General features: G+C 67.9%; 52 protein-coding genes (1 of these 52 only partly in view). 39 read left to right on the top strand and 13 right to left on the bottom strand.

Features of this window, described 5'->3' with window-relative positions; all coding sequences use genetic code 11:
- Window positions 1-732 carry the 5' portion of a thymidylate synthase gene (locus QZZ29_RS10035; RefSeq protein WP_291382927.1) on the bottom strand. It extends 72 nt beyond the left edge of the window, so the window shows 732 of its 804 coding nt (coding positions 1-732); the start codon lies at window positions 730-732; its stop codon lies beyond the left edge, outside the window.
- Between the two features lie 114 nt (window positions 733-846).
- Here QZZ29_RS10035 and QZZ29_RS10030 point away from each other — a divergent pair, with 114 nt between their 5' ends.
- From QZZ29_RS10030 to QZZ29_RS10010, 5 genes are all read left to right on the top strand, one after another.
- Window positions 847-1,176, top strand: coding sequence for a cupin domain-containing protein (locus QZZ29_RS10030; protein WP_291382926.1), 330 nt, complete (start codon window positions 847-849; stop codon window positions 1,174-1,176).
- 78 nt (window positions 1,177-1,254) lie between these two features.
- Window positions 1,255-2,139: a 4-hydroxy-tetrahydrodipicolinate synthase gene (gene dapA, locus QZZ29_RS10025; RefSeq protein WP_291382924.1), complete on the top strand. Its 885-nt coding sequence runs from the start codon at window positions 1,255-1,257 to the stop codon at window positions 2,137-2,139.
- Window positions 2,136-3,818 carry a ribonuclease J gene (locus QZZ29_RS10020; protein WP_291382922.1) on the top strand — a complete coding sequence of 561 codons (1,683 nt, stop codon included), beginning with the start codon at window positions 2,136-2,138 and terminating at the stop codon, window positions 3,816-3,818. The genes dapA and QZZ29_RS10020 overlap by 4 nt, the downstream gene beginning before the upstream one ends.
- A gap of 47 nt (window positions 3,819-3,865) precedes the next feature.
- Window positions 3,866-4,828, top strand: coding sequence for an aldo/keto reductase (locus QZZ29_RS10015; protein WP_291382952.1), 963 nt, complete (start codon window positions 3,866-3,868; stop codon window positions 4,826-4,828).
- Between the two features lie 97 nt (window positions 4,829-4,925).
- Window positions 4,926-5,231 carry a hypothetical protein gene (locus tag QZZ29_RS10010; protein WP_291382921.1) on the top strand — a complete coding sequence of 102 codons (306 nt, stop codon included), beginning with the start codon at window positions 4,926-4,928 and terminating at the stop codon, window positions 5,229-5,231.
- A 160-nt stretch (window positions 5,232-5,391) separates the two neighbouring features.
- Here the strand turns inward: QZZ29_RS10010 and QZZ29_RS10005 are convergent, their stop codons facing one another.
- Both QZZ29_RS10005 and QZZ29_RS10000 read right to left on the bottom strand, forming a co-directional pair.
- Complete coding sequence (locus QZZ29_RS10005; RefSeq protein WP_291382919.1) at window positions 5,392-6,423, bottom strand: aldo/keto reductase; 1,032 nt, start codon at window positions 6,421-6,423, stop codon at window positions 5,392-5,394.
- A 597-nt stretch (window positions 6,424-7,020) separates the two neighbouring features.
- Window positions 7,021-7,176 (bottom strand): hypothetical protein, encoded by a 156-nt coding sequence (locus tag QZZ29_RS10000; protein ID WP_291382918.1) that lies wholly within the window; start codon window positions 7,174-7,176, stop codon window positions 7,021-7,023.
- Between the two features lie 202 nt (window positions 7,177-7,378).
- On the opposite strand from QZZ29_RS10000, the gene QZZ29_RS09995 reads away from it, so the two are divergent.
- Window positions 7,379-7,984 carry a dihydrofolate reductase family protein gene (locus QZZ29_RS09995; RefSeq protein WP_291382917.1) on the top strand — a complete coding sequence of 202 codons (606 nt, stop codon included), beginning with the start codon at window positions 7,379-7,381 and terminating at the stop codon, window positions 7,982-7,984.
- 34 nt (window positions 7,985-8,018) lie between these two features.
- Here the strand turns inward: QZZ29_RS09995 and QZZ29_RS09990 are convergent, their stop codons facing one another.
- The gene (locus QZZ29_RS09990; RefSeq protein ID WP_291382915.1) at window positions 8,019-8,318 is read right to left on the bottom strand and encodes a hypothetical protein; all 300 of its coding nucleotides are present in this window, start codon (window positions 8,316-8,318) and stop codon (window positions 8,019-8,021) included.
- Window positions 8,319-8,447: 129 nt separating this feature from the next.
- On the opposite strand from QZZ29_RS09990, the gene QZZ29_RS09985 reads away from it, so the two are divergent.
- The 3 genes from QZZ29_RS09985 to QZZ29_RS09975 are packed head-to-tail and all read left to right on the top strand — an operon-like array spanning window position 8,448 to window position 13,819.
- A complete protein-coding gene (locus QZZ29_RS09985; protein ID WP_291382914.1) occupies window positions 8,448-8,816 on the top strand; it encodes a metallopeptidase family protein in 369 nt (122 codons plus the stop codon).
- A gap of 60 nt (window positions 8,817-8,876) precedes the next feature.
- Window positions 8,877-11,552: a DNA translocase FtsK gene (locus QZZ29_RS09980; protein ID WP_291382912.1), complete on the top strand. Its 2,676-nt coding sequence runs from the start codon at window positions 8,877-8,879 to the stop codon at window positions 11,550-11,552.
- The gene (locus tag QZZ29_RS09975) at window positions 11,537-13,819 is read left to right on the top strand and encodes an EAL domain-containing protein (RefSeq protein ID WP_291382910.1); all 2,283 of its coding nucleotides are present in this window, start codon (window positions 11,537-11,539) and stop codon (window positions 13,817-13,819) included. Before QZZ29_RS09980 ends, QZZ29_RS09975 begins: the two co-directional genes overlap by 16 nt.
- Here QZZ29_RS09975 and QZZ29_RS09970 read toward each other — a convergent pair.
- Entirely contained in the window at window positions 13,816-15,168 is a 1,353-nt protein-coding gene (locus tag QZZ29_RS09970) for a CapA family protein (RefSeq protein ID WP_291382908.1), read from the bottom strand. The two genes, QZZ29_RS09975 and QZZ29_RS09970, sit on opposite strands and share 4 nt — an antisense overlap.
- A gap of 85 nt (window positions 15,169-15,253) precedes the next feature.
- On the opposite strand from QZZ29_RS09970, the gene pgsA reads away from it, so the two are divergent.
- From pgsA to dapF, 10 genes are all read left to right on the top strand, one after another.
- Window positions 15,254-15,865: a CDP-diacylglycerol--glycerol-3-phosphate 3-phosphatidyltransferase gene (gene pgsA / locus QZZ29_RS09965; RefSeq protein WP_291382907.1), complete on the top strand. Its 612-nt coding sequence runs from the start codon at window positions 15,254-15,256 to the stop codon at window positions 15,863-15,865.
- Complete coding sequence (locus QZZ29_RS09960; protein ID WP_291382905.1) at window positions 15,855-16,337, top strand: CinA family protein; 483 nt, start codon at window positions 15,855-15,857, stop codon at window positions 16,335-16,337. Before pgsA ends, QZZ29_RS09960 begins: the two co-directional genes overlap by 11 nt.
- Before the next feature lie 85 nt (window positions 16,338-16,422).
- On the top strand, window positions 16,423-16,749 hold the full coding sequence (locus QZZ29_RS09955) for a helix-turn-helix transcriptional regulator (RefSeq protein WP_291382904.1): 327 nt from the start codon (window positions 16,423-16,425) through the stop codon (window positions 16,747-16,749).
- 6 nt (window positions 16,750-16,755) lie between these two features.
- Window positions 16,756-16,989: a DUF3046 domain-containing protein gene (locus tag QZZ29_RS09950; protein WP_291382902.1), complete on the top strand. Its 234-nt coding sequence runs from the start codon at window positions 16,756-16,758 to the stop codon at window positions 16,987-16,989.
- Window positions 16,990-17,184: 195 nt separating this feature from the next.
- Window positions 17,185-18,270 carry a recombinase RecA gene (gene recA, locus QZZ29_RS09945; RefSeq protein WP_291382901.1) on the top strand — a complete coding sequence of 362 codons (1,086 nt, stop codon included), beginning with the start codon at window positions 17,185-17,187 and terminating at the stop codon, window positions 18,268-18,270.
- A gap of 24 nt (window positions 18,271-18,294) precedes the next feature.
- Complete coding sequence (locus tag QZZ29_RS09940) at window positions 18,295-18,810, top strand: regulatory protein RecX (RefSeq protein WP_291382900.1); 516 nt, start codon at window positions 18,295-18,297, stop codon at window positions 18,808-18,810.
- Between the two features lie 14 nt (window positions 18,811-18,824).
- Complete coding sequence (locus tag QZZ29_RS09935) at window positions 18,825-20,288, top strand: Rnase Y domain-containing protein (protein ID WP_291382899.1); 1,464 nt, start codon at window positions 18,825-18,827, stop codon at window positions 20,286-20,288.
- Complete coding sequence (miaB, locus tag QZZ29_RS09930; protein ID WP_291382897.1) at window positions 20,285-21,787, top strand: tRNA (N6-isopentenyl adenosine(37)-C2)-methylthiotransferase MiaB; 1,503 nt, start codon at window positions 20,285-20,287, stop codon at window positions 21,785-21,787. Before QZZ29_RS09935 ends, miaB begins: the two co-directional genes overlap by 4 nt.
- Entirely contained in the window at window positions 21,784-22,725 is a 942-nt protein-coding gene (gene miaA, locus QZZ29_RS09925) for a tRNA (adenosine(37)-N6)-dimethylallyltransferase MiaA (protein WP_291382896.1), read from the top strand. Before miaB ends, miaA begins: the two co-directional genes overlap by 4 nt.
- Window positions 22,722-23,618 carry a diaminopimelate epimerase gene (dapF, locus tag QZZ29_RS09920; RefSeq protein WP_291382895.1) on the top strand — a complete coding sequence of 299 codons (897 nt, stop codon included), beginning with the start codon at window positions 22,722-22,724 and terminating at the stop codon, window positions 23,616-23,618. Before miaA ends, dapF begins: the two co-directional genes overlap by 4 nt.
- Window positions 23,619-23,657: 39 nt before the next feature.
- Here dapF and QZZ29_RS09915 read toward each other — a convergent pair whose 3' ends face one another.
- A complete protein-coding gene (locus QZZ29_RS09915; protein WP_291382893.1) occupies window positions 23,658-24,290 on the bottom strand; it encodes a methyltransferase in 633 nt (210 codons plus the stop codon).
- 59 nt (window positions 24,291-24,349) lie between these two features.
- On the opposite strand from QZZ29_RS09915, the gene hflX reads away from it, so the two are divergent.
- Genes hflX through QZZ29_RS09900 form a run of 3 tightly spaced genes read left to right on the top strand, consistent with a single transcriptional unit; the run spans window position 24,350 to window position 28,088 of the window.
- Window positions 24,350-25,849 (top strand): GTPase HflX, encoded by a 1,500-nt coding sequence (gene hflX, locus QZZ29_RS09910; protein WP_291382892.1) that lies wholly within the window; start codon window positions 24,350-24,352, stop codon window positions 25,847-25,849.
- Entirely contained in the window at window positions 25,846-27,837 is a 1,992-nt protein-coding gene (locus tag QZZ29_RS09905; RefSeq protein ID WP_291382890.1) for an ATP-dependent DNA helicase, read from the top strand. The genes hflX and QZZ29_RS09905 overlap by 4 nt, the downstream gene beginning before the upstream one ends.
- Complete coding sequence (locus QZZ29_RS09900; RefSeq protein ID WP_291382888.1) at window positions 27,834-28,088, top strand: hypothetical protein; 255 nt, start codon at window positions 27,834-27,836, stop codon at window positions 28,086-28,088. The genes QZZ29_RS09905 and QZZ29_RS09900 overlap by 4 nt, the downstream gene beginning before the upstream one ends.
- 84 nt (window positions 28,089-28,172) lie before the next feature.
- Here the strand turns inward: QZZ29_RS09900 and lexA are convergent, their stop codons facing one another.
- Entirely contained in the window at window positions 28,173-28,865 is a 693-nt protein-coding gene (gene lexA / locus QZZ29_RS09895) for a transcriptional repressor LexA (RefSeq protein WP_291382886.1), read from the bottom strand.
- Between the two features lie 191 nt (window positions 28,866-29,056).
- Here lexA and QZZ29_RS09890 point away from each other — a divergent pair, with 191 nt between their 5' ends.
- The gene (locus QZZ29_RS09890; protein ID WP_291382884.1) at window positions 29,057-29,356 is read left to right on the top strand and encodes a LysM peptidoglycan-binding domain-containing protein; all 300 of its coding nucleotides are present in this window, start codon (window positions 29,057-29,059) and stop codon (window positions 29,354-29,356) included.
- Window positions 29,357-29,408: 52 nt separating this feature from the next.
- Window positions 29,409-29,900: a transcriptional regulator NrdR gene (nrdR, locus tag QZZ29_RS09885; protein ID WP_291382883.1), complete on the top strand. Its 492-nt coding sequence runs from the start codon at window positions 29,409-29,411 to the stop codon at window positions 29,898-29,900.
- A gap of 34 nt (window positions 29,901-29,934) precedes the next feature.
- Here the strand turns inward: nrdR and QZZ29_RS09880 are convergent, their stop codons facing one another.
- The 3 genes from QZZ29_RS09880 to QZZ29_RS09870 form a co-directional block, all read right to left on the bottom strand.
- Window positions 29,935-31,908, bottom strand: a complete 1,974-nt coding sequence (locus tag QZZ29_RS09880) for a DEAD/DEAH box helicase (RefSeq protein WP_291382949.1) — start codon at window positions 31,906-31,908, stop codon at window positions 29,935-29,937.
- Between the two features lie 89 nt (window positions 31,909-31,997).
- On the bottom strand, window positions 31,998-33,203 hold the full coding sequence (gene serA / locus QZZ29_RS09875) for a phosphoglycerate dehydrogenase (RefSeq protein WP_291382882.1): 1,206 nt from the start codon (window positions 33,201-33,203) through the stop codon (window positions 31,998-32,000).
- Window positions 33,204-33,349: 146 nt separating this feature from the next.
- The gene (locus tag QZZ29_RS09870) at window positions 33,350-35,536 is read right to left on the bottom strand and encodes an AAA family ATPase (RefSeq protein ID WP_291382881.1); all 2,187 of its coding nucleotides are present in this window, start codon (window positions 35,534-35,536) and stop codon (window positions 33,350-33,352) included.
- Window positions 35,537-35,674: 138 nt separating this feature from the next.
- Here QZZ29_RS09870 and QZZ29_RS09865 point away from each other — a divergent pair, with 138 nt between their 5' ends.
- The 3 genes from QZZ29_RS09865 to QZZ29_RS09855 all read left to right on the top strand — a co-directional run bounded on the left by QZZ29_RS09865 (window position 35,675) and on the right by QZZ29_RS09855 (window position 37,507).
- On the top strand, window positions 35,675-36,589 hold the full coding sequence (locus tag QZZ29_RS09865; protein ID WP_291382880.1) for a PAC2 family protein: 915 nt from the start codon (window positions 35,675-35,677) through the stop codon (window positions 36,587-36,589).
- Between the two features lie 143 nt (window positions 36,590-36,732).
- A complete protein-coding gene (locus QZZ29_RS09860; protein WP_291382879.1) occupies window positions 36,733-36,936 on the top strand; it encodes a cold-shock protein in 204 nt (67 codons plus the stop codon).
- A 193-nt stretch (window positions 36,937-37,129) separates the two neighbouring features.
- Window positions 37,130-37,507, top strand: a complete 378-nt coding sequence (locus tag QZZ29_RS09855; RefSeq protein WP_291382878.1) for a DUF3040 domain-containing protein — start codon at window positions 37,130-37,132, stop codon at window positions 37,505-37,507.
- Here QZZ29_RS09855 and QZZ29_RS09850 read toward each other — a convergent pair.
- Genes QZZ29_RS09850 through QZZ29_RS09840 form a run of 3 tightly spaced genes read right to left on the bottom strand, consistent with a single transcriptional unit; the run spans window position 37,452 to window position 41,970 of the window.
- The gene (locus tag QZZ29_RS09850) at window positions 37,452-39,665 is read right to left on the bottom strand and encodes a DUF3488 and transglutaminase-like domain-containing protein (protein ID WP_291382877.1); all 2,214 of its coding nucleotides are present in this window, start codon (window positions 39,663-39,665) and stop codon (window positions 37,452-37,454) included. The genes QZZ29_RS09855 and QZZ29_RS09850 overlap by 56 nt on opposite strands.
- Window positions 39,662-40,936, bottom strand: coding sequence for a DUF58 domain-containing protein (locus QZZ29_RS09845; RefSeq protein ID WP_291382876.1), 1,275 nt, complete (start codon window positions 40,934-40,936; stop codon window positions 39,662-39,664). Before QZZ29_RS09845 ends, QZZ29_RS09850 begins: the two co-directional genes overlap by 4 nt.
- 2 nt (window positions 40,937-40,938) lie before the next feature.
- Complete coding sequence (locus QZZ29_RS09840) at window positions 40,939-41,970, bottom strand: AAA family ATPase (RefSeq protein WP_291382875.1); 1,032 nt, start codon at window positions 41,968-41,970, stop codon at window positions 40,939-40,941.
- 194 nt (window positions 41,971-42,164) lie between these two features.
- Here QZZ29_RS09840 and mraZ point away from each other — a divergent pair, with 194 nt between their 5' ends.
- The 12 genes from mraZ to QZZ29_RS09780 all read left to right on the top strand — a co-directional run bounded on the left by mraZ (window position 42,165) and on the right by QZZ29_RS09780 (window position 55,989).
- On the top strand, window positions 42,165-42,629 hold the full coding sequence (gene mraZ / locus QZZ29_RS09835) for a division/cell wall cluster transcriptional repressor MraZ (RefSeq protein WP_291382947.1): 465 nt from the start codon (window positions 42,165-42,167) through the stop codon (window positions 42,627-42,629).
- A 102-nt stretch (window positions 42,630-42,731) separates the two neighbouring features.
- Entirely contained in the window at window positions 42,732-43,703 is a 972-nt protein-coding gene (rsmH, locus tag QZZ29_RS09830; protein ID WP_291382874.1) for a 16S rRNA (cytosine(1402)-N(4))-methyltransferase RsmH, read from the top strand.
- Complete coding sequence (locus tag QZZ29_RS09825) at window positions 43,700-44,095, top strand: hypothetical protein (protein ID WP_291382873.1); 396 nt, start codon at window positions 43,700-43,702, stop codon at window positions 44,093-44,095. The genes rsmH and QZZ29_RS09825 overlap by 4 nt, the downstream gene beginning before the upstream one ends.
- 122 nt (window positions 44,096-44,217) lie before the next feature.
- Entirely contained in the window at window positions 44,218-45,984 is a 1,767-nt protein-coding gene (locus QZZ29_RS09820; RefSeq protein WP_291382872.1) for a penicillin-binding protein 2, read from the top strand.
- A 1-nt stretch (window position 45,985) separates the two neighbouring features.
- The gene (locus QZZ29_RS09815) at window positions 45,986-47,545 is read left to right on the top strand and encodes a UDP-N-acetylmuramoyl-L-alanyl-D-glutamate--2,6-diaminopimelate ligase (RefSeq protein ID WP_291382871.1); all 1,560 of its coding nucleotides are present in this window, start codon (window positions 45,986-45,988) and stop codon (window positions 47,543-47,545) included.
- On the top strand, window positions 47,542-48,897 hold the full coding sequence (murF, locus tag QZZ29_RS09810; RefSeq protein WP_291382870.1) for a UDP-N-acetylmuramoyl-tripeptide--D-alanyl-D-alanine ligase: 1,356 nt from the start codon (window positions 47,542-47,544) through the stop codon (window positions 48,895-48,897). Before QZZ29_RS09815 ends, murF begins: the two co-directional genes overlap by 4 nt.
- Entirely contained in the window at window positions 48,894-49,994 is a 1,101-nt protein-coding gene (mraY, locus tag QZZ29_RS09805; protein ID WP_291382869.1) for a phospho-N-acetylmuramoyl-pentapeptide-transferase, read from the top strand. The genes murF and mraY overlap by 4 nt, the downstream gene beginning before the upstream one ends.
- Window positions 49,994-51,400, top strand: coding sequence for a UDP-N-acetylmuramoyl-L-alanine--D-glutamate ligase (gene murD, locus QZZ29_RS09800; RefSeq protein WP_291382868.1), 1,407 nt, complete (start codon window positions 49,994-49,996; stop codon window positions 51,398-51,400). Before mraY ends, murD begins: the two co-directional genes overlap by 1 nt.
- 1 nt (window position 51,401) lies before the next feature.
- Complete coding sequence (locus QZZ29_RS09795) at window positions 51,402-52,607, top strand: putative peptidoglycan glycosyltransferase FtsW (RefSeq protein ID WP_291382867.1); 1,206 nt, start codon at window positions 51,402-51,404, stop codon at window positions 52,605-52,607.
- Window positions 52,600-53,718, top strand: a complete 1,119-nt coding sequence (gene murG / locus QZZ29_RS09790) for an undecaprenyldiphospho-muramoylpentapeptide beta-N-acetylglucosaminyltransferase (protein ID WP_291382866.1) — start codon at window positions 52,600-52,602, stop codon at window positions 53,716-53,718. Before QZZ29_RS09795 ends, murG begins: the two co-directional genes overlap by 8 nt.
- Window positions 53,715-55,079, top strand: coding sequence for a UDP-N-acetylmuramate--L-alanine ligase (gene murC, locus QZZ29_RS09785; protein WP_291382865.1), 1,365 nt, complete (start codon window positions 53,715-53,717; stop codon window positions 55,077-55,079). Before murG ends, murC begins: the two co-directional genes overlap by 4 nt.
- Entirely contained in the window at window positions 55,072-55,989 is a 918-nt protein-coding gene (locus QZZ29_RS09780; protein WP_291382864.1) for a cell division protein FtsQ/DivIB, read from the top strand. The genes murC and QZZ29_RS09780 overlap by 8 nt, the downstream gene beginning before the upstream one ends.
- Window positions 55,990-56,130: the final 141 nt, after the last annotated feature.

The following is a 56,130-nucleotide window of genomic DNA, read 5'->3' as shown; positions in this document are numbered from 1 at the left end:
CTCCATCAGGGACGGCCGGTCGGCGAGGCGCAGGGTGGGGTAGGGATACGGGTCGCGGCTGAGTTGCAGGTGGACCTGGTCCAGGTGGTTGGAGTAGATGTGGCAATCGCCGCCGGTCCACACAAAGTCGCCCACCTCGAGGCCGGTCTGCGCGGCGATCATGTGGGTGAGCAGGGCGTACGACGCGATGTTGAACGGCACCCCCAGGAACAGGTCCGCGCTGCGCTGGTACAGCTGGCAGCTGAGCTTGCCGTCCGCCACATAGAACTGGAACAGCGCGTGGCACGGGGGCAGCGCCATCTCGTCGATCAGCGCGGGATTCCACGCTGACACCATGTGGCGGCGCGAATCGGGATTGGTCTTGATCGACTCGATCACCTTCGCAATCTGGTCGATGTGGCGCCCGTCGGGCGCCGGCCATGAGCGCCACTGGTAGCCGTAGACGGGACCCAACTCGCCGTCGCCGTCCGCCCACTCGTTCCAGATGGTGATGCCGCGCTCCTGCAGCCAGCGCACGTTGGTGTCGCCGCGCAGGAACCACAGCAACTCCCCCACGATGGAGCGAACATGCACCCGCTTGGTGGTGAGCAGCGGGAAGCCCTGGCTGAGGTCGTAGCGAATCTGGCGGCCGAACGTGGACAGGGTGCCGGTGCCGGTGCGGTCGCCCTTGACGGTGCCGGTGGCGAGGACGTCGCGCAGCAGATCCTCGTACGGGGTGGGAATCGCGGTCACGTGCCACAGACTACGCCGACGGCTTGCCACGCGGAGTGCGACGCGGCGACACGCCCGGCTGGCGCGAGTAGCGTGGAAAGGGTCCGCACCGCCGCCACCATCACAAGGAGTGCCATGGAACCCCTCGATCTGACCGCGCTGGCCGCCGAGCACCTCGCCGAGGCGCGCGCCGCATCCAATGGCCGCAGTTCCGTCAAGCTTGTAGGCGATCACAGCGCACTGCTCCGCGAAAACCTCATTGCGCTCAAGGCTGGCGCTGCGCTCCAGGATCACGAGAGTCCGGGGGAGGCGACGCTCCTGGTGCTCGAGGGCCAGATCGAGTTTCACGCGGGCGACGAGACGGTGATGCTCGATGCGGGCCACCTGATCGAGATTCCGCCGACGCGGCACGGCCTGACCGCGCTCACCGACGCGGTGGTGATCCTCGCGGTCGCGAAGGCGTAGCGGCGGGGCGTGGCTGTCGCGGATGGCCGGGCACGCAGACACACCGATGCGACACGCCGACGCGGTAGGTTAGTGGCTATGAGGAAGCCCTTTGGCACCGTGCTGACAGCCATGGTGACGCCGATGCACGAAGGCGGTGCCATCGATCTCGCCTCCTCGCAGGCGTTGGCCACGTACCTGGTGTCGCGCGGTTGCGATGGGTTGGTGCTGTCCGGAACCACGGGAGAGGCGCCCACCACGCACGCGCCCGAGAAGGTCGACCTGTTGCGCGCCGTGCGCGAGGCGGTGGGCCCCGACGTTGTGATTCTCACGGGCGCGGGTTCCAACGACACCGCCCACGCCGTGCGCATGGCCGAACAGGGCGAGGAGAACGGCGCCGACGGCATCCTCGCCTTGACGCCGTACTACTCGAAGCCCAGTCAGGCTGGGGTGGTCGCGCACTTCCGTGCCATCCTCGGCGCGACGGGCCTGCCCGTGATGATCTACGACATCCCCGGCCGCACGGCCTTGGCGATGTCGGACTGGGCGCTTGACGAACTCGCCGCTCACTCGCGCATCGTCGCTGTGAAGGACGCGACAGGCGACGTCGCGCAGGCGGCCGAGCGCATCGGCCGCACGGGTCTTGCCTGGTATTCGGGCGACGACCCGCTCACACTCGATTTCCTGCGAGTCGGCGCCGTGGGCGTCGTCTCCGTTTCCTCGCACATCGCTTCACGCGAGATCGCGGCCATGATCGCCGCCCACGAAAAGGGCGACGATGCTGAGGCCACCCGGATACACGAGGCCCTGTTGCCCGTGCATGCCGCCGTTTTCAATGGGCCTGGCGCCACCAATGCCAAGTCCGCCACGCACTGGGCCGGAGTGATTCCCAGCAGGGCCATGCGCCTGCCGCTCCTGCCTGCCAGCGACGCTGAGTACGCTGCCCTGACCGCGGCCCTGGAGGCCGCAGGAATGACCCGATGAACTTTCACCCTGAACTTCCCACCCCGCCACCGCTCGCCGAAGGATCCCTGCGCATGCTTGCGCTCGGGGGACTGGGCGAGGTGGGCCGCAATATGCACGTGATCGAGTACCGCGGTCGCCTGCTCATCATCGACTGTGGCGTGCTCTTCCCCGAAGAGAACCAGCCGGGAGTCGACCTGGTGCTGCCCGACCTCAGCTACCTTGAGGACCGCGTGGACGACATCGAGGCGCTCGTGCTCACGCACGGCCACGAGGACCACATCGGCGCCGTGCCGTACCTGCTGCGCATGCGTCAGGACATCCCGATTCTGGGTTCGCAGCTGACGCTCGGGTTCCTCGACGCCAAGCTTGCGGAGCACCGCATCAAGCCCGTCACGCTTGCCGTGAAGGAGGGTCAGCGGGAGAAGATCAAGGACTTCGACCTGGAGTTCGTCGCGGTCAACCACTCGATCCCCGACGCCCTGGCCGTGTTTGTGCGCACCCCCGCGGGCACCGTCCTCAACACCGGCGACTTCAAGATGGACCAGTTGCCGCTCGACGGCCGCATCACGGACCTGCGTGCCTTCGCGCGCTTTGGCGAGGAGGGCGTCGACCTGTTCCAGGTGGACTCCACCAACGCCGAGGTGCCCGGATTCACCACGTCCGAGGTGGAGATCGCGCCGACGCTGGACCGGCTCTTCGCCAACGCCGAGGGCCGCGTCATCGTCGCTTCCTTCGCAAGCCACGTGCACCGCGTCCAGCAAGTGATCGACGCCGCCCACAACCACGGCCGCCGCGTCGCGTTCGTGGGGCGCTCCATGGTGCGCAACATGGGCATCGCCGCCGAACTCGGGTTCCTCCGGGTTCCCGACGGGATCTTGATCGATCCCAAGAAGGCCGACCAGCTGCCCCCGGAAAAGGTGGTCTTCATGTCCACCGGTTCACAGGGCGAGCCGATGGCCGCGCTGAGCCGCATGGCCAACAAGGACCACAAGGTCGAGGTGGGCAAGGGCGACCTGGTGATTCTCGCGTCGTCCCTGATCCCGGGCAACGAAAACGCGGTGTTCCGCGTCATCAACGGCCTGATGCGCCTGGGTGCGACCGTGGTGCACCAGTCCAATGCGCGCGTGCACGTCTCCGGCCACGCGTCGGCAGGCGAACTGCTGTACTGCTACAACATCGTGCGTCCCAAGAACGTGATGCCCATCCACGGTGAGGTGCGCCACCTGCTCTCCAACGGCAACCTGGCCATCAAGACGGGTGTCGCTCCCGAGCGCGTCATGTTCGCCGAAAACGGCGTGGTGATCGACATGAAGAACGGCAAGGCGAACGTGGTGGGGGCCATCGAGTTCCACAACATGTACGTCGACGGATCCTCGGTGGGCGAGGTGACGGAGTCCGAACTCAAGGACCGCCGCATCCTGGCCGACGAGGGCTTTGTGTCGGTGTTTGTGGTGATGGACTCCTCGAACGGCCGCGTCATCTCTGGCCCCGAGATTCACGCGCGCGGCATCGCGGAGGACGACGGCGTATTCGACGCGATCATGCCCGAACTCAAGAAGGCACTGGAAGAGGCCGCGAAGAGCGGTGCGACGGACAACCACCAGTTGCAGCAGGTGATGCGCCGCGTGGTCGGACGATTTGTGGGCACCAAGTTGCGCCGCAGGCCCATGATCGTCCCGATTGTGATCAACGCCTAAGGGACCAAGCCGGCCGAACGGTTGGATAGTCTGGTCGTATGGGCGACATGCGTTTTGGATCAGTCGGTGACAGCGGCCTGAGGGTGTCGGTGGTGGGCCTCGGCTGCAACGCCTTCGGCACCCGGATCGACGCGGACCGGACCCAGGCGGTCGTGGACGCGGCGATAGACAACGGCATCACGTTCTTCGACACGGCCGACGCCTACGGAGAAGGGGCCAGCGAGGAGCTGTTGGGTCGGGCGCTCGGCAAGCGTCGCGGTGATGTGGTGGTGGCGACGAAGTTCGGGATGGGGAACCACGACTTTGAGCACTGGGGAGCCCACGGTAGCCGCAGGTATGTGCGGCGAGCGGTCGAGGCAAGCCTGCGGCGGTTGGGCACCGACTACATCGATCTGTATCAACTGCATCGTCCCGACCCCATCACGCCGATCGAGGAGACTCTGCAGGCGATGTCGGAGCTTGTCGCCGAAGGAAAGGTCCTCTACATCGGGTCCTCGAACCTGTCGGCGTGGCAGGTGACGCACGCGCACTGGGTGGCACGGTCGGGCGGGCTACAGCGGTTCGTTTCGGCGCAGAACGAGTACTCGATCTACAACCGCGCCGCGGAGGCGGAACTGGTCCCCGCGTGCGAGTCTGCGGGAGTGGGGGTCCTGCCCTACTTCCCGCTCGCCTACGGGCTGCTCACCGGCAAGTACCACCGCGGTCAGGCCGCGCCCGAGGGCAGCCGCCTGGCCCTGTCCACACAGGCCGCACGGCTCGCCGGCGCGGACTGGGACCGGGTCGAGGCGTTGGAGGCGTACGCGGCGGAACGTTCGGTGTCGCTGCTGGCGCTGGCGATCGGCGGCCTGAACGCGCAGCCAGCGGTGGCCAGCGTCATCAGCGGCGCGACGAGGCCGGAGCAGGTGGCCGCCAACGTGGAGGCCGGCCTGTGGGAGCCGAGCGCTGCGGACCTGGCCGGTCTGGGCGAGCTACGCGAGAGTCCGACGTTCTCGTACACCACCTTCGCCTGACGGGTTCGGCGCGCGCGTGGCTCGCCCCCAGGCGCCGCTGTCGCGTGAGCGTGAGCGCAGAGTTCGAGGCGGCGTGGCCTGGACCAGGGGGAGAACGATGAACACGGACGATGCGACGGCCGACGAGGTTCTCTTCTCGACGCTGGTGAACGGGCGCAGGCCGTGGTTGTCGGCCGTGGCGGCTGTGGCCGCGCTGATCGGTGTCTCCGCCGCCGCGTGGTGGGGTGCCTGGTCGCTGTGGGCGGGGAGGCGTCTTCCCGACTTGGCGCTGCCTTCCCCTCGTCCGTTCGCCCTTGGCGCCGGTGTGGCGATGATCGCGGCCACGGAGTTGGCGCATGTGACGCACATGCGCCAACTGGCGCGAGTGGCACACGCTGGTGGTGCGACACCCCGAGTGGGGTGAGAGTCCGCAGGAATGGCAGATTCAGGTGGGCGGGGTGGTGAGGTCGGCGCGGCCGACGTGGACCTCGGCGGGCCCGTTTCAGGCGATCGCTTTGTGGGGGGAGGGCGTGCTCATTGGCCGTTCCCTGGGCGGGCACGGGCGGGCCCAGGGAACCCGATTTTCAGTCGCTGACGTCGATGGCGCGGTGGCGTTGGTCGGCGCCAGCTGCACCGTAGGGATAGTCCGAAACGACGGGGGCGCTCACCTCGTCGAGGCGCTTGAGTTCGTCGGCGGTGAACTCGACGGAGGTGGCGCCGAGGTTATCGACGAGTTGGTCGGTGTTGCGCACCCCCAGGATCACCGAGGTCACTGCGGGCTGTGCCTCGAGCCAGGCAAGCGACACCTGCCCCGGATTGACCCCCTTGGCCTTCGCGATCTCCTTGACCGTGTCGAGGATCCGCCATGTTCGTTCCTGCTTGTTGCGAGGTGCCCACGCCTCCATTCCGCGCTTAGGGTCCTCGCCCAGGCGCGTGGCTCCCGTCGGGTCCGCGTCGCGCTGATACTTGCCGGTGAGCCAGCCGCCGGCCAGCGGCGACCACGGTAGCAACCCGATGTTCGCATCCTGGCAGGCCGGCACGATCTCGGACTCGATCTCCCGCACCAGCAGGCTGTACTGCGGTTGGAGCGTCACGGGCGGTGTGAAGCCATTGGCACGCGCCACGTGCACGGCCTTGGTGAGCTGCCAGCCAAGGAAGTTCGAGAACCCGTAGTAGGCGATCTTGCCGCTGCGCACGGCGTCGTCCAGGAATCGCAGCGTCTCCTGAAGCGGAGTCACTGCGTCCCAGGCGTGCATCTGGTACAGGTCGATCTGCTCCACACCGAGACGCCTCAGCGACGCGTCAAGCGCGCGACCGAGGTGGCGCCGGGACGTGCCGAGGTCGTTGCGGCCATCGCCCATCGTGAAGCGTGCCTTCGTGGCGATCACGACCTGCTCGCTGTCCGTGGGGTGCGCTACGAGCCAGGACCCAATGATCTTCTCCGAGACGCCCCTGCTGTACACGTCGGCGGTGTCGATGAGATTGCCGCCGGATTCGAGGTAGTCGTCAATGATGGCGTGCGATGTCGCCTCGTCGGCCTCCGCGCCGAAGGTCATGGTTCCCAGAGCGAACGTCGACACGACGGCTCCGCTGTTTCCGAGGGTTCGATAGTGCATCGGGGTGTCCTTATCCATTGAACGCATCGATCCGGGGTCAATGCCAGGAGTGTTGCGCGTTGTAGCCGAGCATACGGCGTGCCTTGTCGATCGACAGCGACGTGTGACTGGCGGACCCCTACCCCAGCTGCGGCGGCGAGCGCGCACTCCGGATCGCTCAGAACGGCAGCCCGTCGCCGACAAAGCGAGCGCCACCTCGTATCCGCCTCGGTCTGCTCTACCTGGACATCCACTCGAGCGGCGGCTTCGCCGTCGGATTGGACCTCAACGCCGGCCGTGGACCATCGGCACTCGCAGTGTCGCAGTGGCCGAACGAGATGTGAGCAGATCGTCGCAACAAACGGAACGCTGACATTGAACGCGACGTGAAAACTCAAACGATTGACGCCCCACTGTTTCAGGATCACAGCCAGGCATGCGCCAACAGCAACTCGTAGCCAACGACCAACCGGACGTATCGGCTAGGTGCAGGACCGCCATTGTGACTGAGCGCGTTGCCGCTGACGCGGTGAAGCGGATCTCCGGCCAACAGGGGTCCCGCGTTCGAAGGTGGTACCGGGTTGACTAGCGGTAGGCCGCGTCGGCGGTTCGCGTGTATTAGCTGCTGTGCATGGACCTAGCGAGCCACACGACTCCCTGGTGGATCGCCACTCCGACGCCGATGATGGCCAGTCCGAGGATCGCGGCGCCCACGACAGGCACCGGCTTCCACCACCGACCCGTGAACACACCGGAGATGACCACCGTCGGCATAGCGGGGGCCGTCGGTCGCCACGTGCCCTCTGTTCACGACACGCCGCCAACGATCGACCCCGGATCGAGCGGCCGCACCTTCCTTTGCGTGGGCCGGGCGGGGTGCGTCACCGTGAGGTGGGCGGTAAGATTCACTTCGCCACCACGAGTCCCTCGCGGCGACTCGCCAATGTCCCAAGCCGCGATTGCTTGGAGGTCTCCGGTGCGAGACACCACTTGTCACATGTCGATCTCGCTCGACGGCTTCGTCGCGGGGCGGGACCAGAGCCGAGAGAATCCGCTGGGGAAACGCGGCCTCGAGATCCACCGCTGGCACCTTGGCGAGACGCGCGAGAATGAAGCCGACGCCATGGCCGAAGCCTGGCTCATGCGGCCGCGCGGCGCATACGTCATGGGAAGAAACATGTTCGGGCCGGTCCGGGGCGAATGGGACGACGACTGGGACGGGTGGTGGGGGCCGGAGCCTCCGTATCACGCGCCCGTCTTCATACTCACCCACCATGCCCGCAAGTCGATCGAGATGCAGGGCGGCACGAGTTTTCACTTCGTCACCGAGGGCTTCGCTGCCGCCTACGCGCAGGCGCGCGAAGCTGCGGGGGAGAGTGGTGTCGACATTGCCGGGGGCGCGGCGACCGTCCGGCAGGCTCTCGCTGCCGGAGTGATCGATGAACTCGCGCTCGACGTGGTCCCCATCCTGCTCGGGTCCGGCGAGCGGATCTTCGACGGAGCAGAGTCATTCGCGTTCGAGCCGGTCGAGGTGCTCAATTCTCCGCTCGCGACGCACATCCGATACCGGCGCGCGACGTAGCGCGACCACCTCGACTCGTCCACGCCGCACGATGCTAGAAGTCGAACCTGGCGTCCTTCCCCACCGAACGAGGCCTCACGAAGCGTCCCGCCTGCGCCTTCGCGAGTAAGCCATCCACCTTCAGAATGTCGTCGGTCCCCATGCCCAGTTCTCGGAGCCTCGCGCCGAACGCCGTCCGGTCAACGGCCATCCATTCTTCGCGAGCGCTGTTCAGATCGGCTTTCAGTTTGTCGACGTCGCCCGAGTGAAGGCGGTCGCTGTCACCACTCGCCGCTTGAGCCAAGACCCCTGCGACCTTCTCAGCCCGTTCGGGAAGTCCCTTGGTCTCATTCATGGGGTTCAAACTAACATTCACCGCCGCAACGTAGCCTGGGCAGATCATGATGAAGCGACGCAGTCCACACACGCGGGGAGCAACGAGCGCACAGCGCCCGCGCCTGAGCGCACGCTCCAAGGAGGACAAGTGAGCCGGATCACGATGTCTCACGAGGAGTTTGAGGGACTCGTGAGGGACGCCATGGATGCCCTTCCGGAGTGGACCATCCCCACGCTTGAGGAGTTCGCGGTGCTCGTGGAGGACGCGCCCGCGCCGGGCTCCACGCGCCCAGGGACCACCCTGCTGGGCCTGTATCGCGGGATCCCGGTGACCGCTCACGGCGGCCGGGTGCCGGGCTCGATGCCCAGCACCATCACCCTGTACAGGCTGCCCATCCTTGCGGCGTGCGCCAGCCGAGAGGACGTCGCGCCACGCGTGCTCAAAGTGCTGGGCCACGAGGTGGGCCACGCGATGGGAATCCCCGAAGCGGAACTACGCGAGCTCGGCTGGTACTAGGTGCGTATCCCGGGGCGCCTCCTGACCGCCGTCTGCCTCGCGTCGTAGCCTGGGGGCACTATGGCTCAGTCTCGCCCCACGCGCTCACGCACCACCACGTCCACGTCGACGGGGCGTGCGCCCGCGCGCAAGAACTCCCGCAGCAGGGCCCCGGCCCGTAAGCGGCAGACGTCGGCGTGGCCGGTGCGCGCCCTCAAGGGCGTCGGCGCCGGCTCCGCCCGTCTGGTGGGCGGGGGTGTGCGGCGCCTGGGTCAGGGGGCTCGCGACGTTCCGCACGAGGTACGGCGCGACGGCCTCGCGCTGGTCCTGATCATCGCGGCCATCCTGGTGTCCGCGAGCGAGTGGTTCCAGCTCGACAACTGGTTTGGCCACGTGATGCACCGCATCGCTGCGGGCACGTTCGGCGTGATGGCGCTGGTGCTGCCCGTGCTGCTGGTCGCGATGGCGATCCGCCTGTTCCGCACGCCTCAGGAGGGCGACGCCAACTATCGGATCGTGTTCGGTTCCGTGCTGCTGTCGCTCGCCGTGGGCGGCATCATCCACATCGCGAACGAGGCGCCGTCGCCAACCGACGGCCTGGCGCCCGTGCAGGAGGCCGGCGGCATCGTGGGCTTCCTGGTGGGCACCCCGCTGGCGCAACTCGTGACACCACCGCTCGCCATCACCGTTCTGGCGCTCTTGGCGATCGCGTTCACCCTGTTCGTCATCGGCAAACCGCTACGCGAGGTGATCTCCGGCGCCACGCGTCTGGTGCGTGGGCTGTGGTCCGGCCGCGGCAGCCACTCCGACGACGACGACCTCGACCTGCCGGAGCACGGCACGCTGGAGCCCAAGAAGCGCGCCAGCCTGCGCCAGAAGGCCGCCGATGCCCGGCGTCGGCGCCTCGAGGGCGGCTACGAGGCCGACGAGGCCTTCGCGTCCGCCGCCACGCGCGAGCACAGCGACTTCGAAAACCTGGTGCACCCCGGCGCCCCTGGCCACGAGAACACCCCCACGCAAGAAGACCCCACGGTCCCCACGCCGATGCACGGCTCGCCGCGGCACGGCACGGGCGCCCACGCCGTCGTCTCTCCCTACGCATCGTCCGGCGACCCGGAACTGGACGCCATGGACGCGGCCGATGCCGACTCCCAGAAGACCACCAAGATCGAGCGCACCCCGCCGCCCACCACCGTGGTTCCGGCAGGGGAGCAGGGCCAATTGGAGAACTCCAACCCCTACGTGCTGCCCGCGCTCGAGGTGCTCGCCAAGGGCGCGCCCCACAAGACCCGGTCCAGCGCCAATGACCGCGTGGTCGAGTCGCTCACCAGCGTGCTGAACCAGTTTGGCGTGGACGCGACCGTCACCGGCTTCATGCGCGGACCCACCGTCACGCGCTACGAGGTGGAACTGGGCCAGGGCGTCAAGGTCGAGAAGATCACCCAACTGTCCAAGAACATCGCCTACGCGGTGGCCAGCCCGGACATCCGGATCCTGTCGCCCATCCCGGGCAAGATGGCGATCGGCATCGAAATTCCGAACACGGACCGCGAGACCGTCTCCCTGGGCGACGTGCTGCGCTCCCCGGTGGCATTCAAGAACGACCACCCCATGGCGATCGGCATCGGCAAGGACGTCGAGGGCGGCTACGTGATGGCCAACCTGGCGAAGATGCCCCACCTGCTGGTGGCGGGCGCCACTGGCGCCGGCAAGTCGTCCTTTGTGAACTCGATGATCACGTCCATCCTGATGCGCGCCACGCCTCAAGAGGTGCGCATGGTGCTGGTGGACCCCAAGCGCGTGGAACTCAGTATTTACGAGGGCATCCCACACCTCATCACTCCCATCATCACCGACCCCAAGAAGGCCGCGCAGGCCCTCGAGTGGGTGGTAAAAGAGATGGATACCAGGTACGACGACCTCGCGATGTTCGGCTACAAGCACATCGATGACTTTAACAAGGCGGTGCGCGCGGGCAAGGTCAAGCCGCTGCCGGGCTCCGAGCGCCGCATCACCACATACCCGTACCTGCTGGTGATCGTGGACGAGCTGGCCGACCTCATGATGGTGGCCCCGCGCGACGTGGACGACTCGATCCAGCGCATCACCCAGTTGGCGCGTGCCGCGGGCATTCACCTGGTGCTGGCCACCCAGCGACCGTCCGTGGACATCGTCACCGGCACCATCAAGGCCAACGTGCCGTCGCGCCTCGCCTTCGCCACCTCGTCGCTCGCCGACTCGCGCGTGGTGCTCGACATGCCCGGCGCCGAAAAGCTGATCGGCCAGGGCGATGCGCTGTTCCTGCCCATGGGCGAGTCCAAGCCGATGCGCGTTCAAGGGGCGTGGGTCACCGAGTCCGAGATTCACGCCGCGGTCGAGCACGTGAAGACGCAGGCTCAGCCGCAGTTCAGGGACGATGTGGTGGTGGTGGGCAACCAGGCCAAGGTGGCGGAAGACATCGGCGGCGATTTGGACGATCTGCTGGCCGCAGCGGAACTGGTCATCACCACCCAGTTGGGTTCCACCTCCATGCTGCAGCGCAAACTGCGGGTTGGCTTCGCCAAGGCGGGTCGCCTCATGGATCTTCTCGAAAGCCGCGAGATTGTCGGCCCGTCTCAGGGTTCGAAAGCACGTGAGGTATTCGTCACTGCCGACGAACTGGTCTCCACGTTGGCTATTCTGCGGGGCACTTCCTCCGATACGGTGAGTGACACCCGTTTACCAGAACCTGAGGACGGACCATGGGAGGACTCCTAGACCTCCTCCAGCAGCCGCACGTGGCTACTGGAGCGGCGGTGCTCGTCCTCGTCGGGTTCGCGGTGGCGTTCCTGTCCTTTGTACGCTCCGGAAGGGCCCGGCGCGCACGCGACATGGCGCTCAGGCGCGAGAGAAGTTTGCGCAAGCAGTTCGACGCGATCCTGATGTCGGCCCGCGATGGCGTGATCATCGTGGCTCAGACTGGAGAGATCGCGGTACTGACGGAAGCGGCCGCCCAGATGATCGGCGTGGACCGAGCCAACGCTGTGGGCAAGGCGCTCGGCAGCCTGCCCTTCAAGGGCGTCGACGAGCACATGCGACCGGTCATGGCCCACGAGGCATTCGCGCCGGGACGGGACGACGCTCGTCCCCGCGTGATTGGCGTGCCGGGCCGCCGCGGCGAAGACGACCTTCGGTGGGTCCAGGTGATCTCCCGAACGGTCCCGGATGCCGTGGACGGCGGGCCGGCGACTATCACCACCATCATGGACACCACCGGCCTGCAGGAGGCCACCGAGGCGCTCCAGCGCTCCGAGACGCAGTTCCGCCGCGCCATGGACAATGCGCCCATCGGCATGGCACTCGTCGACCTCGAGTGGCGGCTGATGGAGGTGAACCGGGCCTTCGCCGAACTCATGGGCTCCACCGTCGCGGCACTGCGCGGCACCCCCTTCAGCGCCCTGTCCCACCCCCATGACCTGCAGGCGGAGCGCGACCAGCTGCAACGACTGTATGACGGGCTTCAGAACCATTTCTCGCTTGAGAAGCGGTACGTACGCTCCGACGGCAACGTGGTGTGGGCCGTGGTGGATGTGGCGCTCGTGCGGTACGCGGGTGGCGCGCCCGACCACTACGTGGTGCAGGTGCGCGACTCGACGGACGACCGCCTCACGTCGGAACTGATGGCGCACCGGGCCATGCACGACCCCCTCACCGGCCTGGCGAACCGCACCCTCATGCAAGACGTGTTGCAGCGTGTGCTCGAACAGCCCGACGCGGCCCACCGGGTCGGCGTGATCGCGGTTGACCTGGATGGCTTCAAGGGCCTCAACGACCGGTTTGGTCACGCGACCGGCGACAACGCCTTGGTACACGTTGCCGGGGTGCTGCGTTCCGCGACGGCAGGTCGCGGAACGGTGGCACGCACCGGCGGCGACGAGTTTGTGATCGTGGTGCAGGATTCCGATGCGCCCAAGGCGCTGTACGACATCGCCTCATCCATACATCTAGGGCTCAAGCGCCCCCTCCAGGTCAAGCGACACCAGCTCCACCTTCACGCCTCCGTTGGCATCGCCATTGCCGACGACGACACCATCGAGGGCGGCGCCCCCAGCCTTTTGGGCGCTGCCGACGCCGCCATGTATCGCGCGAAGGCCATGGGGAAGTCGCGCACCGAGGTGTATGAACCCTCGATGCGCGTCACCACCGAGAATCAGAGTGCACTCGCCGGGGAGTTGGTACGAGCGATCGACCGCGGCGACCTGGTGCTCCACTACCAGCCGGTGCTGGAGCTCGCGACGCGCACCGTTGTCGGCTACGAGGCGCTCGTGCGATGGCAGCACCCCACACGCGGGCTGCTCCTGCCGGGAGCGTTCCTGGGGCTTCTTGACGATCGCAAGGTGGCCACTCAGTTGGGGACCAACCTCGTGGAGCAGGCGGCAGTTTTCCTCACGCAGTGTCCTTCGCCAGCGACCTGGGTGTCGCTCAACGTCTCGGCGGAGCAGCTGGGCGACAGCGAGTTCGCCAACGCCATCCTCGGCGCGATTGCGCACCACCATCTCAGCCCGCAACGACTCGTCGTCGAACTGACCGAAGCGTCCATGGTCGCGCCCAACACCCGCATTCGCCACGAGCTCACGGAGCTTCGCAACGCGGGCGTGCCGATCCTGCTTGACGACTTCGGCACCGGCGTCTCGCCGCTGAGCTACCTGCGTGACTTGCCTGTGTCGGGCGTGAAGCTCGACATGTCGTTCGTCGCAGGCATCCCCGAGGACCCGGCGGGCGCCCGCGTGTCACGGGCGCTCGGCGCCTTGGCGCGCGAACTGGGGCTCGCGACCATTGCGGAGGGCATCGAGACCGAGTCGCAGGCGGACTTCCTCTCCCGTTGCGGCTGGCGCTACGGCCAAGGCTGGCTCTTTGGCGTCGCGCAGCCCGCATCGGCCGCGCTCCGGCTAGGCATCGACTTCACCGAAAGCCTCATCGACCCGCGCCCGCAGGAACACGACAACCCCTTCGACTTGCCGCCGCTGCACGCGGCCGGCTCCTAGCGCGACGACGCGGAGGTCTGGGCAGCCGTTGCGACGGCGCCGACCCGTGACTCGGTCATCACGCCGTCCGACAGGGCAGAGGGCGGCGCGGTGCGTTCCGGGGCCTGGCTTCCGACGGCATCCGCTACCCGCTGGTGGCGCGCCGCCACCTCAGCCTGCGACAGGGATCCCACGCCGCCCGGGACATCCGTGAGCACATGCATCGCGTGATGGTCTCCCCGATCGACGGTGGTCGCGGTCCACTCCACGGACGCGGTCACCGTGCCGTCAAGGTCGATGTCGAAGGTGGCAGTGAGCAAGACGCCCGACGTGCTGTTCGCCGTGCAGCACTCGGCGTATTGGTTTGACAGGAAGTTGCCCAGGCCGAACGCCGTCCACATGCCGTTGCCGTACGGCCCGCCCGGGAGTTTCTCGATGGGTTGCGGAACGTGCGCGTGGTGCCCGATGTACAGGTCCACCAGGCCGGACGCGGCGATCTTCTCCGCCAACGAGCGCTGTGCGGCCGTGGGCGCCGTGCGGTACTCGACGCAGCAGTGCACCGACGCGACCACCACATCGGCGCCCTGGTCGCGAGCCGCCTGCGCCGCCGCGATGATGGGCGTGGCGTCGGCCGCATCGGCGTCGAACGTGTTCACCGACCACGACATGCCGGAGGGTTTGGGCAGGCCGTTGAGCCCGTACGCGTAAGAGATGTGGGCCACCTTGATGGTGCGCTCGCCCTCGGACACCTCGTACATCTGGACCGCCGCCGCCTCATCCGCCGTGCGCGCGGTGCCGGCGCGCCCCAGTCCGTACTCATCCATCGTGTCGAGCGTGGAGGTGACGCCAGCGAAATTCCTGTCGACGCTGTGGTTGGACGCGGTGGAGCAGCCGTCCCAGCCGACGGCGGCGAGGTCTCTGACCATCTCGGGCGGGGAGCCGAACAGGGGGTAGCCCGAGGGCGCCACGCCCGGCGGCACCACGGGAACCTCCATGTGGCACAGCGCCAGGTCGGCGCCCGCTATGTAGGGTTGCACGCCCGCCATGAGGGGAGTGAAGTCATAGCCCGACGAGGTGGTGGCCGACGCCACCACGGGGCCGTGGGGGAGGACGTCGCCCGCGGCGACGAGGGTGAAGTCGACCGGACGGATGGGGGGTTCCTTCACGGCCACGCGTGCGGGAGGCGGCGGAGGCTCGGCGGCCACGGTGACCGCAGGGGGAGTCTGGGCTGCCGCGGTTGCGAGCCCGGGTATCCGCGCGGCGGCTGCGGCGCTCGCGCCGATCATCGCAACGACTCCGACGACGCCCGCCACCACCACAAAGCGGCCTCGAGTGCCCGGGGACCGGGTGGGCGGAACGGGCTGGGCCATGAGGCAAGTGTCTCCCATGTGCAGCAATACCCGGTGAATCCGTGTACGGCGCGTGGCCGAGACGTCCCACCGATAGGGTGAAGTCGTGTTGCGAGAGGTCCCGAATCTGCTCACCGTGCTGCGGCTCATCGCGGTGCCGGTGATGCTTGTGTGCCTCGTCGAGTCCGGCGACTCGCAGGCAGGGTGGCGTTGGCTCGGGTGGGGCATCTTCGTGTTTGCCGCCGCGACCGACGCCTTGGACGGCTACCTGGCGCGTCGCTGGCAAGCCGTCACGGCCTTCGGAAAGCTGGCAGACCCCCTCGCGGACAAGGCGCTGGTGTTGGCCGCGCTTGGCTTTCTGGCGTTCGACCACGAGACGCCGTGGTGGCCGATCATCATCATCGCGGTGCGAGAGATCTCCGTCACGGTGGGTCGCCTGGCCGTCGCCCGCGACGTCGTCATCCCCGCATCGTTCGGGGGAAAGGCCAAGACCGCGCTGCAGGTCGCGGCGATCTTCTTCCTGCTGCTGCCCACCACGGCCGCCTGGGTGGACACACTCGGATGGTGGCTGCTGCTGGTCTCGGTGGTGGCTGCCGTGGTGACCGGGCTCGACTATGGGTGGCGCATCTTTGGTGTGGCGAGGCGTCACCGCGTCGCACCCCCAGCACCCGGGTCAGTCGTGGCCGACAGCGTGGACCCGAGCGGAAATGCGGGCTGAAGCGGCCCGAGTGGTCGCCCTGGCCCGTGATGCGGGAGTGAGCATCGCCACGGCGGAGTCCCTGACGGGCGGGCTGGTGTGTTCCGCGCTGGTGGACGTGCCTGGGGCGTCCGCCGTTGTCAAGGGCGGCATCGTCGCGTACGACGCCGAGACAAAGCACCGGCAACTGGGCGTGAGCAGGCGGCTGCTCGAGACCGATGGCCCCGTCAGTCACGCGGTGGCCACGTCGATGGCACGCGGGGCGCGCAGCCGCATGGGCGCCGACGTTGCGGTCGCGACCACCGGCGTAGCTGGCCCTGACGCCCACGGGGGCAAGCCTCCTGGGACCGTCGTCATCGCCGTGGTGGGCCCGCAGGGGGAGCGCGTCACCACCGTTCATCTCGACGGCGACAGGGACGACGTGCGCCACGGTGCGGTCGCTGCAGCGCTGTCACACCTGGAGGCGATGCTGTCGAGGTTGCCACATTCGTGAATTCAGACTCGTTTGCGGGAACACCCCTGCGGTAGTCTGCGTTGGAGTAGACATGCACGATGCAAGCACGATGAAGGGAGCACGAATGCCTGTCCTGCGCAATGAACTTGGCGACGTGCTCCGTGACGCTCGTCTTGGCCAAGGCAAGACGCTTCGCGATATCTCCTCCCAGGCCCGCGTTTCTCTCGGGTACCTGAGCGAGGTAGAGCGCGGCCAGAAGGAAGCCTCGAGCGAACTGCTCGCCTCCATCTGTGATGCGCTCAACGTTCCCATGTCCACGATTCTGCGTGACGTGTCGGAGCGTTTCGAGATGGCGGAGAGCCTTGTCGATGCCCGCTTGCTGTCGAGGATGCCCTTGATGCCGAAGATTCCCGACACGGTTCCCGAGCTCCTGCACTCGATCGAACAGTAGGAACGGTTGCGGCTCTCCGAGTTCCGCGACGCCGTCGCGGTGGCTTTCGGCCAGGAGTACGCGCCCACGCTGTGTCGTGAGATGGCGCTCACGTCGCTCGACTCCCTGACGGCGCAACAGGCGCTCGATAAGGGCATTGCTCCGCGCGACGTCTGGCACGCGCTGTGCGACCAAATGGATGTGGATCCTGCGGTGCGCGCGGGCCGCGATCCCCGCATGATCATTCCGCCGCGCCGATAGCGGCGTGTCGTCGCTCATCGAACATGCGTTCGATTACACTCGTGCCCAGGGCGACCGCGCGTCGTTTCTCCCCACCAGGGGATGTCGGAACGGTTCCATGTCAGACCCGCGACGTAGCGTCGTAGCGAACGACACGGCACCGTGAAGGTGTCCCGGAGCTGGCAACAGTCGGCACGAGCGATGAAGGACAGTCATATGGCACAGGCAGCGGACCGCTCCAAGGCACTCGAGGCCGCACTGGGGCAGATCGACAGGCAATTCGGCAAGGGCTCGGCAATGCGCATGGGCGACACGGAGCGGGTGGCCGTGGCGGTCATCCCGACCGGCTCGATCGCGCTCGACATCGCGCTCGGCATCGGTGGACTTCCGCGCGGGCGCGTCGTGGAGATCTACGGCCCCGAGTCGTCGGGAAAGACTACGGTGGCGCTGCACGCGGTCGCCAACGCACAGGCCGCCGGCGGTGTCGCGGCCTTCATTGACGCCGAACACGCGCTCGACCCCGAGTATGCGAAGAAGCTTGGCGTTGACATCGACAACCTCATCATCTCGCAGCCCGACACGGGCGAGCAGGCGCTTGAGATCGCGGACATTCTGATCCGCTCTGGCGGTGTCGACGTTCTGGTGATCGACTCGGTCGCGGCACTGGTGCCCAAGGCCGAGATCGAGGGCGAGATGGGCGATAGCCACGTTGGCTTGCAGGCGCGCCTCATGTCACAGGCGCTGCGCAAGATCACGGGTGCCATTGCCACCACCGGCACCACGGCGATCTTCATCAACCAGTTGCGCGAGAAGATCGGGGTGTTCTTCGGTTCGCCCGAGACCACCACGGGTGGCAAGGCGCTGAAGTTCTACGCATCGGTGCGGCTGGACATTCGTCGCATTGAGACCCTCAAGGAGGGAACCGACCCGGTCGGCAACCGCACGCGAGTCAAGGTTGTCAAGAACAAGATGGCGCCGCCCTTCAAGCAGGCCGAGTTCGACATCATGTACGGATTCGGTATCTCCAAGGAGGGCGGCATCATCGACATGGGCGTCGAACACGGCTTCGTCAAGAAGTCCGGTGCTTGGTACACGTACGAGGGCGATCAGTTGGGACAGGGCAAGGAAAACTCCCGCCAGTTCCTGAAGGACAACCCGGCGCTGCGCGACGAGATCGAGAAGAAGATCAAGGATAAGTTGGGCGTGGGCGCTCCGCTCCCGATCGACGCCATCGCGATCGACATCGAGGCGGACGCCAAGGCCCTCGAAGCCGCTCTGGCCAAGGAGAAGTCCTCCCTCTAGGAGGCCCTCTCCCCACGTCACGTCATGACTCCGCGCGCTCGGCGGGAAGCCCCCACGACGGCTCCTCCCGCCGAGCGCGCGCGCGAGTTAGCGCTGAGCATCCTGACGCGGGCACCGCGCAGTTCGGCAGACCTCCGCGCCCGGCTTGTCGCCAAAGAGGTGGCGCCCGAGGTGGCGGACGAGGTCATCGAGCGCTATATCGAGGTGGGTCTCCTCGACGACGCAAGCCTCGCCGCGACGATCGCGCGCACGCGTCACGCCGAACGAGGGCTGGCACCCCGCGCCATTGTTCAGGAACTCCGCCGCAAAGGCTTTGAAGAGGACCACATTCGCGCGGCGCTCGAGCCGCTCACCGCCGACGTTGAAGCGGACACGGCTCGCCAACTCGCCACCAAGCGATGGATCCGTGAGTCGCATGCGGAGACGGAGGCGCGCGTGCGCCGCACCGTGTCGCACCTCGCGCGCAAGGGTTACTCCACCTCGCTCGCCTTTGCGCTCGTGCGAGACTTGCAACGTGCCGATAGTGAGGCTGAGGGCTAACAGAAGGGAGCGTCGTGCAGACCATCGCAACCATTGCGACTCTCCTGTTGTTGCTGGCGTCCCTCTTGGTGGTCAATCGCGCCCGCAAGGAGGCTCAGGGGGAGCGAGAGTCGGCGCGTGTCGAGATCGAGTCGATGCGTGAGGACGCGCGAGCCCAGCTGGCAGATGCGCAACGGCGCGAAGAACGCGTGGCGCTCACGGAACGCCGCGTGGCCGAGGACCAGCGCAACGCACAGGCGTACGCGCGCGGGCTCGAAGAGCGCGCCATGGTGGTGTCCCGCGAAGAGAAGCGACTGGCCAACGAGCATGAGCGACTTACCGTCGAGCACAGCGAGAGGCTCGCGGAGATCGCGGACCTGAGCCCGAGCGAGGCCCGAAAAGAACTGATCGCCCGAATGCGGGCCTCCGCCGAATCGGAAGTCGCACAGGAGGCCCACCGACGCATCAAGAGGGCCCGAAGTGAGGCGGAACGCGAAGCCCAGCAGATCCTCTTGTCCGCAATGCAGAAGCAGGCCGCAGCTACCAGCGCGCAGGGAGCCGTGACCCGCATCGAGTTGCCGTCGGAGGAGATGAAGGGCCGCATTATCGGGCGCGAGGGCCGCAACATCCGCGCATTCGAGGCGCTCACCGGAGTCAACGTGATCGTGGACGAGGGCGTGGACGCCGTTCAACTGTCCTCGTTTGACGTGGAGCGTCGCGAGGTTGCCGAGGTGACCCTGCGCGCGCTGATCGACGACGGCCGCATCCAGCCGCAACGCGTGGAGGCGGCCTATGCCAAGGCCTTGGCCGACGCTCCGCGACGCTCGATGAACGCCGCCCTCGACGCCGTGGAAGAGGCGGGCGTTTCCGGTGTGCCACACAGCATTCTGGAACTCGTGGGCGCACTGAGGTTGCGCACGTCCTATAACCAGAACGTGCTCGCACACCTGGTCGAGTCCGCGAACCTCGCTGCGGCAATCGCGCAGATGGTCGGCGCCAACGTGGAACTGGCGCGGCGCGCGGCATTCCTGCACGACATCGGCAAGGCGATGACGGGTCACCATGAGGGCACCCACGCTCTGCTGGGGGCACGCGCGGCGCACGAGGCCGGGGAGGCGCCCGACGTGGTCAACGCGATCGAGGCCCACCACGACGAGGTGCCCCAGCAGACCATCGAGGCCGTGATCGTGCAGGTCGCGGACGCCGTCTCGGCCTCACGCCCGGGCGCCCGCCGTGACGACGTCGATTCGTACGTCGAGCGCATGGAGTCGCTGGAGAAGTTGGTCGCGGAGCACGAGGGCGTGGCCCACGTGTACGCCATGGCCTCCGGTCGCGAATTGCGCGTCGCCGTCGAGCCGAGCGTGGTCGATGACGACGGCGCCACGCAACTTGCACGTACCATTGCTGAGCACATCGAGAGAGACTTCAGCTTCGCTGGGGAGATCAAGGTGACGGTGATCCGCGAGACTCGCGCGGATTTCGTTGCCGGACAGGCATGACAGCAATGCGGACCTACGTCGTCAAGACGCTCGGCTGCCAGATGAACGTGCACGACTCTGAGCACATGGCCGGGCTGCTCGAAACCGCCGGCTACAGCGCGGCCCCCGCGGGGTCCGAGGACGCCGACGTGGTGGTCATCAACACCTGTGCGGTGCGCGAAAACGCGGCCAACAAGCTCTACGGCAACCTGGGCTATCTCGCGTCCGTGAAACGCAAGCGTCCGGACATGCAGATTGCCGTGGGCGGCTGCCTGGCTCAGAAGGACCGCGGGGACATCGTCACCAAGGCCCCTTGGGTGGACGTCGTCTTCGGAACCCACAACATCGACGTGCTGCCCGCGATGCTCGAGCGCGCCCGCCATAACGAGGCCGCCCAAGTCGAGATCGAGGAGTCCCTCAAGGTCTTCCCGTCCACGCTGCCGAGCCGCCGCGACTCGCACTCCGCCGGATGGGTGTCCATCTCGGTAGGCTGCAACAACACGTGCACCTTCTGCATCGTCCCGTCATTGCGCGGCAAGGAGCGCGACCGCAGGCCGGGGGAGATTCTGGCCGAGGTCGAGGCTCTGGTGGCACAGGGCGTCATCGAGGTGACCCTGCTGGGCCAGAATGTCAACTCGTACGGGGTCGAGTTTGGCGACCGCGGCGCATTCGCCAAGCTGCTGCGTGCCTGCGGTCAGATCGAGGGCTTGGAACGCGTGCGCTTCACATCGCCCCACCCGGCGGCCTTCACCGACGACGTCATCGCCGCGATGGCCGAGACTCCCAACGTGATGCCCAGCCTCCACATGCCGCTGCAGTCCGGGTCCGACGCGGTGCTGCGTGCCATGCGCCGCTCGTACCGCTCGGAGAAGTTCTTAGGGATATTGGACCGCGTGCGCGAGGCCATGCCCGACGCCGCGATCACCACCGACATCATCGTGGGCTTCCCCGGAGAGACCGAGGAGGACTTCCTCGAGACGATGCGAGTGGTGGAGCAGTCCCGCTTCACCAGCGCATTCACCTTCCAGTACAGCCCGCGGCCCGGCACGCCGGCGTTTGAGCGCGAGCCGCTGCCCAAGGAGGTGGTTCAGGAGCGCTTCGAGCGACTGCTCGCGCTTCAAGACGAGGTCTCGCTGCGCGACGCGCAGGCTCAGGAGGGCCTCGTGGTGGAACTGCTGGTGCTCGATGGCGGCGGCCGCAAGGGCAAGGGCAAGGGTGACGGCGAGCGGCTGAGCGGCCGCGAGCCGGGCAACCGCCTGGTGCACTTTGGCGTGCCCCAGGGGGCCGATGTGCCGCGCCCGGGCGACATGGTGACGGTGCGCATCTCGCACGGCGCTCCGTACCACCTCATTGCCGACGGCCCCGATGCCGCTTCCGCCTACTCGGTGCGCCGCACCCGCGCCGGTGATGCGTGGGACGCCGCCTCAAACCCGGACCACGAACACGACTCGTGCGGCACATCCTCACCGGGCGGTCCTGTGGGCCTCGGCCTTCCTCAGGTGAGGGTCGCGTCCGCGTGACCCGGCCGATCGTCGCGATCGTCGGCGCGACGGCCACCGGGAAGTCGGCCGTCGGCCTCGCGTTGGCACATCTGCTGGGCGCGGACGACGCTCCTGGCGCCGAGATCGTCAATGCGGACTCGATGCAGTTCTACCGGGGCATGGACATCGGCACGGCCAAGCTGCCGGTCGATGAGCGGCGGGGGGTGGCGCACCACCAGCTCGACACGCTAGACGTCATCGAGGACGCGTCGGTGGCTCACTTTCAGGAGTCGGCGCGCGCGGATATCGCGGCAATTCACGGGCGTGGGTTGCGCACGGTCGTGGTGGGCGGCTCGGGACTGTACTTGAGGGCGCTGTTGGACCGCTTCGACTTCCCGGGCACGGACCCTCAAGTGCGCGCCCGTCTGGAGGCCCGCGTCGTGGCCGAGGGCCCAGGCATCCTGCACCGGGAACTCGCTGCACTGGACCCGCGGGCCGCCGCCAAGATCCACCCCCGCAATGCCAAGCGCATCGTCCGGGCGCTGGAGATCATCGAGGTGGCGGGCGACTACACGAGCTCGTTGCCGCGCCACGAATACGAGTCTCCGGCCATTCAGATTGCCCTGGAGTTGCCGTACGAGGCGCTCGACGAGCGGATCGCGGCGCGCGTGGACCGCATGTGGGCCGACGGCCTCGTGGACGAGGTGAAATGCCTGGTAAACGGGGGCCTGCGCGAGGGTGTGACGGCCCGCCGCGCGGTCGGCTACGCGGAGACCCTGGCGCACCTGGACGGCGAATTGGACGGGGTCGAGGCGCGTGAACTGATCAAGCGCAACACGCGCCGCTTGGCACGCAAGCAGGACCGCTGGTTTCGGCCCGACCCGCGCGTGTACTGGATTCCCGCGCCCGCAGACGAGGCCGACGTGGAACGCGCCGCGCGCGACGCCCTCGCGTTGGTGCGTACGCTTGAGCCATGACCACGTTGAGGTTCACCAAGGGGCACGGGACCCAGAACGACTTCGTGCTGCTCTTTGACGAGCGTGGCGAGATCGACCTTACGCCGGACCTGGTCACGTTCCTGTGCGACCGCAGGGCGGGCATCGGCGCGGACGGCGTGATCCGCGCCGTGCGGTCGGGATCGCTCGCGGCGGGAGCGGGGTACGACCCGGCGACATGGTTCATGGACTACTGGAATGCCGACGGATCCGTGTCGGAGATGTGCGGAAACGGGGCGCGCGTGTTCGGCGCTTTCCTGGAGCGCGACGCTGGCGTGGACGCACGCGGCGGCATCACCGTCGGCACCCGTGGAGGGGCCCGCACGGTGACATCCCTGGGAGACGGCCGCTACTCCGTCGGCATGGGTACGTGGGCACTGGGCAAGACGCGCGACGGCTTTGACGCCGAGGTGGAAGCGCGAGGCCTCACCCCGCCGCGCCCTGCGCTCAGCGTGGATGTGGGCAACCCGCACCACGTGGTCGCGCTCGCGTCGCCCGAGGAGTTGGAGGCTCTGGACCTGAGCTCGGCGCCGCGAGTGAGCCCGCGCCCAGAACATGGCTCCAATGTGGAGTTCGCGGTCGCACTGGGCGGCGAGATGGTGGGCGACGAACCCCACGGGCGCGTGCGGATGCGCGTTCACGAGCGCGGCTCGGGGGAGACGATGTCGTGCGGCACGGGCGCTTGTGCGGTAGCCCTTGCGGTCCGCTCATGGGCGGGCCCAGGTGCGCCCAACGTGTGGGACATCGAGGTCCCCGGCGGCATGGTGACCGTGCGCATCCAAGAGGACCGCACCGTGCTCGAGGGTCCGGCCGTGCTGGTGGCCGATGGAGAGGTGGACGTCTCTGCGGTGCTCCACCCGGTCACGTCGGGATAGGCCCGCACGCGACCGGACCGGTGGCGCGCGGGTGGCGAGCTACGACGGTGGGGCGGTCAGCGTCAGCACCCTGAATCCTTTGGACGACCGCACCTTGCGGACCTCGCCCCACGGCGCCCCGGCATCGTCCGTCTGGTCCGCAATCCAGCGGGCCAGCGAGTCGGCGCCCAGGTTCTTCTGCACCACCAGCCATGCCTCGCCGCCAGGCACCAGTCGCGGCAGCCACGCGGCCAGCAGCTCGTGCAAAGCAGCCTTGCCGATGCGGACGGGCGGGTTGGACCAGATCGCGTCGAAGCGCGCCTCGGCGGGTACGTCTTCGGCGGTCACCACGGAAATGGGAGCCAGGTCCGGCGCCGACCCCTTCACGCGGGCCACGTTGAGGCGCAGCAGGTCCATGGCGCGCTCGTTGACGTCCAGCGCGGTCACGCGAGCACCTGGTTCGCGCAGCGCCGCCGTGAGCGCGATGGGACCCCAGCCGCAGCCCAGGTCCAGCACCTCGCCCGCCGGGGGAGCGCCCACGGTGTCGAGCAGCACCGTCGTGCCCAGGTCCACGTGGCCGGGCGAGAACACACCGGGGGCGGTCTCCAGCGCGAAGGTACGGCCGTCGAGCGTCACACTGATCTGGCGCCGCTCATCGGCCGATGCGGGCTTCGCCGAGAAATAGTGCTCCACGGCAAGAAGCGTAGTGCGCGCCCCTGGGCCGTCGGCCCCAATGAGACACTAGGTACCTCATGAAAGAACCCTTGGACGAGTCCACCGACGCCGCGCCGTCGCCCACCTCGGTCGAATCGGTGATCGACCGGGTGCTGTCGCGCGCCGGCACGGCCGTGAGCGCGCGCGAGACCGGGCGCACCGACTACGACGGCGACCAGTTTGAGCGCGAGCAGCGCGAGGGCCTCAGGCGGGTCGGAAGCCTGTCCACCGAGCTCGAGGACATCACCGAGGTCGAGTACCGGCAGTTGCGACTCGAGCGCGTGGTGCTGGTGGGCCAGTGGTCACACGGGACCGCAGCTGAGGCGGAGGTCTCCCTGCGCGAGCTTGCCGCGCTCGCGGAGACTGCGGGCTCCGAGGTGCTCGACGGCATGCTGCAGCGCAGGCCCAAGCCCGACCCCGCCACCTACATCGGCAAGGGCAAGGCCGTCGAACTGCGCGACGTGGTGAAGGCTGTCGGCGCGGACACCGTCATCGTGAACGACGAACTTCAGCCCAGCCAGCGCCGCGCGCTGGAGGACGTGGTCAAGGTCAAGGTCATCGACCGCACCGCCCTGATCCTCGACATCTTCGCCCAGCACGCCAAGTCCAAGGAGGGCAAGGCGCAGGTCGAGTTGGCCCAGCTCGAATACCTGCTCCCGCGCCTGCGCGGTTGGGGTGAGTCGATGTCCCGCCAGGCCGGCGGCCAGGTGGGCGGCGCCGCGGCCGGCATGGGCTCACGCGGGCCAGGCGAGACCAAGATCGAGCTCGATCGCCGCCGCATCCACACCCGCATGGCGATCCTGCGCCGCCAGATCAAGGCGATGGAGCCCGCGCGTAACGTGCGCCGCGGTAACCGGCTGGCCATGCCCAACGTCGCGATCGTCGGCTACACCAACGCGGGGAAGTCGTCGCTGCTCAATCGGATCACGGGTGCGGGCGTGCTGGTGCACAACTCGCTGTTCGCCACGCTGGACCCCACGGTGCGCCGCGCGCACACGCCCGACGGCCGCGACATCACGGTGTCCGACACGGTGGGGTTCGTGAAGGACCTGCCGCACCAACTGGTGGCCGCGTTCCAGTCCACGCTCGAGGAGGTCGCGCACGCGGACCTCGTGCTGCACGTGGTCGACGCGGCCCACCCCGATCCAGAGGGCCAGATCACTGCCGTCCGCACCGTCCTGGCCGACGTCCCGGGTGCCGACAAGGTGGCCGAGTTGCTCGTCTTCAACAAGGTCGATGCCGCGGACCAGGAAACGTTGCTGCGTTTGCGCGGCCGCCGCGAGCCGAGCATCGAGGTCTCGGCGCTCACCGGTCAGGGCATCGACGATCTCCTCGAAAGGATCGGCCACATGCTGCCGCGCCCGCCCGTGCGCGTGGACGTCACCCTGCCGTTCGCACGCGGCGACCTCGTCAACGAGGCGCACCGCGAGGGCGAGGTGCTGAGCGAGAACCACGCGGGCGACGGGTACCACCTGGTGGCTGATGTCTCCGACGCGCTCGCGGCGCGCATTCGCGAGGCCGCTTCGGCCGCCTCGTGACGCCTGCGAAGGGCGCGGCCGACGCCGGAGCCGCCGAGCTTCTCGCGGGCGTCGTTGCGGCCATGGGCGGGGAACGCCGCGAGGGCCAAGAGGCGATGGCGGAGGCCGTCGAGACGGCGCTCGCGGGAGGCGAACACCTGTTGGTCCAGGCAGGCACCGGAACGGGAAAATCCCTGGCGTATCTGGTGCCCGCCGTAGCGCGCGCCGTGCACGCAGACGAGCGCATCGTCGTTTCCACCGCCACTCTGGCCCTGCAGCGCCAGGTGTACTCGAAGGACCTGCCCGCCGTGATCGACGCACTGGAACCCGCCCTGGGAACGCGCGCCCGCTCGGCACTGTTCAAGGGCCGCAGCAACTACCTGTGCGTGCACAAGATGTCCGGCGGTTACGAGGGCGGCGAGGACGACGACGGCGCGCTCCCGCTGGGGCCGACGTCCGACCTGGGCCGCGAGGTGGTGCGGCTCAATGCGTGGGCGGAAGAGACCGACACGGGGGACAGGGATGACCTTGTTCCGGGTGTCAGCGGGCGCGCGTGGGCGCAGGTGTCCGTCACCGGGCGTGAATGCCTGGAGAGCACGTGCCCCATGGCGTCCGAATGCTTCTCGCAGCGAGCGCGTGAGCAGGCCGCCCGCGCGCATATCGTGGTCACCAACCACGCGGTGCTGGGCGTGCAGGCCACCAGCCACGACATCCTTGGCGAGCACGACGCCCTGATCGTGGACGAGGCACATGAACTGGTCAGCCGCATCACCTCATCGGCCACCCACGAACTGACGGTGCGCGCGGTCGAGCGGGCGGGACGCCGCGCGAGGCGCATCGGCGTCACCACCACGAGCCTCGAGGCCGGCGCACGGGCCGTCGAGACCGCCTTGGCCGCGGAAACCGTGGGGCGGCTGCGCCTGGGTCCCTCGGAGGAACTCGCGGCCGCCATCGAGCTTGTCCGCTCCGGGGCCCGCGACGCCCTCAGCGCCGTCGCCAAGATCACCAAGGAGTCCGGCGGCGCCCGCGAGGCCGGTGCCGGGGCCAAGATGGCCCAGGCCGCCCTGGCCGACGTGGTGGACGTGTGCGAGGAGCTCCAGGCAGACCCCGGCCACTACGTGGTCTGGCTTGCCCCCGCGGACGGCGACTACGACGCGACCACGCCCGACCGCATCCTGGCGGCCCCGCTTGACGTGGCGTCCGTCATCGGCGACCGGCTGGTGGGGGACAAGCCCTCGGTGTTCACGTCCGCGACGCTTGCGCTGGGAGGCGGTTTCGAGACCGTCGCGCGCCACCTGGGCGTGCATGAGCCCGTCACGCTCGACGCTGGCAGCCCCTTCGACTATGCGACGCAGGGCATCCTGTACGTCGCGTCGCAGCTGCCGCGACCGGGCATGGGCGGAATCTCGCCCGAGGCGCTGGACGAGCTCGAGGCGCTCATCAGCGCCGCCGGCGGCCGGACACTCGGCCTGTTCTCCTCGCATCGGGCAGCGTTGGCCGCCGCGGAGGCCATGCGGGAACGACTGGACGTCCCCGTGCTGTACCAGAAGGACGACCAGGTCTCCACGCTGGTACGCCAGTTCCGGGAGGACCCGCGCACGTGCCTCTTCGGCTCGACCACGCTGTGGCAGGGAGTGGATGTACCGGGGGCAACGGCGAGTCTGGTGGTCATCGATCGGATTCCTTTCCCGCGCCCTGACGAGCCGATCTCGCAGGCCCGCACGGAGGCGGTGGGGCGCGCTGGAGGCAACGGCTTCTTGGCGGTGAGCGCCACGCACGCGGCGCTGCTGCTGGCCCAGGGAGCGGGTCGACTGATCCGGAACGGGACGGACAAGGGGGTGGTGGCCGTGCTTGACCCGCGCCTGGCCACGGCCGGCTACCGAGGTTTTCTCACACGTTCCCTTCCGCCGATGTGGGTGACCACGGATCGGGAGGCCGCTTTGGGTGCCCTGCGTCGCTTGGACGCGGAGGCATCTCGTACCCTTGAGCCGGAGGTGGCCGAACGATGACCAGTGTTGATGCCGGCGGCGGACAGACCGGCGGCGGACAATCCGAGGAATTCACGCGCGGACAGCTGGCGGAGCGGGCGCGCTTTGCCGAGTACCTTGCCCACTTTGAGAAGTCGAGTCGCGCCATGGCGGAGGCCGCCAAGAGCGATGATTCGCGGATCTACCAGACCACGATTGCCAACGCGATGCAGGCCATGGGCCAGGCCATCAAGGGCGGCTTCCACTGGCAGGATGGCTGGCGCTCGTCCTGAGTGACGGGGCCAGAGTTCCGGCGCACGCACCTGAGGGACGCCCCGGGCTACACCCGGCGCGCGGAACTCACTGCATGCCCGGGGCTACACCCGGCGCATCACCGACACCACCTTGCCCATGATGCGGGCGTGCGTGCCATCGATGGGCGTGTAGGCGGGGTTGTGGGGCATCAGCCACACCTGGCCGTCCTTGCGCCGGAGCGTCTTGACCGTGGCCTCGTCATCCAGCAACGCGGCCACGATGTCGCCGTTTTCGGCGGTATTCTGCCGCCGTACCACCACCCAGTCGCCGTCGCAGATCGCGGCGTCAATCATCGAGTCGCCGGACACGTTGAGCATGAACAGGTCACCGTCGCCCGTGAGCTGACGGGGGAGTGAGAAGACGTCTTCGACCTGCTGATCCGCGAGGATCGGCCCACCGGCGGCAATGCGGCCCACGAGCGGCACGTCTACCACGCGGTCATCGTCGGCGCCGTGAAGGCGAGGAGGCGCCGACGGGGTCTCTGCGACCTCTTCCGGCAGCACCACTTCGAGCGCGCGGGGACGATGCGGGTCTTGGCGCAAGTAGCCCTTGGTCTGAAGCGCAGTCAGCTGGTGCTTGACGGACGAACTGGAGGTGAGGCCCACCACGTCGCCAATCTCACGCATCGACGGCGGGTACCCGCGGGTGGCCACGGAGTCCCGGATCGCCTCGAGGATCCGTCGTTGACGATCCGTCACCTCGCCCCCCGGCAAGGGGAAATCGTGGATGATCGCGTCCTGCTCATCGCCTGACATGGGTGCCTCCCCGGCCGGTGTCCAGTGTCCCGGGCTCAATGTCAGACCCCGGTGGTCTTCTTGTTCTCGACGGTAGGGCACTGCGGCGAAGAAATCAAACATATGTTCGAGTGTTTCTTGCGGCGTGTCGGCCATACGTGCTAGAAATAGAACACACGTTCGACGAACACGTGTTCGAAGGAGGAACTGAGATGACGATCCGCATGGTGAACACCCCAGCAGTGCGGGTCCGCCGCTGGGTTGCCGCCACGGTGCTCGCCGCCGTCGCACTCCTCGTGGCTCCGCAGGCCTTCGCTCATGAATCCGGCGCCCCCGCCGCCACGGACACCTACGTCGTGGCGCAGGGGGAGACCCTGTGGTCCATCGCCCAGTCGATCACCCCGTTGGACCGCGACGTCCGCGACACGGTGGCGACGCTCAAGACCATGAATGTCATGGTCTCATCCGTGATTCACAGCGGCGACCAACTGATCGTCCCGATCTACGGATAGGGCGTTGTTCGCGCGGACGCCTCACAGCGCCGCGACGTGGGACAGTAGTGGCATGCATTGCCCATTTTGCAGGCACGCCGATTCTCGCGTGATCGATTCCCGCACGGCCGACGACGGTTCGGCGATCCGTCGTCGCCGCCAGTGCCCCAATTGCGGGCGTCGTTTCTCCACGGTGGAAACCTTCTCGCTGTCCGTGGTGAAGCGCTCCGGAGTGGTGGAGCCCTTCTTGCGCAGCAAGATCATCTCCGGCGTGCGCAAGGCATGCCAGGGACGCCCCGTGTCCGACGATGACCTCGCGCTCCTCGCGCAAAAGGTGGAGGAGTCGATTCGCGAGTCCGGGCAGGCGGAGATTGACGCGCTGGACATCGGACTCGCGATCCTGCCCCCGCTGAGGGAACTCGACGAAGTGGCGTTCCTGAGATTCGCGAGCGTCTACCAGGCCTTCGACTCCCTGGCGGACTTCGATCAAGCCATCGCCGAGCTGCGACGTGAGGACCAGGCCGGCGCGGTGACGTCAGAGGACGGCGCCGAGAACTCGGAGTAATGCGGGCGGGTGGATCACGAGGCCCACCCGCTGGTTAGCCGCGCTTGGGCTTCTTCGGTCCGGCCTTCTTGCCAGGACCCTTCACGCGCGGCTTGCCTCGACGTGAGGAACCCTCTGCAGCGGCCCTGGAGCCCTTACCGTCCTTGCTCTTCTTGGCGCGTGGCTTGCGTGGCGTACGGTTCGGATCGAAGTCGTCTCCAAAGCGCTTCTTGGCCTCGCTCTCCCGGGACGCAAACTCGCGTTCACGCCTTTCGGCGCGCGTCGGCTGAGCACCCCGACGCTTGTCCGCCGTGTCGGACCACCGTGTGGGTGCTCCCTCACCGGAAGGTCTGCGATCGCCCGTCGCGGGCCGCGAGTTCCCTGGCTGTCCGCCGCGGGAGCCGTCACGGGCGCCGCGCGGCGGTCGGGAGTCCTTCCACGCCGGTCGCGCATCATCGCGAGCGGGACGCTTGGTATCCCTCGCGGGCCACCGATCATCGTCAGACGGACGCTTGGCATCCCTGCTAGGACGCTGGGAATCGCGGTCAAGGGTCTTGCGCGGTGGCCGCTTGTCGTCGCGGTCGGGCCGGGACGCTGTGCGATCGTCGCGGTGCTTGGGCGCCCCGTAGGAAGCACGATCAGGGCTCTGACGGTGCGCGGTTGCCCCGCTGCGAGGGGGCTGCGTCGCCTCCGCCTCACGTCGCGCGAGCTGGCGTTCCCGTTCTGCCAAAGCCCGTTCGCGCTCGGCCAACTCGCGTTCGCGTGCGGCGATCTGGCCGCGTCCCTCAGAAGGCTCGTCGCGGCGTCCGGACGGGCGAGACGGGCGTCGCTCAACCCGTCCGCCCTGCCGGTCGCCACGGCCACCCTGTCGTTCGGGGCGACCCCGGCTCCCTCGTCGATCCGAGCGGGCAGGGGGGAGCGGTTCGTCGACGGGACCGCCGAAGGGCTCGCGGGCGCCGGTGAGTGAGTCGATGCGCTGCAGGGCCTTCGCGTCGATCGTGCGGAAGGACTCCTCCTCGGCGTCGATGTTCGCCTCACTGAGGATGCGCTGAACGGCGTGGTGTTGGTGGGGAAGCGACAGGAGGACGGCCAGGCCGTCGGCCCCGGCGCGCCCGGTGCGCCCTGCACGGTGGGTGTAGTCGCGATAGTCGGCGGGAGGGTCGATCTGTAGCACCAGGTCCACCGCGTCCACGTGGATGCCGCGCGCCGCGACGTCGGTGGCCACCAGGACGGGCAGTCGCCCAGCACGGAACTCCGTCATGGCGAGGTTGCGTTCATTCTGGGCGCGGTCGCCGTGCAGCGCGACGGCGAGCACGCCTTGGGAGCGCATATCGGCTGCCACCCGATCCGCGGCCAGCTTGGTGCGTACAAAGCACAGGGTGCGTCCCTCACGCGCGGCGATGCGCGTTGCCATCCGGTACTTCTCGTGCGGCGGCACGGACAGCACCACGTGCCGCTGGCTCGGGACATCGGAGCCGTCGGTGACGTCGTGCAGCACCGGATTGGTCATGAAACGGGCGACGAGGGTGTCAACCACGCCGTCAAGAGTCGCCGAGAACAGCAACCGTTGCGCGTCCGCGGAGGTCTTATCGAGGATCTCGGTGATCTCCTCTGCGAAGCCCATTTCGGCCATGTGGTCGGCCTCGTCCACCACCGTGATCCGCACCTGGCTGAGATCGGCGTGTCCCTGGCGCATGAGGTCGCGCAAGCGCCCCGGCGTCGCGACCAGCACGTGTACCCCACGCTCAAGTGACATGATCTGCTTCGACATGGACAGCCCGCCGGCGATGAGCCGAATCGATAGGCCCATCGCGTGGGTGTACGGCTCGAGGGCATCGCCCACCTGCATCGCGAGTTCGCGGGTGGGGACCAGGATGAGCGCGAGGGGACGGCGCGGTCCGGGCTTTTCGGAGCCCGCGAGCCGGGCGAGCATCGGTAGCCCAAAGGCGAGCGTCTTGCCGGAACCGGTGCGCGCCTTGCCCAGCACGTTCCGTCCCGCCAGGGCATCGGCGATGGTCGCCGACTGGATGGGGAAGGCGGTGGTCAGTTCAAAACGAGTCAGAGCGTGCAGGAGCTCGTCGGGCAGGCCAAGATCTGCGAAAGGTACCCCGCCCGCGTCTATGACAGCACCCGCAGGCGAACAGTCGCCTGCATGTTGGACAAGGCTTCGACCGCGTCATCCGTGAGTCCGTCCGAGATGTCGGTGACCACGTAACCCAACTCTCCTCGCGTCGCGAGCATTTGACCCTCGATGTTGACGCCATGCTCGGCGAACTCGCGGTTCACGGCCGCGAGGACGCCGGGCACGTTGACGTGCAGGTGCACAACACGGTGTGAGCCCTGCGGCACCTCCAGCGACAGGTTGGGCAGGTTGACGGACAGCGACGTGGAGCCGTTGTGGACGAAATCGCGCAGCCGGGTGGCCACAAAGATGCCGATGTCGCGCTGGGCTTCCTCGGTTGAGCCGCCAATGTGTGGGGTCAGGATCACGTTGGGGGTGTTCTGCAGCGGCGACGAGAAAGCGTCGCCCTTGGCCTTGGGCTCGACGGGGTACACGTCGATCGCTGCCCCGCCGATCTGGCCGGACTCGAGGCCCGCCTTGAGGGCCTCGATTTCCACAATGAATCCGCGCGACAGGTTCAAGAACAGTGCGCCTTCCTTCATGGCGGCGAACCGTTGGGGGCCGAAGAAGCCGGAGTTGCCCGGCCGGCCGTCAACGTGGAGGGACACGATGTCGGCCTCGGCCAACAACGCCTCCAGAGTCGGCATCTTGGTGGCGTTTCCGAGCGCCAGCTTCTCCGCGTTATCGAAGAAGATCACGTTCATGCCGAGCGCTTCGGCGATCACGGACAGCTGGGAGCCGATATTGCCGTAGCCGACGATGCCGAGCGTGCGCCCGCGAATCTCGTGGGCGCCGATGGCGGACTTGGACCACACGCCGGCGTGCATCTGCCGGTTGTGCTCGGGAAGGCGGCGCGTCAGCGAGATCATCTCGGACAGGGCCATTTCCACCACGGAGCGCGTGTTGGAGAACGGGGCGTTGAAGACCGCGATGCCTAAGCGGGCGGCCGCGGCAAGATCGATCTGGTTGGTGCCGATCGAGAAGGCACCCACGGCGATGAGGTCCCTGGCCTCCTTCAGCACGCGTTCGCTGACGTGAGTCTTGGACCGCAGGCCGAGGAGTTGGACGCCCTTGAGGGCGTCGATCAGTTCGTCCTCATCGAGCGCGCCTGCGCGGTTGTCTACCGCGATGTCGGCGGCGTTGAGGATTTCGGTGGCCTGAGGATGAAGTGTTTCGAGGAAGAGTGCGCGCACGGGGGTCATGGTCTCGCACTTATGACCCGTTTACCAACTTCGCGACGCGTCGGGGACCTTCGCTCGGGGGGTCCGCCGTCCGGCGGACGTTGCCGGTCTGGCCGTTCCGGGAGTCGGCGTACCGGCAAAGCCCCCGCGGCTCCGGCGGCACGCCGCTACGGCGCGACGAGGCCGGCCGGTAGTGGGCCGTGGTGCACGAGGACGAGCCTGCGTGTGGGTCGCGTGAGGGCCACATAGAGGTCTTGGGCCACGTGGGCCACCGCAGCGGGGTCGGCGACCACCACTGCGTCGTATTCGAGCCCCTTGGCGTCGCGTGCCGACAACACCTCTACGCCCGACGGAGCCGCCGCAGCCAACGCCTCGATCATGTCGGCGGGCGCGATGATCGCGACCATGCCACCTCCGCGCTCAACGAGCGAGTCGACCTCGTCGGCGGCGGCAGACGCCGCCTTGTCCACCACCTCGTTCTCGTGTGCCACCGCGATCGCGGCGACGGCATCGTCAACCTCGCGTGCGGCGCTCATCTCGCTGACAGGCAGTCCGGCGGCACGCGCGAAACCCTGAGCCGCGGTCGCCACGGCGGCGGGGATGCGGTAACTGATGGTGAGTTCGCGGAGGTTCCAGCCCCCTTGGAACTGCGGGTCCATCGTCTCGGGCCACCACCGCGTGCCGGCAGGGGACGACGTCTGCGCCACGTCTCCCACGATCGTGAAGGATCGCGACGGACAGCGTCGTAGCAGCATGCGCCACGCCATCGGGCTGAGTTCCTGTGCTTCGTCCACGACCACGTGGCCGTAGGTCCAGGAGCGGTCCTCGGACGCGCGCTCCGCGACGGAGCGCTTCAGCGTGGGGGCCTGCATGCGGTCGGCGAGCATCTCGGCCGTCACCAGGCCGTCGCCGCCGATGCTGGCGAGGACTTCCTTGGCATAGCGCAATTGCGCCTTGCGGTCGGTCTTGGGGGATCCCGTCTGCGGCAGGTCCCCGAGCAGTTCGGCGGCCTCGTCCAGGAGCGGCACGTCGGCGTCGGTGAGCGGTGCGTCGGCACTCCTGAACAGCACGTCACGCTCAGTGACGGAGTGCCGGGAGGCGCACTCGTCGAGCAGGTGGCGCTTGGACAGCAGGTCGCGCAGCAACGCCACGGGGGTCACCGGCAGCCAGCACAGGTTGATGGCAATGCGAATGTCGCGGTCGTCACGCAAGTCGCGGGCGATCTCCTGGCGGTCGGACTCCTCGATCTCGGGGCCGAGGTAGTCCGCAACCTGGCGAGAGAGCCGGTTGATCATCTCCTTGGCGAACGTGGCGCGGGCCTCGTTGTGGGGCTTGCCGTCCCGGCGCGCACGTGACTGGGCCTCGCGCACGTCGGAGCGCTTGATCACCACGGGACGGCCGTCGATGCGGAACTCCTGGTCCTTGCGTGGCACGCGTTGGCGCTCACGGACGGCCGCGCGAATCACGCCGGCCATGTCGGCGCGTCCCTTGAGCATGGCGACGTCGTCGGATTCGCGCACCGTGGGCCCGACGTCGCGCACCAGCCCGGCCAGGGTGGTGGAGACCGCTCCCGTTTCACCCAGCGACGGCAGCACATGGTCGATGTAGCGCAGGAACGAGGAGGAGGGGCCGATGAGTAGCACGCCGCGCCGCTCCAGTAAGTCACGGTGGTGGTACAGCAGGTAGGCGGCGCGGTGCAGAGCCACGGCCGTCTTCCCCGTGCCCGGTCCGCCCTGAACCACGAGGGCGCCCTGCAGGGGAGCGCGGATCACCGCGTCCTGCTCGGACTGGATGGTGGCGACGATGTCCCCCATGCGGCCCGTGCGGCGCGCATCAAGCGCCGCCAGGAGTGCTCCCTCGCCGGCGAGCGAGGACTCCTGACCGGAGGCGCGCAGGGCCTCGACGTCAAGCACGTCGTCCTCGACGGCCATGACCTTTCGTCCTCGAGTGGTGAGGTGCCGACGGTTCATCACGCCCGACGGGCGGGCGGCCGTGGCGGCGTAGAACGGGGTTGCGGCGGGCGCGCGCCAGTCCGTCAACAACGGCACAAGGTTCTGGTCCGACAGGCCGATGCGGCCCACGTAGAGCCTGTCGCCTCCGGCCATGTCGAGACGCCCGAAGCACAACCGATCCTCGACCGCGTCGAGTTGGGCGATGCGATCCTCGTACAAAGTGGCGAAGGCGTCGCGCTCGGAGCGGTTTTGGGGCGATCCCGAGGGACCCGAACGGCGCACATCGACAAGACGAGAGTTCGCCTCGTCCCTGATGGCATCGAGCCTGGCGTAGAGAGTGTCAACGACCCTCTGTTCTGCGTCGAGACCGGGTCCCGCCGTCACCGTGGACTCGTCGTGCATGCCCGCCCTTTCACGTGGCCCGCGACTCCCGCGGGCAGTAGACCATCCTCCCATGGCATGCACCCATTGAAACAGCGCGGGCGTTCGCGGGGCGCGATATCGCACTCTGCGCGCGCGCTGGCGTGCGAGAGTGATGACATGGCACTCATGACGTGGGACAACGACGGTGTGGAGCAGTGGGCATCTGCATCCGGCTCCGATGCCGTGCTGCTGCAGTCGCTTCGTGGTTTTGTCGACGCGGGCAGAGTGGGCAAGCTGATCCGCGATCACGTGGTGAGCATGTCGGAACCCGTTCGAGTCGTCACTTTCAACGTGGACGAGTTGCTTGACTACCGCTCGCGGCGGCCCGAAATGACGTTCTCGATCAACGAGTGGACCGCGTACGACGAGCCCTATCTCGCGATCGACATGGTCCGCGATGCCGAGGACCAGCCGTTTCTGATGCTGCATGGCAGCGAGCCGGACATCCGCTGGGAGTTGTTCATCTCGTCGGTCCGCGAAGCCGTGAAGCGACTGGGCGTCGGCCTGACCGTTGGCGCCTACGGAATACCCATGGGCGTGCCCCACACCAAGCCGATGACATCCACGACCCACGGCACGCGGCAAGACTTGTTGCGCGACTCGCCCGGAATGTTTGGCACCGTCAACGTCCCTGCGTCGGCCCAGAATCTGCTCGAATACCGCTTTGGTCAGTGGAGCCTTGACGCCGTCAATGTCGCGGTGCACGTGCCCTACTACTTGGCGCAGTCCTCGTTGCCGCAGGCGGCGCAGCACGCATTGATTCAGGTCGAAGGCCTGACCGGACTGTCGCTCGATCCGTCGCGGCTCGACGGTGAAGCCGGAACGGCGATGGCCGAGATCGTGCGCCAGATGGCCGAATCCGAAGAGGTTCAAGGCCTCGTCGCGACCCTCGAAGCGCAATACGAGGCGATGGAGACCGCCCGTCGCGACGGCATCGAAGTGGACGGGCCGCTGCCCACGGCAGATGAGCTGGGAGCGGAATTTGAGAAATTTCTCGCTCAACAGCGGCGAGACCTTCCACCAAACGACTAATCCGTGTCATGATAGGTGCGGTTGCAAGTACGTAGTGTGCAAGACCCGCCTCTTTGGGGGCACGGGACAAGGCATTGCGGCGACGAGCAGGGCAAGTCGCCCCGCTTCCCGTCCCGGGCATCTCAAGGCAAGGAATTACAGGCATGGCACAAGGTTCCGTTAAGTGGTTCAACGCGGAAAAGGGCTACGGCTTCATCGCGCAGGATGGCGGAGGCGCTGACGTCTTCGTTCACTACTCTGCGATCGTGACCGACGGCTTCAAGTCCCTCAACGAGGCGCAGCGCGTCGAGTTCGAGGTGACACAGGGTCCCAAGGGCCCGCAGGCAGAGGATGTGCGCGCCCTCTAAGGGACGCATCATTCCGACAAGCCGCCGTTCCTGTGAAGGGACGGCGGCTTTGTCATCTGTCGTTGCCCAGGAAAGCCGGGAACATGTCAAGGGTCGCCAGGCGTTAACATGGCGCGCCCTCCTTCCTCTGTGGGCTAGGCGTCTGTTCCGTTCGGATTTACACTATGAGTGAGGACCAGGGTCAAGGGAGGTCATGATGCCGCTGTCAGAGTATGAGCAGCGCGTGCTCGATCAGTTAGAGCGCGACCTTGGCACCGACCCCAAATTGGGTCGTACGATGGCGCGGGGGAATCGTCAGCGCGGACGGATCGTCGCTGGAGCGCTCGGTGTGGTGGTGGGACTTGGTGTCGTCCTCATCGGCGCTGTCGCCCAGATGATCCCCGTGGGGATCGCAGGTTTCGCCCTGATGTTGGCCGCGGCGATGTGGGCCATGTTCACGCCCCGCAAGCACTTCGCTAAGGCGGGTGGTCGCGGTTCCTCGCAGGCGCCCAAGAAGCAAGCCGCCAAGGAGCCGTTCATGCGTCGCGTCGAGGAGCGCCTGGCGCGTCGGCGCGAGCAGGGTGACCTCTAGCGCCATTCGACTGCGTCGCCGCGATCTCCGCTGCGACGATGCGGGCGCTGTCGCGCAATTCCTCGACCGACCGCTTCGATCCCTCGGGCGCGTACCGGTGGTCTGAGACCGCAATCACCACGTCCGTCAGTGCGCGATCCGCGTCCGCAGACAGGAACACCGTCTCCGTGAGCAGGCTGTGACGCAGGTGCGCCTCGCTTTCGTGTGGCGTCAAGCTGTCTGGCCATGCGTAGTGCCGTGGGAGTCGCGCACGCAACCACGTCCACACATGCTCAGGAGTGTCGACACGCGCCGCCGTCACCCGCCGAGACAGCACGTATCGCCATCCGACCGCGAGACCCGCCAGCACCATCACCACGACCACCCAGAGCCCCCACGGGGGAGCGGCCGAGTCATTGGCGGCGTCTGTGGCGCCAGGGATTCCGCCGGTGATCGGCGCCATGCTGGGCGCGATCGTGGGTCCCTGTCGGGGCCCTTGAAAATCGTTGATGGGCGTTTGCGAGTCCACGCCTGCGGGGTCGGCGTACGCGGGCCGGGCGCCGGTCTGGACGGCAGGCGTCGGCTCGAAGCGCACCCAACCGGCGCCGGCAAAGTACAATTCGGGCCACGCATGGGCGTCTGCTCCGGTGATCACGGACTCTCCGTCGGCTCCCCGTTCCCCCGGCAGGAAGCCGATCGCGAGGCGCGCAGGGATGCCGAGCGATCGCGACATGACGACCATCGCGGACGCGAACTGTACGCAATAGCCGGCACGGTTCTTGAGGAAGACGGATACCGAGTCATCGCCGGAGGGCGCCACCGAGGTGTCGTACGTGAAGTCTTGGGTGTTCCGGAAGAACTCCTGCAATGCCACCGCCTGGTCGTACCGGGTGGACGCATCACCCACCACGGCTTGTGCCGACGTGCGCACGTTATCCACATCGATCGCGTCGGCGATGGCCACATAGTCCGGACCGAGCTGAGCGTCCTGTTCAGATGCCGCCCCGAGGGCTCTCAACCCGTCGACGCTGAAATAGGTGAAGTCCGCCTCGAACGCGTAGCTGAGATCCTGAGTGGTGGTGGTGTCCGAGGTGACCTCGTCCAGCCCGGGGGAGTAGGTCCAGTCTCCGGCGACGTCTACCGACCGGGGCACCGACGGGAGAGGCAGGTTGGTCTCAGCCTGTGAGAGCACTTGAACACTCACGCGGTCGAGTTTCTTGCTGTCCCACCCCGCAACGGGCAGGGGCCACTGCGCGGCGCTGCCGAGAGGGACGCGCGTCGAGGGATCGTGCGGCGGGCGAGACCACGCCGAGCCATCGAAGTCGATCAGCGTGTAGACGCGCAGGGCGTCGGGTCTCTTGCCCGACGTGTAGTAGACGATCTTTGGAGCCGAGCTATTGGTCGTCAGCGAGTTGCGCAAGTCCAGCGCCAGGTTCAGGCGCGATGTTCCGTCCAGTTGGGTGGGGGCGGCGAAGCGGGGAATGGCCCCCCAGCCATTCGCGCCGAGCGCAGTCGGAGCCACGACAGCAACGAGCGCGATGGTTGCGACGACGGCCGAACCTGCGGCCCACGGTGACGGGGATGTGACGGATCCGGTGTGCCTGGGGGTCAGCGCGAGCAGCAGCACCCACGCGGCAATGGCGCCGAGAAGCGCGGACGTGGACACGCGATGCTGGAGCACGACCGCTGGCATCCACGGCGCGATGAGCACGATGCCGGCGGCGGCTGCCGCCCGCCAGGACACCGTGAGGTGCTCCGCGGCCAGGAAGACGGCGAACACCCCCACCATCACGAGTGCCACCAGCGGCCGAGTCATCTGGGCTGGCGCGACGGTGGTCGCCGCCTCGTGCACGCCGTCGCCAACCGCGCGTGCCAGGTCTCGCAGGGCGGACGGGGTGGGAAGCACAGCGGCATTGCCGTCCTCATCGCGAGCGAACGCGGGCACGCTCATGAGGAGTGCCGCCAGGGCTCCCACCACGGTGGGAAGAACGCGCGACCGGGTCAGCAGGCGCGTCGCGATGATGAGCACCGTGACCGCGGTCACCAGGCCGACTACGGTGTAGAGCCACTGGCCCCACACCACCATCGTCGCGAAGCCGTTGAGCCCCAGGAGCAGGGCGATCGCCACGAAGGGCGTCGCGTACCAGGGGGAACGCACGGCGGCGCCGTGCGAGGTCATGCGTTCTCTCCCGACGTGAGCAGAGTGCTCCACAGGGTGTCGATGTCGGTGCGGGCATGCGCGGTGGTGGCACGCCAGCCCGCGCGCCGCAGCGCCGCCGCGGTGTCTCGGGCGTCTTCGTCGTTGTCGCCGTCGCCGCGCACGATCGCCCATGCCCTACCGGCGTCTCCCAGCGGCACGAGCGCTTCAAGGCACTGAGCGTTGAGCGGTTCAAACACGCCGACGATGACCTCACCGTTTGTGACGCCCTCGGCAGTGCGCCGGATGGCCGTGAGGAGCCATTGGGCGCCGACGGTGTCCGAGGGCGGCGCCGTCAGGTCCACCGTCTTGTCGAGCAGGTCCGAGCGGGCCCCCGCCGGGTGGTCGCGCCCGATGTGATGGACGTGTTCGGGGCCCACCGGTCCCGCAAAGAACCGCACCGGATGCCCCGCGTCGAGCACCGACAGCCCGATCGACGCGGCAGTCGAAATCGACCATTCCAGGGCCGTGCCGTCCCGCGGCAGGTCCAGAAGCACGGTGGCGGGCCGTTTTCCCGCCCGTTCGTCCGACCGTACGAGCATCGTGCCCTTGCGGGCGCTGGACGGCCAGTGGACCCGCCGCATGTCGTCGCCTTCGCGATAGTCGCGCAACGCCGCGTCATCGGGGGACGGGCTGCGGGCGCCGAGCACCACGCGATCCGCTTGGCCCATGAGCGCCCCGGCGGTGGCGGTCAGGTCGACCACCGACGGCCAGACGGGGATGAGTTCCTCGCCGCCTACCGACGTTGCGGCGAACATGATGCCGAGCGGGTCCGCCGAATGCACGAGCGCCGGTCCTAGCGGCCACCGCCCGCGGCGTGAGGGAAGGAGAGAATAGGCCAGGGAGAAGGCGTCGGCAGTGCGGCTCACGGTGGCCTTGGTGCTCATTCCACCCGTGAGCTCGGACGCCGCCTGCTCCCGGATGTCCAGTGATTCGGTCAGCGCCGTCCGCAGGGCGCTGCCGCGACGCCCCGAAGAGGAGCTGATGGTGACGGTGACGCGGCCGGGCACGCCCACGGTCAGGGGGTGGGGCACCACCTCGCGGCGCGCAAACGGGAAACGCCGGAGGAACCCGTTGATGGACAGCAGCAGCCACAGCCCGCCGACCACGACTGACGCCACCATGGCAATCCCCACATACACCAGCGGCGGGGTGGCGAGTCCGACGCCCAGGCCGCCCACGATCACGCCCCCAGTGGCCAGGCCGATTCCGCGCGACGTGAGGACGGTTTCGGAGGTGGGGCGAGGGGGCATAGTTACACCGCGGTGACGCGCACTTCGGAGGGTTCGGCCTTGACCCGAGGCGGCGCCAGGTCGCGAGCCTCGGTGGGGACGGGGGTGCGGGCGACCGCATCGCTCAGGATCTTCGCGGAGGTCTTGCCTGACAGGCGCGACTCGGTGCTGGGGATGAGGCGGTGAGCCAGCACCGCCACCGCGAGAGCCTTGATGTCATCGGGAAGGACGTGGTTGCGGCCCGCCATCGCGGCCCTGGCCTTCGCCGCCGCCAGCAGTTGCAGAGCGGCGCGGGGGGACGCGCCGAGGCGCAGCGCTGAGTCGTTCCTGGTGGCCGTCACGAGATCCACGATGTATTGCTTGATGGCGGGTGCGGCGTATACCCGGCGGGCCACGGCGATGAGGCGTGCGAGGGTCTCCGTGTCCGTGACGGGGCTCACCTGCGTGAGCGGGTCGACCCCGTCGTGACTGTCGAGCATCGACATCTCGTCGCGCGCTGACGGGTAGCCGACGGACACCTGAGCCATGAAGCGGTCGCGCTGCGCCTCCGGAAGGGGGTAGGTGCCCTCCATCTCAATGGGGTTCTGGGTGGCCACCACCAGGAAGGGCCTGGGCAGCGATCGCGTCTTCCCATCAACAGTGACGGCGCGCTCCTGCATGGATTCCAGCAGTGCGGCTTGGGTCTTGGGACTCGCACGGTTGATCTCGTCGGCGATGACGACGTTGGCGAAGATGGGACCCGGACGGAATTCGAATGCGTGATCGTCGGCTCGGAAGATGCTGACGCCGGTCACGTCGGAGGGCAGCAGGTCGGGGGTGAACTGCAGCCGCCCCACGGTGCAGTCGAGGCTCAGTGCCAGGGCTCGTGCCAGCGTCGTCTTGCCCACGCCGGGCACGTCCTCCATCAGCAGGTGTCCCTCGGCGAGCACCACCGCGAGTGTCGCGGTGATGGCCTGATCGAGGCCGGCAAGCACCGTTCCAATCGATGCGCGCAGGCTCGAGGTCACCTCCGCGACTTCCGCGAGTTCGGCCTCGGTGGGCAAGGGGTGGCTCATGAACGCTCCTTCACTGTCTCCCTTGAGCCTAAGCGAAGACCTTGACGCGCGGTCCCTCCACCGTGTTTCTTGGTCATTTAGCAGGAGTAATGAGGCTCTTGAGAGTGAGTTTTGTCATATTCAAGGAATTTGTGGAGAGAAGTGGAGTAATGTGGGGCGCACTGGCGAGTCGTGGCGCGAGGAGGTGAGTCGTGGTGTCGGAACTGACGCATGGTCTAGGACCTACAGGGGTCTTTCTTGGCACGTTCACGCCACGGCTCGACGACAAGGGTCGACTGATCCTTCCCTCGAAATTTCGGGGAAGGCTCGCGTCGGGTCTCGTGGCCACCCGCGGACTCGACCGATGTGTCTTCCTGTTCCCGGTGGACGAATTTATGCAGGTGCACGACCGCCTGCGCAAGGCGCCGCTTGAGAACAAACAGGCGCGCGACTACCTGCGCAACTTCCTGGGTCATGCCCAGGACGATGTGCCGGACAAGCAGGGGCGCATCTTGTTGGGCTCCCCGCTGAGGGACTACGCCGCGCTGACCCGCGACGTGGCAGTAGTGGGCATGGGGTCGCGTGTCGAAGTGTGGGACGCGGCGACATGGGAGAACTACCTCGCGGAAGGCGAGGAGGCGTACTCGGCTACCGCCGAGGCGCTGTTGAACGACATGTAGCGCCGCGTCGTGAGGCCTCCTCCCGAAAAGCTCTGACGGACTTCCCCCCGACAGAGGTTCGGAGGGAGACCCGAGGACGCGGCATCGGAACGGGAAGGGCACATGGGTACAGCGGGCTACCGGCACACACCGGTGATGCTCGACCGTTGCGTCGAGTTGCTGTCGCCTGCCCTCGATCAGCCCGGCTCCGTCGCCATCGACGCCACGTTGGGGATGGGCGGGCACGCCGAGGCACTGCTCGCGGCCTGCCCCCTCGCCCGCGTCATCGGCATTGACCGCGACGCCCAGGCCATCGCGCTCGCGTCCGAACGGTTGCGCGGCGCGGGGGATCGCTTTGTCGCACATCACGCCACGTTTGACGACATCCAAGGCGCGCTCGCGAGGTTGGGCGCGGACCGTGCCGACGCGATCCTGTTCGACCTGGGGGTCAGCTCGCTCCAGATCGACGAGGCAGACAGGGGCTTCACGTACGCCCGTGACGCGCCGCTCGACATGCGCATGAACCGCGACGATCCCGTCACGGCCGCGTCGTTGCTCGCGACCGAGTCCGAGGACGAACTCACACGGATTCTGCACGTCTACGGCGAGGAGAGATTTGCTCGCAAGATTGCACGGTCGATCGTGCGCCGGCGTGAGACGGACCCGATCGAACGTTCGGAGCAGTTGGTTGACCTCGTGCGAGCATGTATTCCCGCCGCGACTCGTACGCCCGGCAGCAACCCCGCCAAGCGCACCTTTCAGGCACTGCGCATCGCCGTCAACAGCGAGCTTGACGTTCTCGAGGCGGCGCTCGCGGCCGCAATCGATGCGGTGCGGGTGGGTGGCCGAATCGTGGTGCTCAGCTACCACTCGCTCGAGGACCGGATCGTCAAGCACGCGTTCGCGGCTGGCACCGAGATCACGGTTCCCCCTGGCATGCCCGTGATTCCCGACGACGCCCAACCGTACTTGCGTGTGCTTACCCGAGGGGCCGAAAAGGCGTCCGATGCTGAGATCGAGGCCAACTCACGGTCCAAGCCCGTGCGTCTGCGGGCCGCCGAGCGCACTCGCATCACGCCCAGGAGGGCAGCATGAGCGCCGCGCCCCTCAGGTCGCACGCCCGCCCAGCCGCAGCGCCAACCACCGCGCCGCAGCGCGCCATCCACCTGCATGCGGTGACCGCGCCCCGTCACGCACGCAGCATCGCGCCCTTCGCCTGGCTATGCATCGGCATCGTGCTTGCAGCGTTATCGTCCGTGCTCGCGCTCAACACCACGATGGCCGAGGGTGCCTACACTTCCCGAGACCTGAAGATCGAGATCGCGCAGCTTCACCAGCAGCGTGCGACCGCGCTGATCCAGCTCGAAGCGAATGCCGCACCCGAGGCGCTCGCCGGCCGAGCGGCGGAACTGGGAATGCAACCGGCGGGCCGCATCGGCTTTGTCACCCTCGAATCGGGCAAGGTGCTCGAGGCGGGGGGCCGCTAGTGGCGCCCGACGACGGGCGGCGCCGACCCCGCTCGCCACGTGCCGTGCAGGATCGCCGCGTCGGCGCGCCACGAAACCGCCGACCACCTCCCGCCCGCAGTCCTCAGAGGCTGGATACCCACGTGCCCAAGGTGGGCGAGCCCGGTCGTCGGCAGACGGTGCTGTCCGTCGCGTCGCTGCTGCTGCTCGGCGTCTTCGTGGCGCGGCTGGTCGACGTTCAATTGGTCAATGCGGCGCCGCTTGCCGAGGCCGCGCTGGCCCAGCGGCTCGTCACCGCCGACGTCACGCCGGCACGGGCCGACATCGTCGACCGCAACGGCGTGGTGCTCGCCACCTCGGTCGAGCGCTACAACGTGTGGGTCAACCAGACCAAGATCGCCGAGTGGAAGCGCACCGAACAGGGCAAGGTGCTCGCGGCAGGGCCGCTGGACGCCGCGCGCATCCTCGCCCCCATCCTCGGCATGAACGAATCGGAACTCGCCGCCGACCTGGTGGGCGACAAGACCTTCCAGTACCTCGCCAAGAGCATCACTCCGGAAGAGCTTGACCTGGTGCGGGCCGAGCGCATTTCCGGAATCGAGTGGGAGGCGACCCCAGTACGCCTCTACCCGAACGGCGACATCGCGGGAAACGTCATCGGCTTCATGGCGGAGAACGGTCAAAGCCCGGGCGCCGTCGGCATGGCCGGCGTCGAAAAGATGTACGAGGATCAGCTCACCGGAACAGCGGGCTCGCGGACGTACGAACGCAGTCGCTACGGCACCATCATCCCCACGGGAATCCACAGCGAGACCCCGGCCGTCGACGGTTCCACGGTGCAGCTCACCGTCGATCGAGACATCCAGTACTACACACAGCAGGCACTCGACCGCGCGCTCGCCACCACCGGAGCGCGCGCCGGCACCGTGGTGGTGATGGACAGCCGCACGGGAGAGATCCTGGCCCTGGTCGACTCCGGGGCGGTGGACCCCAACGACCCCGGCGCCACGCCCGCGAGCCAACGTGGCTCGGGCGCCGTCCAGGATGTCTTCGAACCCGGCTCGACCGCCAAGACGATCACGATGGCGGCCGCGCTCGAGGAGGGCATCGCCACGCCGACCTCCCAGTTTGTCGCGCCCTACGCGTACGCGACGCCCTACAAGGTCTTTCACGACTCTCACGCGCACGCCGACGAGAAGCTGACGCTGGCGGGAGTACTGGTGACGTCGTCCAATACGGGCACCATCCAGATCGGTCAGCAGATGAGCGACGAGACGCGCTACGACTACCTGCGCAAGTTCGGCCTGGGAGAGCCGACCAACCTGGGTCTGCCGAACGAATCGTCGGGAATCCTGCACCCCTACCAGGACTGGGACCCCATCACGAAGTACGCGACCATGTTCGGCCAAGGAGTCGCCGTGACGGCCGTCCAGACCGCGCAGGTCTACGGAGTGGTCGCCAACAACGGGTTGCGCATCTCGCCCACGATCGTCAAGGGCTTCGAAGACGCCGACGGCACGTTCACGCCGCGCGACAACGCGGAACCGGTGCGCGTCATCTCCGAGAGCACCGCAAAGGCGTTGATGGGGATGCTCGTCGAGGTCACGGAGGACGGCACGGCTCCCAAGGCGGCGATCGACGGCTATCTGGTGGCGGGCAAGACGGGTACGGCGCAGGCGCCCGACGATAACGGCGTGCTCAACAAGGTCGTCGCGTCCTTCGTCGGAATTGCGCCGGCCGATGACCCTCGGATCGTCATTTCAGTGGTCATGTACGACCCCAAGTCGTCTATCTGGGGAGGCGAAACTGCGGCGCCGGTGTTCCATGACGTGGCAACCTTTGCCTTGCAGACACTGCGCGTTCCCCCGACGAAGGGGGAAGTGACGCGCTACCCGACAACGTGGGAGTGACATGACGATGGCGCTACGTCCCGCGCACGTGCGGCCGATCGGCATCGACGACGTCGCCGCACGAGCAGGTGCCGACCGTGTGGACGGAAGTGCGGGCGTCGAGATCACCGGCGCGACCGTGGATTCGCGTGACGTTGTTTCGGGCGACCTGTTTGGCGCGTTCGCAGGATTGGTGCAACACGGCGCGCGCTTCGCAAGCGATGCCGTCTCCGCGGGAGCCGTGGCGATCCTCACGGACGAGGACGGTTTGCGGCAGGTGCGGGCAAGCGGGCTGTCCGTGCCGGTGGTGGTGGCCGCAGACACGCGCAACGCCATGGGCGAGGCCGCGGCCGCGATCTACGGCGACCCTTCACGCGCCCTCACCTTGGTGGGCATCACCGGAACCAATGGCAAGACCACCACGAGTTACTTCATCGACAGCGCGCTCGCCCAGATCCACCCTCATCGTGGGATCTTCGGCACCGTTGAACTGAGGATCGGCGCGGAAGCCATCGAATCACCCCGCACCACCGTGGAGTCGCCGGTGTTACACGGCTTCTTAGCGCGCATGCTGGAGGAGGGTGTGACGGCGGCAGTGTCCGAGGTGAGTTCGCACGCGGCGGCGCTGGATCGCATCGCGGGTGTGGAGTTCGCCGTGGCGGTCTTCACCAACCTTCAGTGGGATCACCTCGACTTTCACAAGACGATGGACACCTACCTGGCCGACAAGGCCAAGCTGTTCGCGCCGGGTCGCTCGCGCCGCGGGGTGGTGTGTATCGACGACGACTACGCCCAACGTCTCGCACGCGAAGCCCAGATTCCCGTCGAGACCGTGTCCACGCGCCCCGGCTCGCCGCACGGCGACTGGAATGTCGAGGATGCCGACGTGGGTCTCGACGGCGTGGGCTCACGGTTCACGTTGGTGGCGCCCGACGGTGTGCGACACGCAGCGGAAAGCCCGCTACCCGGACTCGTGAACGTGTCCAACGCCGCCGTGGCGATCGTCGCGGCACACGCGGCGGGCGTCCCGCTCGACGCGGCCATCCGCGGAGTCGCCACGGCACAGGAGGTACCCGGGCGCATGGAGCGAGTGATCGAACGCAGCGACCTCGACCCCCTCGCGATCGTCGACTACGCCCACACACCCGACGCGCTCACCCTCGCGCTTGAAGGCGTGCGCCCCATCACGCCGGGCCGGCTCATTCTCATCTTCGGCTCCGACGGAGACCGCGACCAAGGAAAACGCCCCGTCATGGGCGAGATCGCCGCGCGACTGGCCGACGTCATCGTGCTGACGGACGAGAACCCCCGTTCCGAGGAGCCCGCCGCAGTGCGCGCGGCCATCCGTGGCGGCATCGAGAAGGTGCGCCCCGGACTGGCCGATGTGCACGAGGTCGCCCCGCGGGTCGCGGCCGTCGAGTATGCGCTGCGGCTTGCGCGTCCTGGGGACACGGTGATCGTCACCGGCAAGGGCCATGAACCCACCCAAGAGATCGCGGGCGTGTTCCACCGCTACAACGACCGTGACGCCTACAGGGCCGCCTACGAACGCATCGTCGCCGAGAGGGAGGCTGGCCGATGAGGCCGCTCGCCGCCCAGTGGGTCGCGAATGCCACCGGCGGAACGCTCGTGGCGGACGTCGACACTCGCGTGTCATCGGTGGTGAAGGACTCCCGCGACGCGATCCCTGGGTCGCTGTATGCGGCGTTCGTGGGGGAGCGCGTCGACGGCCACGACTTTGTGGATGCGGCGCGCGATCGCGGCGCCACACTCTGCCTCGTCACCCGCACGGTCGACGGGCCGCACATCTTGGTCGAGGACGTCGCCGTAGCGCTGGGCAGGCTCGCCCGCGCCTACCTGGCCGACCTTCGCCTCCAGGGACACATCACGGTGATCGGTGTCACCGGCTCCAACGGCAAGACCACCACCAAGGACATCCTTGCCCAGATGCTTCCCGACGTCGTGGCGCCCGAGGGCAGCTACAACAACGAGATCGGGCTACCCCTGACGGTGCTTGCGGCCGACGAATCCACGCGGCACCTGGTGCTGGAGGTGGGCGCATCGGCCCCTGGGGACATCGCCTATCTGACGCGCATCGCGCCGTTGGATGTGGCCGTGGTGCTGATGATCGGTGCGGCGCACCTTGGCGGCTACCGGTCGATTGAGGCGCTCGCCGAGGAGAAGGCGACCATTCTGGACGGCGTGGTGGCGGACGGAGTGGGGCTACTCAACATTGACGACCCGAGAATCGCGCCGATGGTCGGCAGGGCACCGCGCAGCCTGACCTACGGTTTCGGCGAGGCCGACGTTGCAGGGCGCGACCGTCGCACGGAACGCGGCCGCGCCCACTTCAGCGTGGACGGCGTGGAGGTCGCGCTGACGCTCGTGGGGGACCACCACGCCACCAATGCGCTCGCGGCGCTCGCGGTCGCGCGGGCGTGCGGACTCGATCTGGCGGTTGCGGCCGAGGCCGTCAGCCGTGCCCGGCCACTGAGCGCCCATCGCATGGCCCTCACCGAACGCGCCGACGGCGTCACCATCCTGGACGACTCCTACAACGCGTCCCCCGAGTCGATGCGCGCGGCCTTCCGCGCGCTGCGGTCCGTCGCGGACGGGGGCACCTCGTGGGCCGTGATCGGCGAAATGCTCGAGATGGGCGAGGCCTCGATTCAGGCACACGACGACCTGGGAATCGATGCCGTCCGGCTCGGGATCTCCCACCTTGTGGTGGTGGGAACGGGCGCGCGTCCGGCGTACGTCTCGGCGGTCCGGGAGGGTTCATGGGGGGATGAAGCCGCGTTCGTGGCTACCATTGACGAGGCCCTTGCACTGGTAAGGGACCGCGTCGCACCCGGAGACACCGTGCTCGTCAAGGGCTCGCATGGCACGGGTCTGTGGCGCCTCGCTGACGAACTGACCAGGGAGACTCCATGAGGGCGATTGTCCTGGCGGGCGCGATCGCCGTCCTGATCTCTCTGCTCGGCACCCCCTGGGTGATCCGCTACCTGACGCGCCGGCAATTTGGCCAGTTCATCCGTCACGACGGCCCCGCATCTCACCACACCAAGCGCGGCACGCCGACGATGGGCGGCGTGGTCATCATCGCAGCCACCGTCATCGGCTGGCTGGGCGGGAACCTCGTCACCTCGCGAACGCCCAACGTGTCCTCCGTCCTGGTGGTGTGCCTCATGGTGGGGGTGGGCCTCGTCGGTTTCCTCGACGACGGCATCAAGATTTCGCGGGAACGGTCGCTCGGCCTGAATGCCCGCTGGAAGATCCTCTTGCAGGGTCTCGTCGGCATCGTCTTTTCGTTGCTCGTGTTGCAGTTTCCTGACGATCAGGGTGTTCGCCCCGCTTCGACGGCCGTGTCCTTCTTGCGCGACACCGCCCTGGATCTCGCGATCTGGGGCCCCGCGGTGGGCATCATCCTGTTCGTCGTCTGGTCGAACTTCCTCATCACCGCGTGGTCGAACGCGGTCAACCTCACCGACGGGCTCGACGGTCTCGCCACGGGCGCCGCGCTCATCTTCTTCGGGGCGTACGTGCTCGTCGGAATCTGGCAGACCAGCCAACTGTGCGGCATCAACAACGCCGACCCGAACACGTGCTACGAGGTCCGCGACCCGCGTGACCTCGCGATCTTGGCGGCAGCGATCGCCGGTGCGTGTCTCGGGTTCCTGTGGTGGAACGCCTCGCCGGCCAAGATCTTCATGGGAGACACCGGCTCGCTCGCCCTGGGAGGCGCCATTGCTGGCATCACCATCGTGAGCCGCACCGAGATCCTGGGCGGAATCATCGGTGGACTGTTCGTCATCATCGTGATGAGCTCGGTGCTCCAGATCGGCTACTTCAAGATCTCGGGCGGCAAGCGCATCTTCAAGATGGCGCCGCTTCACCACCACTTCGAGTTGCTGGGCTGGGGTGAGGTCACGATCGTCACCCGCTTCTGGATCATCGCCGGCCTGTTCACCGGGGCAGGCATGGGGCTGTTCTACGCGGAGTGGGTCGCCAATTTGGGGCCCGGCGGCTGATGTGCGTTCCCGACGCCCCGGCCCAGCCCGACGGCGGCGCGCACCTCGCGGGGGCACGCGTGCTCGTGCTGGGCGTTGGCATTGCTGGGCTGACCACCGTGGCAGCCCTTGCCGACATTGGCGCCGAGGCGGTGACGGTCGACGCCAATGGCGCTGCCGATCGCCTGAGCGTGGACGGCCTCGACCTGTCGACCTTTGACGTCGTGATGGCGTCCGCGGCCTTCCCGCCCTCCTCCGACGCAATCGTTGCGTGCCTGGACGCCGGCCTGCCCGTGTGGTCGGAGATGGAATTTGCGTGGCGCGTGCGCGCCAGCGATGCGCCGTGGGTGCTGGTCACCGGCACCAACGGCAAGACCACCACCACCCAGATGGTGGGCGCGATGGCGGCCGCAGCGGGCGTGGATGTCAAGGTGTGCGGCAACATGGGTGTCTCCGTGATCGAGGCCGCTCGCGAGGGCCACGCTCTGCTTGCCGTCGAGATCGCCAGCCTGCAGTTGCACTTCACCCACACGGTCTCGCCCGCGGCGGCCGTGTGCCTGAACGTCGACAGCGACCACCTGGACTGGCACGGCTCGCTCGATGCGTATCGCGCGGCCAAGGCTCGCGTGTTCCGTGCGGCGCGCGTCGCCGCCGTCTACCCCGCTCACGACCCGGTGGTGCAGCAGATGGTCGAGGACGCAGACGTAGTCGAGGGCTGCCGCGCGATCGGCATCACAGGCGGTTCTCCGGCCGTGTCCCAGCTCGGCGTGGTGGACGGCTACCTGGTGGACAGGGCGTTCACGCCGCAGCGGCGCACCGAGGCGCTTGAACTGGGCGAGGTGGCGGACCTCGCCCACCTGGTGGCGGGGGACGTTCCGCCGTACTTGGTGACCAACGCCTTGAGCGCTGCCGCCTTGGCGCGCGCAGTGGACGTGCCTCCCGCCGCGATTCGCGAGGGTCTGCGAGGCTTCGCCTTGGATCGCCACCGCACCGCATTCGCGGGCAGCGTTGACGGCGTGGACTACGTGGACGACTCGAAGGCCACCAACGCCCACGCCGCACTCGCGGCCTTTGGCGGACGCCCGCCGCGGTCCGTGGTGTGGATCGCCGGGGGCCTTGCCAAGGGCCAGGAGTTCGGCGCTCTCGTGGCGGGGGTGCGTGAGCGGCTGAGAGGGGTCGTGTTGATCGGAGTCGACCCCGAGCCCCTGGCCGCGGCGCTGGCGGAACACGCCGCCGATATCCCGGTGAAGCGCATCGGCCCGGGTGACACTGTGATGCGTGATGCCGTGGCCGTTGCACGCGGCCTTGCGCAACCAGGCGACACGGTGCTCTTGTCTCCTGCGTGCGCGTCGATGGACCAGTTCCGCAGTTATGCGGACCGAGGAGAAGCCTTCACTTCGGAAGTGAGGGCGCTGCAGGGAGGGTGACGTGACGGCCGAGCGCACGCGCCCCACCAGTGCCTGGAAGTCCCCTGCGGCGAGCTACTACTTGCTCGTGGCGGCCACCTCGATCCTTGTGCTCGTGGGCCTGGCCGTGGTTCTGTCCTCGTCGTCGGTGTTCTCCATCCGACAAGAAGACGGCAACCCGTGGACGCTGTTCCTGATCCAGGTCGCTGCGCTGGCGGTGGGACTCGTGGCCTTGGCGATCGGCTCACGCCAAAGCGTCACGTGGTGGAAACGCGTGACGCCCTTGATTCTCGCGACCGCGGTGGGCCTCCTCGTCGTCGTCATCGCCGCGGGAGTGTCGTCGGGCGGCAACCGCAACTGGATTCGGCTCGGAGGCGTGACGCTGCAGCCCTCCGAGATCGCCAAGCTCGGGCTGGCGCTGTATCTGGGAATGGTGCTGTCGACCTTCCGCCGCGAACTGACCACGCTCAAGCGCATCATGGTGCCCGGCGGGCTTGCCGCGGCTGTGGTGCTGACGCTCATTCTCGCCGGACGAGACATGGGAACGGCGGTGGTGCTGTGCATGATCGTCGCTGCCGCGTATTGGGTTGCGGGGCTTCCGCTGCGATTCTTCGCGCTCGGGGTTCCCTTTCTCGCGGTGGGAGTTCTCGCGTTGATCTCCGAGGGACAGTCGCGCTCGTCACGCATCAGCGTCTGGCTCGATCCCTCAACCTGTGACCCCCAAGGAAACTGCCTGCAGACCATTCACGGCACGTGGGCGCTCGCCTCGGGCGGACTATGGGGCCTCGGTCCCGGCATGAGCCGCGAGAAGTGGGGCTACCTTCCAGCGGCGGACAACGACTTCATCTTCGCGATCCTTGGCGAGGAGTTTGGCCTGATCGGCACCCTGCTCGTCCTGATCGCCTTCGCCATGATCGTGATTGCCGTGAGCCGCATCGTGCGCCGTCACCGCGACCCCTTCGCGCAGATCGCCGCGGGCGCGATCGGAGCGTGGATTGTGGGTCAGGCGGTGATCAACATCGCGGTGGTGCTCGAACTGCTGCCCGTCACGGGCGTGCCGCTCCCGTTGGTGTCGTCCGGCGGATCCTCGCTCGTGATGTCGCTGGCCGCCCTGGGGGCGTTGATGGCGTTCGCGCGCAGCGAGCCCGGAGCTCGCGAGGCGTTCTCGGCGCGGCCGTCCGTCATTCGTCGTTCCATGGCGGTGCTGTCTGGAGGTCGCCGTGGTTAGGGTCCTGCTCGCCGGAGGTGGAACCGCGGGCCACGTCAATCCCTTGCTGGCCACAGCAGATGCGCTCCTCCAGCGCGGCCATGACGTCGCGGCGTTGGGCACGGAGCGCGGCCTTGAGTCTCACCTGGTGCCCGCCGCGGGCATCGATCTGTACTTCGTTCCGCGGGTGCCCCTGCCGCGCAGGCCTTCGCTCGACCTGCTTCGCCTGCCCTTGCGATTGGGCGCCGCGATCGCTGCGGCAGGGCGCGCCATCGACGCCATCGACGCCGACGTGGTGGTGGGATTTGGCGGTTATGTTTCGACGCCGGCCTATGTGGCGGCGCGTCGGCGCAAGGTGCCGGTCGTGGTGCACGAGGGCAACGCGCGTCCCGGCCTCGCCAACCGGTTAGGCGCCCGCTGGGCCGCAGCGGTGGCGCTGACCTTCGAGGGCACACCACTCAAGGGCGGAGTCGTGACGGGCCTGCCCCTGCGTTCGGCGATCATCGATCTCGCCGAACTGCTGAGGAATCCGGAGGCGGGAGATCCTCTTCGGGCACGATCGCGCGCGGCCTGGGGCTGGGCTGCCGACGTGCCGACCTTGCTCGTCACTGGCGGTTCGACGGGCGCTGCGAGCCTCAACGCCGCCACCGCCGCCGTGGTCGAGCGACTGGTCCAGCACGGCATTCACGTGCTGCACCTGACGGGTAGGGGGAAGTCCGACGGCGCCGAGCGGGCGCGCGGAAACCTGTCCGCCCGCCACCGCGAGATGTACGTGATCCGCGAATATGTCGAGGACATGGAAACCGCCTTCGCCGCGGCCGACGCCGTCGTGTGCCGCGCGGGGGCCAACACCGTGTGCGAGATTTCCGCCCTCGGGTTGCCTGCGGTCTACGTTCCCCTTCCGCACGGCAACGGAGAGCAGGAACTCAACGCCAAGGGTGCGGTCGATGCGGGTGCCGCCAGCATCGTTCATGACGGCGAACTCACCGCGACGGCTCTCGAGCTCGTTGCCGAGCCGCTCGTCCTGGATCGCCGGGCCCGTGACGCGGCGCGTCGCGCCGCCGCCTCGATCGGCATTCTGGACGGCGCCGAGCGCCTCGCCGAGATCATCGAACAGGTCGCGCGCCGATGAGGTTTCACTTCATCGGCGTGGGCGGTTCGGGAATGTCCGCCGTGGCGCGGCTCGTGGCCGCGAAGGGCGCGGACGTGACGGGGACTGACAAGCGTCGCAGCGCGTATTTCGCGGCCCTTGAAGACGCGGGCGTCGACGTGCGCGTGGGTCACGACGCCTCCCTTGTGGACGGCGCGGACGTGGTGGTGATATCCACCGCGGTGCGCGACACCAATGAGGAACTTGCACGTGCTCGCACACTCGGCATCGACGTCTGGCACCGGTCCAAGGCGCTCGCCTGGGCGCTCGAAGGGCGGCGCCTCGTCTCGGTCGCCGGATCGCACGGCAAGACGACCACCTCGGCGATGGTGGCGCACATGCTGCACCGGTGCGGGGTGGATGCCAGCTACGCCGTGGGGGCTCGCGTGTTCGGAGTCGAGGGCGCCGTGGCCGGAGGCTACGGAGGCTCGTCACCCATCGCCGTGGTCGAGGCGGACGAGTCCGACGGGTCCTTCCTCAACTACGACACCGAGATCGCCATTGTGCTCAACGTCGAGCCGGATCACCTTGACTTCTTTGGGTCGTTTGCGGCGGTCGAGGAGGCCTTCGTGCGTTTCGCGTCCGGCGCCCGGGTGCTGATCGCCTGTGTCGACGACCCCGGCGCGGCCCGCGTCGCGGATGCCGCCTCCAGGGCGGGCGTCCGGGTGGTGCGGTATGGCGTCTGGCCGCGTCCGCTCGGTGCGCGCGACGCGGACGTGGTGGTGAGCGATTCCGACGTGACCTGGGCCGAGCGCACGATGCCGCTCGTCGTGCCGGTGCCCGGGGTGCATCAGCGACTCAACGCGTCGGCGGCGTGGGCGGCGGTCGTGGAGCTGGGCGTCGACCCGGTGCACGCGGCCGGGGCCGTGGCGAGCTTCGCAGGCACCGGGAGGCGCTTCGAGTTGCGCGGCGAGGCCCGCGGAATGCGCGTGATCGACGACTACGCGCACCACCCCACGGAGGTCGCGGCCGTGCTCGCCGCCGCGCGCGCCGACGGTGCGGGACGGTTGATCGTGGTGTTCCAGCCCGCGTTGTTCAGCCGGACCCAGGCCCTGGGCGCGCAGTTCGGGCGGGCCATGTCGATCGACAACGCCGCCATCATCGTGGCTCCGGTGTATGGGGACCGCGAGGACCCCATCGAGGGGGTGACCTCGCAGCTCATTGCGGACGCGCTCACGGTGGGTGAGGGGACCACGGTGGAGGTGGCGGACAGCCTTGAGGACGCCGCACAGCGAGCGGCGGATCAGGCGCGCCCGGGAGACACCGTGATGACCATCGGTTCCGGCACCGTGACGCAAGCCGCCGGCTGGATTCTTGACAGATGGGGGAGCGTCGATGGCTGAGCGGCGTCCCCCGAGCGTCCCGGCGCGGCGTCTTCACACGGAGCAGCGCCGTCGCGACGCCTCGGCGCCACGCGACAAGACCGCAGCGGCCCCCGGAAGGACGCTCTCCACGGACGCACCCGGGCGGCAGCCCGTCAAGCGACGCGAGCGGGTCGATACGGTGACCCACCGGATGCAGGAGCGGTTGGCGGAGCGTCGCCGCACCGAACGCCGCCGTGCAGCCGTGAAGTGGGGCCGCTACGGGTTGGCCGCCGCGGTCGTGGTGCTGATCGTGTGGCTCGCGCTTCGATCGCCGCTGTTTTCGCTTGACCCGGCCAAGGTCGAACTGTCGGGCGTGACGCCCGAGGTCGACGCCATGGCAATTGACGCCGTCCTCGCGGAATATGACGGCGCCTCGCTGGCGCTCCTGAACGTCCCGCACATCGCGGACCAGTTGCGCGACCTCGTGGGAGTCCAGGATGCCACCGTCGAGCGCGTGTGGCCCGCCGGCCTGCGCGTCGCGATCACGCCTCGTCATCCGGTGGCGGCCATCGCAAGCGGCGAGGGTTTCGTGCTGCTCGATGCCGACGCAGTGACGGTGGGAGAGGTCGATGTTGCGCCGGTGAATCTGCCCATTCTCGACATTCCCTTGGGTACGGATAACGACCGCATTCTCGATGCCGTGCTGGAGGTGGTGCGCAACCTCCCTCAGGATGTGTTGGACCGGGTGTCTTCCGTAGGGGCCCAGACCGAAGACACCGTCACGTTTACCCTGCGCGACGGCCCGCGCGTCGAGTGGGGCAGCTCCCAGGATTCCGCGTTGAAGGCACAAGTGCTCGACGTCATGTTGACGTCCGGGGTGGCTTCCACTGCTGACGTGATCGACGTGTCGGCGCCCACGCTTCCGATTACGCGCCACCAGGATTCGTGATTTCTGGCGCGACACGCGCGCCAATTCGGCCCCCGAGGGCTACGCCCACGTACCGTCATTGCAGATCAGCTTGACATAACCCTAAACCTCAAGTTGAACCTTAATGTTGAAGGGAAGGCCATGGCCGCACCGCAGAACTAC

It is taken from the genome of Demequina sp., from assembly GCF_016278765.1.
Lineage (GTDB): Bacteria > Actinomycetota > Actinomycetes > Actinomycetales > Demequinaceae > Demequina.
The sequence above is the reverse complement of the archived record's forward strand: the minus strand, read 5'-3'. Positions and strand labels throughout refer to the sequence as shown.

What these genes read in the sequence shown, in the direction of transcription:
- QZZ29_RS10030 (WP_291382926.1), top strand. Translation starts at nt 847, where the DNA reads ATGGAACCCCTCGATCTGACCGCGCTGGCCGCCGAGCACCTCGCCGAG.
- dapA (WP_291382924.1), top strand. Translation starts at nt 1,255, where the DNA reads ATGAGGAAGCCCTTTGGCACCGTGCTGACAGCCATGGTGACGCCGATG.
- QZZ29_RS10020 (WP_291382922.1), top strand. Translation starts at nt 2,136, where the DNA reads ATGAACTTTCACCCTGAACTTCCCACCCCGCCACCGCTCGCCGAAGGA.
- QZZ29_RS10015 (WP_291382952.1), top strand. Translation starts at nt 3,866, where the DNA reads ATGCGTTTTGGATCAGTCGGTGACAGCGGCCTGAGGGTGTCGGTGGTG.
- QZZ29_RS10010 (WP_291382921.1), top strand. Translation starts at nt 4,926, where the DNA reads ATGAACACGGACGATGCGACGGCCGACGAGGTTCTCTTCTCGACGCTG.
- QZZ29_RS10005 (WP_291382919.1), bottom strand. Translation starts at nt 6,423, where the DNA reads ATGCACTATCGAACCCTCGGAAACAGCGGAGCCGTCGTGTCGACGTTC.
- QZZ29_RS10000 (WP_291382918.1), bottom strand. Translation starts at nt 7,176, where the DNA reads ATGCCGACGGTGGTCATCTCCGGTGTGTTCACGGGTCGGTGGTGGAAG.
- QZZ29_RS09990 (WP_291382915.1), bottom strand. Translation starts at nt 8,318, where the DNA reads ATGAATGAGACCAAGGGACTTCCCGAACGGGCTGAGAAGGTCGCAGGG.
- QZZ29_RS09980 (WP_291382912.1), top strand. Translation starts at nt 8,877, where the DNA reads ATGGCTCAGTCTCGCCCCACGCGCTCACGCACCACCACGTCCACGTCG.
- QZZ29_RS09975 (WP_291382910.1), top strand. Translation starts at nt 11,537, where the DNA reads ATGGGAGGACTCCTAGACCTCCTCCAGCAGCCGCACGTGGCTACTGGA.
- QZZ29_RS09970 (WP_291382908.1), bottom strand. Translation starts at nt 15,168, where the DNA reads ATGGCCCAGCCCGTTCCGCCCACCCGGTCCCCGGGCACTCGAGGCCGC.
- QZZ29_RS09960 (WP_291382905.1), top strand. Translation starts at nt 15,855, where the DNA reads ATGCGGGCTGAAGCGGCCCGAGTGGTCGCCCTGGCCCGTGATGCGGGA.
- QZZ29_RS09955 (WP_291382904.1), top strand. Translation starts at nt 16,423, where the DNA reads ATGCCTGTCCTGCGCAATGAACTTGGCGACGTGCTCCGTGACGCTCGT.
- recA (WP_291382901.1), top strand. Translation starts at nt 17,185, where the DNA reads ATGGCACAGGCAGCGGACCGCTCCAAGGCACTCGAGGCCGCACTGGGG.
- QZZ29_RS09940 (WP_291382900.1), top strand. Translation starts at nt 18,295, where the DNA reads ATGACTCCGCGCGCTCGGCGGGAAGCCCCCACGACGGCTCCTCCCGCC.
- miaB (WP_291382897.1), top strand. Translation starts at nt 20,285, where the DNA reads ATGACAGCAATGCGGACCTACGTCGTCAAGACGCTCGGCTGCCAGATG.
- dapF (WP_291382895.1), top strand. Translation starts at nt 22,722, where the DNA reads ATGACCACGTTGAGGTTCACCAAGGGGCACGGGACCCAGAACGACTTC.
- hflX (WP_291382892.1), top strand. Translation starts at nt 24,350, where the DNA reads ATGAAAGAACCCTTGGACGAGTCCACCGACGCCGCGCCGTCGCCCACC.
- QZZ29_RS09900 (WP_291382888.1), top strand. Translation starts at nt 27,834, where the DNA reads ATGACCAGTGTTGATGCCGGCGGCGGACAGACCGGCGGCGGACAATCC.
- lexA (WP_291382886.1), bottom strand. Translation starts at nt 28,865, where the DNA reads ATGTCAGGCGATGAGCAGGACGCGATCATCCACGATTTCCCCTTGCCG.
- QZZ29_RS09890 (WP_291382884.1), top strand. Translation starts at nt 29,057, where the DNA reads ATGACGATCCGCATGGTGAACACCCCAGCAGTGCGGGTCCGCCGCTGG.
- nrdR (WP_291382883.1), top strand. Translation starts at nt 29,409, where the DNA reads ATGCATTGCCCATTTTGCAGGCACGCCGATTCTCGCGTGATCGATTCC.
- serA (WP_291382882.1), bottom strand. Translation starts at nt 33,203, where the DNA reads ATGACCCCCGTGCGCGCACTCTTCCTCGAAACACTTCATCCTCAGGCC.
- QZZ29_RS09870 (WP_291382881.1), bottom strand. Translation starts at nt 35,536, where the DNA reads ATGCACGACGAGTCCACGGTGACGGCGGGACCCGGTCTCGACGCAGAA.
- QZZ29_RS09865 (WP_291382880.1), top strand. Translation starts at nt 35,675, where the DNA reads ATGGCACTCATGACGTGGGACAACGACGGTGTGGAGCAGTGGGCATCT.
- QZZ29_RS09860 (WP_291382879.1), top strand. Translation starts at nt 36,733, where the DNA reads ATGGCACAAGGTTCCGTTAAGTGGTTCAACGCGGAAAAGGGCTACGGC.
- QZZ29_RS09855 (WP_291382878.1), top strand. Translation starts at nt 37,130, where the DNA reads ATGATGCCGCTGTCAGAGTATGAGCAGCGCGTGCTCGATCAGTTAGAG.
- QZZ29_RS09850 (WP_291382877.1), bottom strand. Translation starts at nt 39,665, where the DNA reads ATGACCTCGCACGGCGCCGCCGTGCGTTCCCCCTGGTACGCGACGCCC.
- QZZ29_RS09845 (WP_291382876.1), bottom strand. Translation starts at nt 40,936, where the DNA reads ATGCCCCCTCGCCCCACCTCCGAAACCGTCCTCACGTCGCGCGGAATC.
- QZZ29_RS09840 (WP_291382875.1), bottom strand. Translation starts at nt 41,970, where the DNA reads ATGAGCCACCCCTTGCCCACCGAGGCCGAACTCGCGGAAGTCGCGGAG.
- rsmH (WP_291382874.1), top strand. Translation starts at nt 42,732, where the DNA reads ATGGGTACAGCGGGCTACCGGCACACACCGGTGATGCTCGACCGTTGC.
- QZZ29_RS09825 (WP_291382873.1), top strand. Translation starts at nt 43,700, where the DNA reads ATGAGCGCCGCGCCCCTCAGGTCGCACGCCCGCCCAGCCGCAGCGCCA.
- QZZ29_RS09815 (WP_291382871.1), top strand. Translation starts at nt 45,986, where the DNA reads ATGACGATGGCGCTACGTCCCGCGCACGTGCGGCCGATCGGCATCGAC.
- murF (WP_291382870.1), top strand. Translation starts at nt 47,542, where the DNA reads ATGAGGCCGCTCGCCGCCCAGTGGGTCGCGAATGCCACCGGCGGAACG.
- mraY (WP_291382869.1), top strand. Translation starts at nt 48,894, where the DNA reads ATGAGGGCGATTGTCCTGGCGGGCGCGATCGCCGTCCTGATCTCTCTG.
- murD (WP_291382868.1), top strand. Translation starts at nt 49,994, where the DNA reads ATGTGCGTTCCCGACGCCCCGGCCCAGCCCGACGGCGGCGCGCACCTC.
- murC (WP_291382865.1), top strand. Translation starts at nt 53,715, where the DNA reads ATGAGGTTTCACTTCATCGGCGTGGGCGGTTCGGGAATGTCCGCCGTG.
- QZZ29_RS09780 (WP_291382864.1), top strand. Translation starts at nt 55,072, where the DNA reads ATGGCTGAGCGGCGTCCCCCGAGCGTCCCGGCGCGGCGTCTTCACACG.